Annotated in this window: 44 protein-coding genes and 1 tRNA gene (2 of these 45 running past the window's edge); 21 read left to right on the forward strand and 24 right to left on the reverse strand. The window is 37.4% G+C overall.

Going from position 1 to position 57,671, the window contains the following annotated elements; all coding sequences use genetic code 11:
• The 3 genes from PMN2A_RS06825 to PMN2A_RS09975 form a co-directional block, all read right to left on the reverse strand.
• Nucleotides 1–122, reverse strand: partial view of an alpha-E domain-containing protein gene (locus PMN2A_RS06825; protein ID WP_011294821.1) — the beginning only. The gene continues 853 nt to the left of window position 1, outside the view; 122 of the gene's 975 nt are visible here — the first part of the coding sequence; it begins with the start codon at nucleotides 120–122; its stop codon lies beyond the left edge, outside the window.
• A gap of 9 nt (nucleotides 123–131) precedes the next feature.
• Nucleotides 132–1,562: a circularly permuted type 2 ATP-grasp protein gene (locus tag PMN2A_RS06830; RefSeq protein WP_011294822.1), complete on the reverse strand. Its 1,431-nt coding sequence runs from the start codon at nucleotides 1,560–1,562 to the stop codon at nucleotides 132–134.
• A gap of 278 nt (nucleotides 1,563–1,840) precedes the next feature.
• The gene (locus PMN2A_RS09975; RefSeq protein WP_011294823.1) at nucleotides 1,841–7,306 is read right to left on the reverse strand and encodes a DUF4214 domain-containing protein; all 5,466 of its coding nucleotides are present in this window, start codon (nucleotides 7,304–7,306) and stop codon (nucleotides 1,841–1,843) included.
• A 329-nt stretch (nucleotides 7,307–7,635) separates the two neighbouring features.
• Here PMN2A_RS09975 and psbA point away from each other — a divergent pair, with 329 nt between their 5' ends.
• On the forward strand, nucleotides 7,636–8,718 hold the full coding sequence (psbA, locus tag PMN2A_RS06845) for a photosystem II q(b) protein (RefSeq protein WP_011294225.1): 1,083 nt from the start codon (nucleotides 7,636–7,638) through the stop codon (nucleotides 8,716–8,718).
• Nucleotides 8,719–8,802: 84 nt separating this feature from the next.
• On the opposite strand, the gene PMN2A_RS06850 is transcribed toward psbA, so the two are convergent.
• On the reverse strand, nucleotides 8,803–13,434 hold the full coding sequence (locus tag PMN2A_RS06850; RefSeq protein WP_011294824.1) for a DUF4214 domain-containing protein: 4,632 nt from the start codon (nucleotides 13,432–13,434) through the stop codon (nucleotides 8,803–8,805).
• Nucleotides 13,435–13,754: 320 nt separating this feature from the next.
• Here PMN2A_RS06850 and PMN2A_RS06855 point away from each other — a divergent pair, with 320 nt between their 5' ends.
• Nucleotides 13,755–14,753, forward strand: coding sequence for a hypothetical protein (locus tag PMN2A_RS06855; RefSeq protein WP_011294825.1), 999 nt, complete (start codon nucleotides 13,755–13,757; stop codon nucleotides 14,751–14,753).
• Here PMN2A_RS06855 and PMN2A_RS06860 read toward each other — a convergent pair.
• The gene (locus PMN2A_RS06860) at nucleotides 14,723–15,661 is read right to left on the reverse strand and encodes a tetratricopeptide repeat protein (RefSeq protein WP_144043283.1); all 939 of its coding nucleotides are present in this window, start codon (nucleotides 15,659–15,661) and stop codon (nucleotides 14,723–14,725) included. The two genes, PMN2A_RS06855 and PMN2A_RS06860, sit on opposite strands and share 31 nt — an antisense overlap.
• A 480-nt stretch (nucleotides 15,662–16,141) precedes the next feature.
• Here PMN2A_RS06860 and PMN2A_RS06865 point away from each other — a divergent pair, with 480 nt between their 5' ends.
• The 3 genes from PMN2A_RS06865 (at nucleotide 16,142) to PMN2A_RS09985 (ending at nucleotide 21,409) form a co-directional block, all read left to right on the forward strand.
• Nucleotides 16,142–17,497, forward strand: coding sequence for a DUF4214 domain-containing protein (locus PMN2A_RS06865; protein WP_011294827.1), 1,356 nt, complete (start codon nucleotides 16,142–16,144; stop codon nucleotides 17,495–17,497).
• 83 nt (nucleotides 17,498–17,580) lie between these two features.
• Entirely contained in the window at nucleotides 17,581–19,683 is a 2,103-nt protein-coding gene (locus tag PMN2A_RS09980) for a DUF4214 domain-containing protein (RefSeq protein WP_011294828.1), read from the forward strand.
• Between the two features lie 322 nt (nucleotides 19,684–20,005).
• Entirely contained in the window at nucleotides 20,006–21,409 is a 1,404-nt protein-coding gene (locus PMN2A_RS09985) for a DUF4214 domain-containing protein (protein ID WP_011294829.1), read from the forward strand.
• Nucleotides 21,410–21,519: 110 nt separating this feature from the next.
• Here PMN2A_RS09985 and PMN2A_RS06880 read toward each other — a convergent pair whose 3' ends face one another.
• Complete coding sequence (locus PMN2A_RS06880) at nucleotides 21,520–22,089, reverse strand: hypothetical protein (protein ID WP_011294830.1); 570 nt, start codon at nucleotides 22,087–22,089, stop codon at nucleotides 21,520–21,522.
• Between the two features lie 456 nt (nucleotides 22,090–22,545).
• Between PMN2A_RS06880 and PMN2A_RS10810 the strand changes: the two genes are divergently transcribed.
• A complete protein-coding gene (locus PMN2A_RS10810; protein WP_011295005.1) occupies nucleotides 22,546–22,683 on the forward strand; it encodes a hypothetical protein in 138 nt (45 codons plus the stop codon).
• 401 nt (nucleotides 22,684–23,084) lie between these two features.
• Here PMN2A_RS10810 and PMN2A_RS06885 read toward each other — a convergent pair whose 3' ends face one another.
• Together PMN2A_RS06885 and PMN2A_RS09990 are read right to left on the reverse strand one after the other, a co-directional pair.
• Entirely contained in the window at nucleotides 23,085–24,950 is a 1,866-nt protein-coding gene (locus PMN2A_RS06885; RefSeq protein ID WP_011294831.1) for a DUF4214 domain-containing protein, read from the reverse strand.
• Nucleotides 24,951–25,230: 280 nt separating this feature from the next.
• Nucleotides 25,231–27,072: a DUF4214 domain-containing protein gene (locus tag PMN2A_RS09990; RefSeq protein WP_011294832.1), complete on the reverse strand. Its 1,842-nt coding sequence runs from the start codon at nucleotides 27,070–27,072 to the stop codon at nucleotides 25,231–25,233.
• Nucleotides 27,073–27,640: 568 nt separating this feature from the next.
• Here PMN2A_RS09990 and PMN2A_RS06895 point away from each other — a divergent pair.
• Nucleotides 27,641–29,488 (forward strand): DUF4214 domain-containing protein, encoded by a 1,848-nt coding sequence (locus PMN2A_RS06895; protein ID WP_011294833.1) that lies wholly within the window; start codon nucleotides 27,641–27,643, stop codon nucleotides 29,486–29,488.
• Between the two features lie 118 nt (nucleotides 29,489–29,606).
• Here PMN2A_RS06895 and ychF read toward each other — a convergent pair whose 3' ends face one another.
• The gene (gene ychF / locus PMN2A_RS06900; protein ID WP_011294834.1) at nucleotides 29,607–30,698 is read right to left on the reverse strand and encodes a redox-regulated ATPase YchF; all 1,092 of its coding nucleotides are present in this window, start codon (nucleotides 30,696–30,698) and stop codon (nucleotides 29,607–29,609) included.
• Nucleotides 30,699–30,863: 165 nt separating this feature from the next.
• On the opposite strand from ychF, the gene PMN2A_RS06905 reads away from it, so the two are divergent.
• Genes PMN2A_RS06905 through cysS form a run of 3 tightly spaced genes read left to right on the forward strand, consistent with a single transcriptional unit; the run spans nucleotide 30,864 to nucleotide 36,470 of the window.
• A complete protein-coding gene (locus PMN2A_RS06905; protein WP_011294835.1) occupies nucleotides 30,864–31,937 on the forward strand; it encodes an efflux RND transporter periplasmic adaptor subunit in 1,074 nt (357 codons plus the stop codon).
• A 26-nt stretch (nucleotides 31,938–31,963) separates the two neighbouring features.
• Complete coding sequence (gene polA / locus PMN2A_RS06910; protein WP_011294836.1) at nucleotides 31,964–34,924, forward strand: DNA polymerase I; 2,961 nt, start codon at nucleotides 31,964–31,966, stop codon at nucleotides 34,922–34,924.
• A 43-nt stretch (nucleotides 34,925–34,967) separates the two neighbouring features.
• Complete coding sequence (gene cysS / locus PMN2A_RS06915; RefSeq protein WP_011294837.1) at nucleotides 34,968–36,470, forward strand: cysteine--tRNA ligase; 1,503 nt, start codon at nucleotides 34,968–34,970, stop codon at nucleotides 36,468–36,470.
• Here cysS and PMN2A_RS06920 read toward each other — a convergent pair.
• Entirely contained in the window at nucleotides 36,467–37,792 is a 1,326-nt protein-coding gene (locus tag PMN2A_RS06920) for a sodium-dependent transporter (protein WP_011294838.1), read from the reverse strand. The genes cysS and PMN2A_RS06920 overlap by 4 nt on opposite strands.
• A gap of 92 nt (nucleotides 37,793–37,884) precedes the next feature.
• Here PMN2A_RS06920 and PMN2A_RS06925 point away from each other — a divergent pair, with 92 nt between their 5' ends.
• Nucleotides 37,885–39,123 carry a 1-deoxy-D-xylulose-5-phosphate reductoisomerase gene (locus PMN2A_RS06925; protein WP_011294839.1) on the forward strand — a complete coding sequence of 413 codons (1,239 nt, stop codon included), beginning with the start codon at nucleotides 37,885–37,887 and terminating at the stop codon, nucleotides 39,121–39,123.
• A gap of 1 nt (nucleotide 39,124) precedes the next feature.
• Here the strand turns inward: PMN2A_RS06925 and PMN2A_RS06930 are convergent, their stop codons facing one another.
• From PMN2A_RS06930 to PMN2A_RS06945, 4 genes are read right to left on the reverse strand one after another with little or no spacing between them, the layout of a single operon-like run.
• On the reverse strand, nucleotides 39,125–40,225 hold the full coding sequence (locus tag PMN2A_RS06930; protein ID WP_041711024.1) for an alpha/beta fold hydrolase: 1,101 nt from the start codon (nucleotides 40,223–40,225) through the stop codon (nucleotides 39,125–39,127).
• The gene (locus PMN2A_RS06935; RefSeq protein ID WP_011294841.1) at nucleotides 40,209–41,645 is read right to left on the reverse strand and encodes an NAD(P)(+) transhydrogenase (Re/Si-specific) subunit beta; all 1,437 of its coding nucleotides are present in this window, start codon (nucleotides 41,643–41,645) and stop codon (nucleotides 40,209–40,211) included. The genes PMN2A_RS06930 and PMN2A_RS06935 overlap by 17 nt, the downstream gene beginning before the upstream one ends.
• An 11-nt stretch (nucleotides 41,646–41,656) precedes the next feature.
• Nucleotides 41,657–41,950 carry an NAD(P) transhydrogenase subunit alpha gene (locus PMN2A_RS06940; RefSeq protein ID WP_011294842.1) on the reverse strand — a complete coding sequence of 98 codons (294 nt, stop codon included), beginning with the start codon at nucleotides 41,948–41,950 and terminating at the stop codon, nucleotides 41,657–41,659.
• Nucleotides 41,947–43,092, reverse strand: coding sequence for a Re/Si-specific NAD(P)(+) transhydrogenase subunit alpha (locus PMN2A_RS06945; RefSeq protein ID WP_011294843.1), 1,146 nt, complete (start codon nucleotides 43,090–43,092; stop codon nucleotides 41,947–41,949). The genes PMN2A_RS06940 and PMN2A_RS06945 overlap by 4 nt, the downstream gene beginning before the upstream one ends.
• Before the next feature lie 149 nt (nucleotides 43,093–43,241).
• On the opposite strand from PMN2A_RS06945, the gene PMN2A_RS06950 reads away from it, so the two are divergent.
• From PMN2A_RS06950 to trxB, 3 genes are all read left to right on the forward strand, one after another.
• On the forward strand, nucleotides 43,242–43,820 hold the full coding sequence (locus PMN2A_RS06950; protein WP_011294844.1) for a hypothetical protein: 579 nt from the start codon (nucleotides 43,242–43,244) through the stop codon (nucleotides 43,818–43,820).
• Between the two features lie 207 nt (nucleotides 43,821–44,027).
• Nucleotides 44,028–44,258 carry a hypothetical protein gene (locus PMN2A_RS06955; RefSeq protein WP_011294845.1) on the forward strand — a complete coding sequence of 77 codons (231 nt, stop codon included), beginning with the start codon at nucleotides 44,028–44,030 and terminating at the stop codon, nucleotides 44,256–44,258.
• A 105-nt stretch (nucleotides 44,259–44,363) separates the two neighbouring features.
• Nucleotides 44,364–45,740: a thioredoxin-disulfide reductase gene (trxB, locus tag PMN2A_RS06960; RefSeq protein ID WP_011294846.1), complete on the forward strand. Its 1,377-nt coding sequence runs from the start codon at nucleotides 44,364–44,366 to the stop codon at nucleotides 45,738–45,740.
• Nucleotides 45,741–45,751: 11 nt separating this feature from the next.
• Here trxB and infA read toward each other — a convergent pair whose 3' ends face one another.
• The 4 genes from infA to petM form a co-directional block, all read right to left on the reverse strand.
• Nucleotides 45,752–46,021 (reverse strand): translation initiation factor IF-1, encoded by a 270-nt coding sequence (gene infA / locus PMN2A_RS06965; protein ID WP_011294847.1) that lies wholly within the window; start codon nucleotides 46,019–46,021, stop codon nucleotides 45,752–45,754.
• Between the two features lie 74 nt (nucleotides 46,022–46,095).
• Nucleotides 46,096–46,311 carry a hypothetical protein gene (locus PMN2A_RS06970; protein ID WP_011294848.1) on the reverse strand — a complete coding sequence of 72 codons (216 nt, stop codon included), beginning with the start codon at nucleotides 46,309–46,311 and terminating at the stop codon, nucleotides 46,096–46,098.
• A 52-nt stretch (nucleotides 46,312–46,363) separates the two neighbouring features.
• Entirely contained in the window at nucleotides 46,364–47,326 is a 963-nt protein-coding gene (locus PMN2A_RS06975; protein WP_041711241.1) for an NAD(P)H-binding protein, read from the reverse strand.
• A gap of 55 nt (nucleotides 47,327–47,381) precedes the next feature.
• Nucleotides 47,382–47,480, reverse strand: a complete 99-nt coding sequence (gene petM / locus PMN2A_RS06980) for a cytochrome b6-f complex subunit PetM (RefSeq protein ID WP_011294850.1) — start codon at nucleotides 47,478–47,480, stop codon at nucleotides 47,382–47,384.
• A 143-nt stretch (nucleotides 47,481–47,623) separates the two neighbouring features.
• Here petM and PMN2A_RS06985 point away from each other — a divergent pair, with 143 nt between their 5' ends.
• Together PMN2A_RS06985 and ilvN are read left to right on the forward strand one after the other, a co-directional pair.
• Complete coding sequence (locus PMN2A_RS06985; RefSeq protein ID WP_011294851.1) at nucleotides 47,624–48,595, forward strand: alpha/beta fold hydrolase; 972 nt, start codon at nucleotides 47,624–47,626, stop codon at nucleotides 48,593–48,595.
• A gap of 5 nt (nucleotides 48,596–48,600) precedes the next feature.
• Nucleotides 48,601–49,104, forward strand: a complete 504-nt coding sequence (gene ilvN, locus PMN2A_RS06990) for an acetolactate synthase small subunit (RefSeq protein WP_011294852.1) — start codon at nucleotides 48,601–48,603, stop codon at nucleotides 49,102–49,104.
• Nucleotides 49,105–49,120: 16 nt separating this feature from the next.
• On the opposite strand, the gene PMN2A_RS06995 is transcribed toward ilvN, so the two are convergent.
• Nucleotides 49,121–49,831: a peptidylprolyl isomerase gene (locus PMN2A_RS06995; protein ID WP_011294853.1), complete on the reverse strand. Its 711-nt coding sequence runs from the start codon at nucleotides 49,829–49,831 to the stop codon at nucleotides 49,121–49,123.
• Nucleotides 49,818–50,393 carry a photosystem I assembly protein Ycf4 gene (locus tag PMN2A_RS07000; protein WP_011294854.1) on the reverse strand — a complete coding sequence of 192 codons (576 nt, stop codon included), beginning with the start codon at nucleotides 50,391–50,393 and terminating at the stop codon, nucleotides 49,818–49,820. The genes PMN2A_RS06995 and PMN2A_RS07000 overlap by 14 nt, the downstream gene beginning before the upstream one ends.
• Nucleotides 50,394–50,593: 200 nt before the next feature.
• On the opposite strand from PMN2A_RS07000, the gene psbD reads away from it, so the two are divergent.
• The gene (gene psbD / locus PMN2A_RS07005; RefSeq protein WP_011294855.1) at nucleotides 50,594–51,670 is read left to right on the forward strand and encodes a photosystem II D2 protein (photosystem q(a) protein); all 1,077 of its coding nucleotides are present in this window, start codon (nucleotides 50,594–50,596) and stop codon (nucleotides 51,668–51,670) included.
• Nucleotides 51,654–53,036: a photosystem II reaction center protein CP43 gene (gene psbC, locus PMN2A_RS07010; protein ID WP_011294856.1), complete on the forward strand. Its 1,383-nt coding sequence runs from the start codon at nucleotides 51,654–51,656 to the stop codon at nucleotides 53,034–53,036. Before psbD ends, psbC begins: the two co-directional genes overlap by 17 nt.
• Nucleotides 53,037–53,112: 76 nt before the next feature.
• Here psbC and PMN2A_RS07015 read toward each other — a convergent pair whose 3' ends face one another.
• Nucleotides 53,113–53,748 (reverse strand): nucleoside triphosphate pyrophosphatase, encoded by a 636-nt coding sequence (locus tag PMN2A_RS07015; RefSeq protein ID WP_011294857.1) that lies wholly within the window; start codon nucleotides 53,746–53,748, stop codon nucleotides 53,113–53,115.
• Nucleotides 53,749–53,819: 71 nt separating this feature from the next.
• Here PMN2A_RS07015 and PMN2A_RS07020 point away from each other — a divergent pair, with 71 nt between their 5' ends.
• The 3 genes from PMN2A_RS07020 to PMN2A_RS07030 are packed head-to-tail and all read left to right on the forward strand — an operon-like array spanning nucleotide 53,820 to nucleotide 55,947.
• Nucleotides 53,820–54,194, forward strand: a complete 375-nt coding sequence (locus PMN2A_RS07020; protein WP_011294858.1) for an Npun_F0494 family protein — start codon at nucleotides 53,820–53,822, stop codon at nucleotides 54,192–54,194.
• On the forward strand, nucleotides 54,191–55,705 hold the full coding sequence (locus PMN2A_RS07025; RefSeq protein ID WP_011294859.1) for a cobyric acid synthase: 1,515 nt from the start codon (nucleotides 54,191–54,193) through the stop codon (nucleotides 55,703–55,705). Before PMN2A_RS07020 ends, PMN2A_RS07025 begins: the two co-directional genes overlap by 4 nt.
• 8 nt (nucleotides 55,706–55,713) lie before the next feature.
• Nucleotides 55,714–55,947, forward strand: a complete 234-nt coding sequence (locus PMN2A_RS07030; RefSeq protein WP_011294860.1) for a 2Fe-2S iron-sulfur cluster binding domain-containing protein — start codon at nucleotides 55,714–55,716, stop codon at nucleotides 55,945–55,947.
• A gap of 27 nt (nucleotides 55,948–55,974) precedes the next feature.
• Here PMN2A_RS07030 and PMN2A_RS07035 read toward each other — a convergent pair whose 3' ends face one another.
• The 3 genes from PMN2A_RS07035 to PMN2A_RS07045 all read right to left on the reverse strand — a co-directional run.
• A complete protein-coding gene (locus PMN2A_RS07035; protein ID WP_011294861.1) occupies nucleotides 55,975–56,616 on the reverse strand; it encodes a hypothetical protein in 642 nt (213 codons plus the stop codon).
• A 97-nt stretch (nucleotides 56,617–56,713) separates the two neighbouring features.
• Nucleotides 56,714–56,800: transfer RNA gene (locus tag PMN2A_RS07040), tRNA-Ser, on the reverse strand.
• 74 nt (nucleotides 56,801–56,874) lie between these two features.
• On the reverse strand, nucleotides 56,875–57,671 hold the 3' portion of the coding sequence (locus tag PMN2A_RS07045; RefSeq protein WP_011294862.1) for an extracellular solute-binding protein. It continues 229 nt past the right edge of the window; only the last 797 of its 1,026 coding nucleotides appear in the window; its start codon lies beyond the right edge, outside the window; it ends in the stop codon at nucleotides 56,875–56,877.

Here is a 57,671-nt window from a genome sequence, read left to right on the forward strand (position 1 = left end):
CTCCCAGGAGGACAATCTAGTGCCATAGACTCACTCACCTCAACAAATCTAGAAATATTTTCTGCACGTTCAAGATATCTGTTAATCCAATAAAGTGATTCAGCGACTCTGCTTAATAACATTTTTTATTATTAACCAACCACCCAAGTATCCTTACATCCACCTCCTTGAGAAGAGTTAACAATCAAAGAATCGCGTTTTAAGGCTACTCTTGTTAATCCTCCAGGACTTACCCAAGTATTCTTTCCTCTAAGGACATAGGGTCTCAAATCAACATGACAGGGATAAACTTCACCATCACTAAGGGATGGAACTGTAGACAAGTCTAATGTTGGTTGAGCTATATAATTTCTTGGATTAGCTTTTATCTTTGCTGAAAATTTATCAATATCTATTTGAGATGAGTGTGGTCCAATTAACATTCCATAACCGCCTGCTTCAGAGACACTTTTAACAACTAACTTACCAAGGTTTTCTAGTACAAAACTAAGGTCACTTGATCTTGCACAAACATATGTTTTAACATTATTAATTATTGGTTCCTCTTTTAGATAATACCTAATCATTTCAGGTACAAAAGTATAAATTAATTTATCATCTGCTAGCCCTGTTCCAGGTGCATTTGCAATAGCCACTCGACCTTTCTTCAATACATCAATAAGACCTGGAACTCCAAGCATTGAATCTTTTCTAAAAAACTTAGGGTCTAAATAATCATCATCTATTCGACGATATATTACATCAACTTTTTTAATCCCAGAAGTAGTTTTCAAATAAACATTTTGGTTCTGACAAACTAAATCACTTCCTTCTACTAGTTGAATACCCATTTGTTGGGCTAAGTAACTGTGCTCAAAATATGCACTATTAAAAACACCAGGAGTCAGCAGAACAACTTTCGGTGTATCCGTCCAGACGGCTAATTCCTGGAGTGATTTCAGTAAATATGACGGATAATCTTCAATAGGCCTAACAACTCTGCCGTTAAAAAGGCTTGGGAAAATCCTTTTCATTACTAATCTATTTTCTAAGAAATAAGCAACTCCTGAAGGACAGCGAAGGTTGTCCTCTAAAACAAGCCATTCGCCATTTCCATCTCTAATAAGATCTAGACCAGATACATGGCACCATTTCCCAAGAGGAAGAACAAAGCCCTTCATTTGAGGTCTCCAGCCATCAGAGCTTTCAATGAAATCTCTTGGAATAATCCCATCATTAATTATTTGTTGTTTTCCATATACATCAGCTAAAAATAAATCTATGGCTTCGAGTCTTTGTATAAGTCCCCTCTCTAAACCTAACCATTCTAAAGAACCTATTACTCTTGGAAGAGGGTCAAAAGGGAGAATCCTTTCAGAACCTTTGCTACCTGAATCATTGAGACGAAAAGTAGCTCCATGACGAAGAAGAAGCTTTCTCGCGATCTCATGACTAATGTTCAACTGATGTAAGCCCATCTCTCCTAAAGAGGTAAGTAAAGGCTCTAGTGATGACCTCGGCAAAAAATCATCAGAAGAAAAATATTCATCGAAACCCTTTTTAGGTTGATAATCTTTAAACATATCAACCAAAAAAATAACTTTATAAAATATGGAGCAAGTTTTAAATTAACTAGGTAGCTAAAAATACAAAAAGCACTCTAAAAGCTTTAAAGAATTAAGATGTGTATATTTAAATACGCTTTAAAAGATTTCGTAGCTTTCGAAAGATAAGTAGCCGTCAATTTAAAGAAGTCCTATATTTATAAGATCTAAGAATTCAACTTATCTAGAATGCTTCAATAAAATTAGATAGCAAATATGAACCTAAAAACATCCAATCGTAATAGATATTTTGAACTTTAGAACAAACCAGTTACCTCACTAAATAAAGCCTTATTCTCTAACGACTCAGCAAAACCTAATAACAATTCTCCTCTATTTTCTTGCCCACTGTCTAACTGCTCAACCCAATAATCATAACCACCTTGATCTGCATCTCTACCAAGAATATTTTTATATAGATTGTTCACATACGTTCCTGTGTCAACATCAGCTCCATAAGTAGATTTAAACTCTTCAGAACCTAAGAAAGAATCAGCTACTTGACGGTTACTATTTTCACCAGACGAGTTTTTATCAATCCAATATTCAAGTCCATCAGAATCAGGGAATCTTGCAAAAGCAGCGTTGTAAACCCTAAACATTTGTCCCGTTGAATCATCTTTCGATTTCACCTGATCAAACGTCTCTTTAATATCGCTAATTCCACTAAAAGATTTATCATTAAACTCCAGTTTTGGAACGCCAGTAATATCATCGAATCCATCCTCAGTCTTAACTTCTATTGTTCCATCTTCTCTTTTAAAGAATTTAAAGTCTTTACTATCACCCGTATATGTTTTAACAACATCTAGTTTAGAAACGTCTACCTTCTGATCGGCGAATTGAATATATTCGACATTCTTTAAAGTGTCATTTCCATCATTCAGTCCCTCTCTTTGATCTTGAATCGCAACTGTATCTTTTGTTCGATCAAACTTATAATCAGCAAAATTTCCGGCATAGAACGCAACATCTTCTCCTTCTCCTCCATCAATAAAGTCTGACCCCAAGCCACCAAAAATCTTGTCAGAAGTCTCGCCTCCTTCCAATCTGTCATCACCGTCATCTTTACTCTTTACTAGCGACGCCCAATGGCTTGTCGAATCCAATTCAGCTCCATCTCCTTGGGGTTTCTTTAAATCATCAATTTCTTGCCATGGATAAGCGACTTCACTAATGGGTTTTTTATCTAAAGCAACTGCCGTTGGATCTAGATTCGCTAATGAAATCACAGCAAGTGCATCTGCTTCTACTGCTTCGGCATGAGCTCTACCTTCATCAGTCAATGCCCAATCAGCAACACTTAGTCCTGCAGCTAATGCTGCTTCTTCAGGTATCAGACTCACTTCATTTGAAGTAAGAAGGGAATTTGCTAAGTTTGCTGCCTCTTTAATGGGATCCGTAGTCGCTCCCCAGTAACCCGCTGTTTTATTCGCCTCATTATCTAGTGACGTATCAAAATGCTTGGCATCTGTCACCCAAGCACCATTAGTAGCCTGATACCCTCCTGCTGATTTGATTTCTTCCGCTGTAATCCCTTCTGGAATTGCAGGCTTTACTTCTCCTTCTGGTGCTTTCCATCCATCTTTCTCAAAATCTTCTGATTTCACCCATTGGCCAAATGGATCCCAAAAACCTCCATCAGTTTTAATATCCGTCGCTGCAGGTGGTGCCCAGGCAACAGTTTGAGCATCCGCGCTTCCTTCTCCAAAATGAGCTACGGAAGAAACCCATTTTTTATCGGCATCAAAATATCCACCGTTCTTTTTAATTTCATCGGTTTCAGGAACAGTTCCCGTGTTATTCAAAAACTCCTTGGATGTGACCCACTTACCATTGGGGTTTCTAAAACCACCATCTTTTTTAATCAATTCATCTGGAGGGACAGTCCATCCAGCTGATGATGGATCTTTGAAATAATCGTCTTCTTTAACAAACGTTCCATCAGATTTTGTAAAGCCTCCTGATTTAGCAATTGCATCTGCTTCTGGTGGAGTCCAAACAGTCGTTTCTGCTGGTTTATCTCCAGTTGTTCGTTTGCCAAAGAAAGAATCTGCTGTCATCCATTCACCATCAGGTCCCCGTAGACCGCCTTCCCAGCGAATGATCTCGTCTTTTGGAAGCACCCAATTTTTAACTGCTGCCGCAGCATCAGGTGCCATTTTTGCTAATTGATCCGGAGTAACCGCAGCAAATGATTCTGGATCAAGTTCTTTTAAGGTCTGACCTTTAAATCCAGCCATTGCTTCTGCGTCAAACGCTGCAATGTGCGTTGGATCAAATCCCTCCATCGCCAAGGGATCAAACGCTGCAATCTGATCTTTTCCAAAGCCTGCTACTGCAGTTGGGGCAAACGCTGCAAAATGATCTTTATCAAAACCGGCCATCGCCATTGGATCAAACGCCGCAGCATGCGTGTGATCAAATCCAGCAACTGCCATTGGATCAAACGCCGCAGCATGCGTGTGATCAAATCCAGCAACTGCCATTGGGTCAAACGCCGCAGCATGCGTGTGATCAAATCCAGCAACTGCCATTGGATCAAAGGCTGCAAAATGCGTGTGATCAAATCCAGCAACTGCCATTGGGTCAAACGCAGCAACATGCTCGGGATCAAATCCAGCGACTGCCATTGGGTCAAAGGCTGCAAAATGCGTGTGATCAAATCCAGCAACTGCCATTGGGTCAAACGCCGCAGCATGCGTGTGATCAAATCCAGCAACTGCCATTGGATCAAAGGCTGCAAAATGCGTGTGATCAAATCCAGCAACTGCCATTGGGTCAAACGCCGCAGCATGCGTGTGATCAAATCCAGCAACTGCCATTGGATCAAAGGCTGCAAAATGCGTGTGATCAAATCCAGCAACTGCCATTGGGTCAAACGCGGCAACATGATCGGGATCAAATCCAGCGACTGCCATTGGGTCAAACGCAGCAACATGCTCGGGATCAAATCCAGCCATTGCCATTGGATCAAAGGCTGCAAAATGCGTGTGATCAAACCCTGCAACTGCCATCGGGTCAAAGGCTGCAAAATGCGTATGATCGAACCCTGCAACTGCCATCGGGTCAAACGCAGCAACATGCTCGGGATCAAAACCAGCCATGGCCATTGGATCAAAAGCAGCAACATGGTCTTTACCTAGACCTGCCATGTAGCCGTAATCAATCGCCGCAAAATGATCCGCATTAAACCCAGCCATCGCTGTTGGATCAAATGCAGCAAATTGATCTTGATCTAAACCTGCTATAGCTTGTGCATCTAAGGCAGCGACATGGTCAGCTTTAAATCCAGCCATCGCTTCAGTATCAAAAGCACCCATGTGCTGGTAATCAAAACCAGCCATGGCCATTGGATCAAAAGCAGCAACATGGTCTTTACCTAGACCTGCCATGTAGCCGTAATCAATCGCCGCAAAATGATCCGCATTAAACCCAGCCATCGCTGTTGGATCAAATGCAGCAAATTGATCTTGATCTAAACCTGCTATAGCTTGTGCATCTAAGGCAGCGACATGGTCAGCTTTAAATCCAGCCATCGCTTCAGTATCAAAAGCACCCATGTGCTGGTAATCAAAACCAGCCATGGCCATTGGATCAAAAGCAGCAACATGGTCTTTACCTAGACCTGCCATGTAGCCGTAATCAATCGCCGCAAAATGATCCGCATTAAACCCAGCCATCGCTGTTGGATCAAATGCAGCAAATTGATCTTGATCTAAACCTGCTATAGCTTGTGCATCTAAGGCAGCGACATGGTCAGCTTTAAATCCAGCCATCGCTTCAGTATCAAAAGCACCCATGTGCTGGTAATCAAAACCAGCCATGGCCATTGGATCAAAAGCAGCAACATGGTCTTTACCTAGACCTGCCATGTAGCCGTAATCAATCGCCGCAAAATGATCCGCATTAAACCCAGCCATCGCTGTTGGATCAAATGCAGCAAATTGATCTTGATCTAAACCTGCTATAGCTTGTGCATCTAAGGCAGCGACATGGTCAGCTTTAAATCCAGCCATCGCTTCAGTATCAAAAGCACCCATGTGCTGGTAATCAAAACCAGCCATGGCCATTGGATCAAAAGCAGCAACATGGTCTTTACCTAGACCTGCCATGTAGCCGTAATCAATCGCCGCAAAATGATCCGCATTAAACCCAGCCATCGCTGTTGGATCAAATGCAGCAAATTGATCTTGATCTAAACCTGCTATAGCTTGTGCATCTAAGGCAGCGACATGGTCAGCTTTAAATCCAGCCATCGCTTCAGTATCAAAAGCACCCATGTGCTGGTAATCAAAACCAGCCATGGCTGCAGTATCAAAAGCAGCAACATGGTCTTTACCAAAACCGGCGACTGCGGTTGGGTCAAAAGCGGCAAAGTGATCTCTACCAAAACCGGCGACTGCGGTTGGGTCAAAAGCGGCAAAGTGATCTTTTCCAAAACCGGCGACTGCCGTTGGAGCAAACGAGGCAAATTGATCTCTATCAAAATCGCTAACCAAAGAAAACTCAAGATTGGAAATATCTTCTTCACTAAAGGAATCTGGTCTTATTCCACCTATAAGTTCAGCTTTTGCCCTAGCTTCTGCCCTTCTCCCCATCTCTTCCGCCCTAGCTCTACCTTCTGGGGTATCTGAGTAGTCTTCAGGTGCTAGGCCTGCTGCTGCTGCTGCTGCCTCAAACTCATCTCTTTCAGCTAAATCTTGAGCACTTGGTCCTTCAGGAGGTTCAAATCCATAAATGCCTTGTCCTTCTCCAGCCAATGTCATTTGGGCTAAAGCTTCCTCTTCTACTGCTTGAGAATGTGCTCGTCCTTCTGCAGTGTTTGCCCAGTCCGCAACACTAAGCCCTGCTGCAGCTGCTTGCTGATCTGGGCTCAATAGACCAGAAGGAGAAGGGTCAGGAGGAGAGAAAACATATCCACCTTGACCATCAACAGCCCAATTTGCTGGGGGCATTAAGGATCCATCTTCACCTCTTTGCCATCCATCAATTTCACTTTGGCTGGCTTGCTGACCTAGATTATTGCCCGGTGAAGGGAGTATTAGTCCTGCGGCTATGTCCCTTTCTTCTGCCCTTCTACCCATCTCCTCAGCTCTAGCCCTGCCTTCAGGAGTATCCGAGTAGTCCTCTAAAGCGAGGCCTGCTGCTGCTGCTGCTGCTTCTAACTCTGCTATATCAGCTAAAGCTTCAGCAGATAGTCCTGGTGGCTCTTCTCTTCGATGATTTCTATCAAAATCATTTTCTGCTTCTCCAGGAACATATTCTCCTGAAGCTATATCCATAGCCTCCTGCCTATCTGCAAACGCCATACCCTCTTCAGTCATTGCCCAGTCAGCTTCACTAAGACCTGCTGCTGCCGCTGCTGCCTGGCTCTCGTTTCTGGCAGCTAGATCTCGCTCACTTAGATCTGGTGGTACATATCCTGGGATTTCAGATGGTGGTACATATCCGGGATCTCCATGTGGTGGTACATATCCTGGGATTTCAGATGGTGGTACATATCCGGGATCTCCATGTGGTTGTCCGGAATTACCTGATGGTGGCGTATATCCTGCATCTCCTGATGGTGGTGGCGTATATCCTGAATCTCCTGATGGTGGTGGCACATATCCTGGATCTCCTGATGGTGGTGGCACATATCCTGGATCTCCTGATGGTGGTGGCATATATCCTGGATCTCCTGATGGTGGTGGTGAAATATTTTCAGGTGTACCAGTCATTTAAGTATTAATTTGAAAATAAATTGAATGAAAAGATAGCAGATCTAGCATAGTTATACAAAATTAAGGCTTGAAATATTAAGAAAAAGTTAAAGCAAGAACTGATTGATGTGATTTTTGTTTCTTATCGATGAACGAACTCACAATCAATTCAACTAATCAGATAAAAATAATTAATTCGTACCAGCAGATTTACTAATTCCCTTTGAAAAAATTTTGGTGTGTTTACCCATCCGATATATCTGATTTAGAAGCTAAATTCCATTTGTCAGATTTTTTATCTGATCTTATTTATTGCTCTCTCGAGCAAATACTTAACGCTCTTTTTCATGACCACCATTCAGCAGCAGCGTTCTTCGTTGCTCAAAGGTTGGCCACAATTCTGCGAGTGGGTTACTTCCACCAACAACCGTATCTATGTCGGTTGGTTCGGTGTTTTGATGATCCCTTGCCTTCTTGCGGCAACAACTTGTTTCATCGTTGCATTTATCGCTGCTCCTCCAGTTGATATCGACGGTATCCGTGAGCCAGTAGCTGGTTCATTCATGTATGGAAACAACATCATTTCTGGTGCTGTTGTTCCTTCAAGTAACGCTATCGGCCTTCACTTCTACCCAATCTGGGAAGCAGCAACTCTTGATGAGTGGCTATATAACGGTGGCCCTTACCAGCTTGTAATCTTCCACTTCCTTATCGGTATCTCTGCATACATGGGACGTCAGTGGGAGCTTTCATACCGTTTAGGTATGCGCCCATGGATCTGTGTTGCTTACTCAGCTCCTGTATCAGCAGCTTTCGCTGTATTCCTTGTTTACCCATTCGGTCAGGGTTCATTCTCTGATGGTATGCCTCTAGGAATTTCTGGAACATTCAACTTCATGTTCGTTTTCCAGGCTGAGCACAACATCTTGATGCACCCATTCCATATGGCTGGTGTAGCAGGTATGTTCGGTGGTGCTTTGTTCTCTGCAATGCATGGTTCTTTGGTTACTTCATCACTTATCCGTGAGACCACAGGACTTGATTCACAGAACTACGGTTACAAGTTTGGACAAGAAGAAGAGACATACAACATCGTTGCAGCTCATGGCTACTTCGGTCGTTTGATCTTCCAATATGCAAGCTTCAACAACAGCCGTAGCCTTCACTTCTTCTTGGCTTCATGGCCAGTGATTTGTGTTTGGTTGACATCTATGGGCATCTGCACCATGGCGTTCAACTTGAACGGTTTCAACTTCAACCAGTCTGTAGTTGATACTTCAGGCAAGGTTGTACCAACCTGGGGTGACGTACTTAACCGTGCAAACCTTGGTATGGAAGTAATGCACGAGCGTAATGCTCACAACTTCCCACTTGACCTAGCAGCTGCTGAGTCTACTTCTGTAGCTCTTGTTGCACCTGCAATCGGTTAAGTCTTTAACTTGATTTTCTTAAAGCCCTCTTTTTGAGGGCTTTTTTTTTGACCTTTTTTTAGTGTCTATATATTTGATTAATCCTCAAAACAGGCCAGTCACCTCACTAAATAAAGCCTTATTCTCTAACGACTCAGCAAAACCTAATAACAATTCTCCTCTATTTTCTTGCCCACTGTCTAACTGCTCAACCCAATAATCATAACCACCTTGATCTGCATCTCTACCAAGAATATTTTTATATAGATTGTTCACATACGTTCCTGTGTCAACATCAGCTCCATAAGTAGATTTAAACTCTTCAGAACCTAAGAAAGAATCAGCTACTTGACGGTTACTATTTTCACCAGACGAGTTTTTATCAATCCAATATTCAAGTCCATCAGAATCAGGGAATCTTGCAAAAGCAGCGTTGTAAACCCTAAACATTTGTCCCGTTGAATCATCTTTCGATTTCACCTGATCAAACGTCTCTTTAATATCGCTAATTCCACTAAAAGATTTATCATTAAACTCCAGTTTTGGAACGCCAGTAATATCATCGAATCCATCCTCAGTCTTAACTTCTATTGTTCCATCTTCTCTTTTAAAGAATTTAAAGTCTTTACTATCACCCGTATATGTTTTAACAACATCTAGTTTAGAAACGTCTACCTTCTGATCGGCGAATTGAATATATTCGACATTCTTTAAAGTGTCATTTCCATCATTCAGTCCCTCTCTTTGATCTTGAATCGCAACTGTATCTTTTGTTCGATCAAACTTATAATCAGCAAAATTTCCGGCATAGAACGCAACATCTTCTCCTTCTCCTCCATCAATAAAGTCTGACCCCAAGCCACCAAAAATCTTGTCAGAAGTCTCGCCTCCTTCCAATCTGTCATCACCGTCATCTTTACTCTTTACTAGCGACGCCCAATGGCTTGTCGAATCCAATTCAGCTCCATCTCCTTGGGGTTTCTTTAAATCATCAATTTCTTGCCATGGATAAGCGACTTCACTAATGGGTTTTTTATCTAAAGCAACTGCCGTTGGATCTAGAACTGTAGCGTCTTCTGTTCCAGATGTTGCTGCCTCTTTAATGGGATCCGTAGTCGCTCCCCAGTAACCCGCTGTTTTATTCGCCTCATTATCTAGTGACGTATCAAAATGCTTGGCATCTGTCACCCAAGCACCATTAGTAGCCTGATACCCTCCTGCTGATTTGATTTCTTCCGCTGTAATCCCTTCTGGAATTGCAGGCTTTACTTCTCCTTCTGGTGCTTTCCATCCATCTTTCTCAAAATCTTCTGATTTCACCCATTGGCCAAATGGATCCCAAAAACCTCCATCAGTTTTAATATCCGTCGCTGCAGGTGGTGCCCAGGCAACAGTTTGAGCATCCGCGCTTCCTTCTCCAAAATGAGCTACGGAAGAAACCCATTTTTTATCGGCATCAAAATATCCACCGTTCTTTTTAATTTCATCGGTTTCAGGAACAGTTCCCGTGTTATTCAAAAACTCCTTGGATGTGACCCACTTACCATTGGGGTTTCTAAAACCACCATCTTTTTTAATCAATTCATCTGGAGGGACAGTCCATCCAGCTGATGATGGATCTTTGAAATAATCGTCTTCTTTAACAAACGTTCCATCAGATTTTGTAAAGCCTCCTGATTTAGCAATTGCATCTGCTTCTGGTGGAGTCCAAACAGTCGTTTCTGCTGGTTTATCTCCAGTTGTTCGTTTGCCAAAGAAAGAATCTGCTGTCATCCATTCACCATCAGGTCCCCGTAGACCGCCTTCCCAGCGAATGATCTCGTCTTTTGGAAGCACCCAATTTTTAACTGCTGCCGCAGCATCAGGTGCCATTTTTGCTAATTGATCCGGAGTAACCGCAGCAAATGATTCTGGATCAAGTTCTTTTAAGGTCTGACCTTTAAATCCAGCCATTGCTTCTGCGTCAAACGCTGCAATGTGCGTTGGATCAAATCCCTCCATCGCCAAGGGATCAAACGCTGCAATCTGATCTTTTCCAAAGCCTGCTACTGCAGTTGGGGCAAAGGATTTGAAATGATCTTTTCCTAGACCTGCCATGGCATTTGGATCAAATCCAGCGACCTGATCTTTTCCTAGCCCTGCCATCACGGTTGGATCAAAAGCTGCAACCTGCTCCTTTCCAAAGCCAGCCATTGCAGTTGGAGCGAAAGCCGCAACTTGATCTTTCCCAAATCCAGCCATCGCCATTGGATCAAATCCTGCAACTTGATCCTTTCCAAAGCCTGCCATTGCGGTTGGAGCGAAAGCCGCAACTTGATCTTTACCAAACCCGGCCATCGCCATTGGATCAAATCCTGCAACTTGATCCTTACCAAAGCCTGCCATTGCAGTTGGATCAAACGCTGCTAAATGGTCTTTCCCAAAACCACCCATCGCAGTCGGATCAAATCCTGCAACTTGATCTTTATCAAAAGCAGTCATTGCAGCAGTGTCAAAAGCCGCTAAATGGTCTTTTCCAAAACCACCCATCGCCTCCTTATCAAAGGATTTGAAATGATCTTTGCCTAAACCAGCCATCGCCATTGGATCAAATCCTGCAACTTGATCCTTACCAAAGCCTGCCATTGCAGTTGGATCAAACGCTGCTAAATGGTCTTTCCCAAAACCACCCATTGCAATCGGATCAAACGCTGCGACTTGATCCTTATCAAACGCTGCCATTGCAATTGGATCAAACGCTGCAACATGGTCTTTCCCAAAGCCACCCATCGCAGCATTATCAAAGGATTTGAAGTGATCTTTCCCTAATCCAGCCATCGCAGTTGGGTCAAATCCTGCTACTTGATCCTTACCAAAGCCTGCCATTGCAGTTGGATCAAACGCTGCCAAATGGTCTTTCCCAAAACCACCCATTGCAATCGGATCAAACGCTGCGACTTGATCCTTATCAAACGCTGCCATTGCAGTTGGATCAAACGCTGCAACATGGTCTTTCCCAAAGCCACCCATCGCAGCATTATCAAAGGATTTGAAGTGATCTTTCCCTAATCCAGCCATCGCAGTTGGGTCAAATCCTGCTACTTGATCCTTACCAAAGCCTGCCATTGCAGTTGGATCAAATGCCGCTAAATGATCTTTTCCAAAACCTGCCATCGCAGTTGGATCAAATCCTGCAACTTGATCCTTATCAAACGCTGTCATTGCAGCAGTATCAAAAGCCGCTAAGTGATCTTTTCCAAAACCACCCATCGCGTCCTTATCAAAGGATTTGAAGTGATCTTTCCCTAATCCAGCCATCGCATTTGGATCAAATCCTGCTACTTGGTCTTTACCTAGGCCTGACATAACAGTTGGATCAAAAGCCGCTAAATGGTCTTTACCAAAACCACCCATTGCAGTTGGATCAAATGCTGCAACTTGATCCTTACCAAAGCCCGCCATTGCAGTCGGATCAAATCCTGCAACTTGGTCTTTACCAAAGCCTGCCATTGCAGTTGGATCAAATGCTGCAACTTGATCCTTACCAAAACCACCCATCGCAGTCGGATCAAATCCTGCAACTTGATCCTTACCAAAGCCCGCCATTGCAGTTGGATCAAAGGCCGCCATTTGGTCTTTGCCAAACCCTGCCATTGCTTTGGCATCAAAGGCTGCAACTTGATCTTTTCCTAAACCTGCCATTGCAGTCGGATCAAATCCTGCAACTTGATCCTTACCAAAGCCTGCCATTGCAGTTGGATCAAATGCGGCCAATTGATCCTTACCAAAACCAGCCATTGCATTGGCATCAAAAGCCGCAACTTGATCTTTTCCTAATCCTTTAACTGCATTTGGATCAAATGCCGCAACCTGATCTTTTCCAAAGCCTGCCATCGCAGTCGGATCAAATGCTGCCATTTGATCTTTCCCAATTCCTCCAATGGCATTGGCATCAAAAGCAGCCACCTGATCCTTCTTGAAGCCAGCCATTGCTGTTGGATCAAATGCTGCCATTTGGTCTTTACCAAAACCGGCCATTGCATTGGCATCAAAAGCCGCAACTTGATCTTTTCCTAATCCTTTAACTGCATTTGGATCAAATGCCGCAACCTGATCTTTTCCAAAGCCTGCCATCGCAGTCGGATCAAATGCTGCCATTTGATCTTTCCCAATTCCTCCAATGGCATCCTCACTAAAGGCTGAAGCTTGATTAACGTCAAAAGAGGCAAATTGATCTTTTGTAAAATTCCCCATTTGAGAGGCATCTACCTGTCCGGCAGCAATACCTCCTATTTGCCCTGCTTTCGTTGGGTCACCCTTAGGTCCTTCTGGCATGAAACCATGACCCATTGGAGGCGGGTTATCACCTCCACCTAGTTCTCCTTCAGGCTTTACGTCTGCACCTTTAGGAGATCTATCTTCGCCCATTGGAGGATTATCACCGCCGCCCATTGGAGGATTATCACCGCCGCCCATTGGAGGATTATCACCGCCGCCCATTGGAGGATTATCACCGCCGCCCATCGGGGGATTATTACCGCCACCGCCGCCCATTGGAGGATTATTGTCGCCGCCACCGCCGCCCATCGGGGGATTATTACCGCCACCGCCGCCCATTGGAGGATTATTGTCGCCGCCACCGCCCATTGGAGGATTATTGTCGCCGCCACCGCCGCCCATCGGGGGATTATTACCGCCACCGCCGCCCATCGGGGGATTATTACCGCCACCGCCGCCCATTGGAGGATGATTACTCATTGCTCAATTATTAATCTTTTTAATTTTTAGCTTTAAAATTTCCAATTGGCAGAAATCTTTAAATTTTTTGATTAACTGGCAATTGATAAGGAAAGTCGATTTAGGAAAAGCATCAAAAGATAATTTTTAAAAATAATTGATTAATTTCAGCTCCTCATTCTTGTCATAGAAGAGAAGTTCAAATAAAATTATATTAAATTCGTGAAATTTAAAACAATAAACAATAGGTAATTTTATTTTAAAAAGAATTTCTTTCTGTAATTCTGGTAGTTTTTATCCAATATCCAATAATATAAAAAATAAAAGTAAAGATAAAGCATATGTTAAACGGAGAATGGGACGTATTAATATCAAAATTCAGAAATCTAGGAGGGGTCGCAGACAATATTTGCCAAAGAGACGGGAGTAAAGGCAGAGGTATTTTCCCAATCAAGGAGGGACTTAAGTCAAAAATCTTTACTCCTTCAAATTTAATAATTAAAAAGGATGATATTTTCTTAGACAATGGGAACGTGAGAATTAAAGAAGAAAAGAAAGAATACAATAATGAAACAAGGGAATTTTTTAATTATTATCAAGATAATTTTTCCTGGGGTGGAGGAGGCAGGGAAAATACAGAAGCTTTTGAGAATTCTCTAAGTCTATTTTCGTCGGAATTAAAGTCTTTACTTAAAGATAATAGATTAGTTGATATTGATCAAAGGCATAAAGGATCATGGAAAGATGTAATATTGAGCCAATTTCTTTATGCAAGAGAATTTAACTTCAAAAACAAATTACAAATTGTTCCACTTTTAGAATTAGTTAATCATGATGTAATCTCATTTCAATTCTATAAATCTGCCAAAGGTATTAGCAGCCCAAACTATCCACCAAATAATTCAGAATTAACATATACATATGCAAGTAAAGGAAGCCTAAGTTGCTTTTTTGATTATGGTTTTTTTAGTAAAGAAACAATGGTGTTTTCATTACCTTTTAATCTGCAGATAGAAAACCAAGGAATCACAATCATGTGTAAGGGTAATGAATTAAGAGATGATATAATCAAAATAAAAAGATCTGGTGAGTCAATACTTATAGACGGTCTTCCAATCGCAGATAGTAATTCACCATCTTTGCCAGAGGCTTATTTTAAAGAATTACTAAGTCAAATAGGAGAAAAAAATGTTACTATTGATTATTTATATAAAATAAAAAACTTTAATAAATTAATTAGAGAAAAGTTCTTAGATAATTTAAAATCAAAAAAAGATATAGCCTCCTCAATGTTTTTCAATGCAGTACTTCATGAACTTGATTTGATTTCAAACTTTTGATTAAGAGAAAATGATCCAATTATTGACCATGGCCTTATTTTCATTATTTTCTTAGTACATTCAATCGCTTCTTCTTTCTTTCCAATAAATCTTAATATGTTGCCTAAATTATAATACGCCTCCACATAATCATCTTTTAGCTCTATAGCCTTTCTTGTTGAAGCTTCAGCTTCCAAAGGTTTGTCAAGATTTTTCAAAATTATACCCAAGCTATTGTAGGCCTGTGGAAAAGAAGGTTGTATGGAAATAGCCTTTTTAACGGAAGATTCAGCTTCAGAATCTTTACCCAATTCCATATAAATTCTAGATAGATTAAAATGTGCGATAGAAGAGTTTGGGTCTAGTTTGATTGCTTTTTTTATGGATGATTCTGCTTCTGAGAAATTAGATAGATCCATATGGACAGAGCAAAGGTTAAGGTATGCCTCTATTAAATTAGGATTAATAAGAATCGCTTTCTGAAGTGACATTATTGCTTTCGATAATATTCGAAGACCAATAAATATTAATCCTAAGTTAAAATGATAATCTGCGACATCTGGTTTTATATTAATTGCCTTCTCTATGGAAAACTGTGCCTCCTCTAACTTACCTTGGGATCTTAAAATATCGGATATAATTGCATGAGATTCTGGGTTATCAGGATATCGATCTGTTGATTTAATAAGAAGATCTAAAGCTTCATTTTCTCTCAGTGATTCTTTGCATAATATTGCATAATTTGAATAGACTTTTGGATCATTGAATCCTTTACTTATAAATTTTTTATAATATTTTTCGGCAGTTTTAAGATCCCCTTTAGAATGGTTTTCGAATGCTTGGGCAATAAGCTTGTTTCTTAACAAATTATTTTTTTTGCTATTACGCTTATTTTTAGACTTATCTTTCATTTCACTAAATCCTACCATACTCTTATTTTGATTTATTTTTTTATCATACACTACTCTAAGGATAAGAGGACATTAAATAATTCAATAAGAATTTATTCATTGTAGGAATAAAACTAGAGCTAGAAGATTAAAAATATTGATAAATTAATATCACCATAAATAATTTTGAAAAGTACCAAAGCTCTAAAACGATTTGCTTTTTATAGTTATCCAAATCAAATCTGATCCATAGGTCATGATTAAATCTATAACAAAGAAAAAATGAGATTAACTATACAAATCAAGTCAGGTTGATATTGAGTAAGTAATCGAACATAAATCCTAGATAAAAAACATATAGTTGATTCGAGAGATAGACGAGTCAGCTCAATCTTAAGAAGTCTTTGATTAACAAAATCAACTTAGTCTCAAACTCTTCAATATATAAACCTGAAAGGATCTAAAGACAATAATCAAAAATTATTGTTATTATATAATTAATAATCTAGATACCTTTTTATGAGTTCCTCAGCGCCTACCTTTACTATAAAAAATATATCTGATTCATCTTTATCTAATATTTTTTCTAAAGAACTTGATATTTTTGGACTAAAGGTTTTTGCAACAAGTGGTACTTCTGATGAAGATATTATTCATGCTGGAAAAATATACGCTGAATATTTAGATAATAACAAAGATGGCATAGTAGACGATTCATTAGTCCTAGAAAAAATGATCGCAAGTAAGGCTGTTTTAGGTATGACTAAAGATCAAAATGAAACAGACTCGTTAGATTTTGCCAGTCTTGAAAATTTAGGTTATCAAGTTCAAGATCTAAACGGAGTAGAAACAATTCAAAATTCATCAGAAATCAATAAATTTGATGCAACTTTAGAAGAAGTACTTCATCTGATTACAGACTATGGATATGGTATGGCTTATTCAGAAGCATTTGCAACAAATCAGTTTCAAGGTTCTTTCTCTATAAATAATTCCTCATTATTAACTGAAGCAATGGATACTGCAAGAGGAGGCAAATTTCTAACGATTCCAACCTCCTACCCCTCATCAGCTTGGTACACGTTTTACGATGATACGGCAGATTATTCTACTCAAGCAACAGAATATTTTTATTGGGGGCTTACTTCAATATTAGGAGCCCAAAATTTTCCTGGTAGATATGAAGAAATAAAATCAGAATGGAAGTTAAATACAGCAGAGAAAGTAAAGGAAACTGATTCTAAATTATATAATTTATTAACAGACTCTAAATATTCATTACCAACTAATATTCCTGATGGTAATTACTCAATAATTAGCAATTTAAAAACTTATAACGGGGCTTTTAATGAATACACTTTTATCAATCAAGGAAATGATCAATATGGAATCAAGTTAGATTCTTCTTCAACAATAGACTCTTTAACTGGTCTTTCCACAGTTAAGTTTTCAGATAAGTCGGTCGATATCAATAAAGATGTTATTGGTACATTCAATCAAGTTACAGGGAAAGATGATGTCACTGGACGTATGTTTCGCCTATACAACGCTGCCTTTGCTCGTTTCCCTGATGCCGATGGTCTCAAATATTGGATCGATAAAAACGCTTCTGGAGAAAATAGCAATCGGGTGGTAGCTCAATCCTTTTTAGCTTCTGCTGAATTCGCTGAGCGTTATGGCAGTAATGTGACCAATGAGAAGTACGTCGAAACTCTTTATACAAATGTTTTAGGTCGAAACTCAGATATAGCTGGTTACAACTACTGGGTAGGCAATCTTAATAATGGCATCGAAACTCGATATGAAGCTCTCCTAGGTTTTGCTGAGTCAACAGAAAATAAAACTCTCTTTAGTGAAGTCACAGGCATAAATTAAGAACAACAGTGGTAGATATATAAAATCTAGACTATCTAGTATAAAATAAATTAATACAAAGATAGGTAATAAAAAAAGGTCTAATGACTCATGAACTCCATAAACCTAAGCCGGTCGAACTCGATCAAGCAAAAAACGATGATGACTTAAAATATGTGCCTGTATGGCAAGGTTTAGGGGATCGTGAAACACCTCCAAAAGGGTCAGTTCAATATCAAGAGGTTCTTGAGGCATTAGGAAAAGATGCCGATGAAGAACTTGCAGAGGATTTTGATTACACAGATTATTTGGCTTCTACAGGGCAAATAGTCTTTTCAGAGGATGATCCACGAGCTCAAAAATATGCCGATAACGAAAACTATCAAGCCGCAGCTAATAGCCAAGTAGCTGAGGCTTTTAAAGGCAATGCTGAAAGGGAGAAGGAGAGAGAAGCAGAACAAATTCGAATTGAAAAAGATAAGGACTTAAAATATGTGCCTGTATGGCAAGGCGAAGGTGATGTTACTCGTATAATACCTACAAAAGGTAGTAATGAATATCAAGAGATTCTTGAGGAATTAGGAAAAAACCCCGATGAAGAACTTTCAGAGGATTTTGATTACACAGATTATTTGGCTTCTACAGGGCAAATAGTCTTTTCAGAGGATGATCCACGAGCTCAAAAATATGCTGATAATGAAAACTATCAAGCCGCAGCTAATAGCCGAGTAGCTGAGGCTTTTAAAGGAAATGCTGAAAGAGAGAAGGAGAGAGAAGCAGAACAACTACGAATTGAAAAAGATAAGGACTTAAAATATGTGCCTGTATGGCAAGGTTTAGGGGATCGTGAAACACCTCCAAAAGGGTCAGTTCAATATCAAGAGGTTCTTGAGGCATTAGGAAAAGATGCCGATGAAGAACTTGCAGAGGATTTTGATTACACAGATTATTTGGCTTCTACAGGGCAAATAGTCTTTTCAGAGGATGATCCACGAGCTCAAAAATATGCTGATAATGAAAACTATCAAGCCGCAGCTAATAGCCGAGTAGCTGAGGCTTTTAAAGGAAATGCTGAAAGAGAGAAGGAGAGAGAAGCAGAACAACTACGAATTGAAAAAGATAAGGACTTAAAATATGTGCCTGTATGGATTAGTCCGACTGAGGAACGTGAAGCACCTCCAAAAAATTCAACTCAATATATTGAGATTCTTGCGGAATTAGGAATTGAAGAACTTGAAGAGGATTTTGATTACACAGATTACTTGGCTTCAACAGGGCAAATAGTTTTCGCAGATTACGATCCACGAGCTGAAAAGTATGCAGAGAACGAAAATTATCAAGCCGCAGCTAATAGCCGAGTAGCTGATGCTTTTCATGTCAAAGCCGAAAAAGAAAGGGGTAAATATATCGATCCTAACGGCGGTATAATAAAGGCAATCTATATAGAAACCCCTCCCAAAGACATCCCCATAGAAGGAACAGATGAGTATAAGCTTTTATTGTGGGAGATAGGAGTTGACCCTGATTCTGGAGTTATCCCAGAAGACTTTGATTATAAAGAACATATTGCTAAAACTCGCAGGCCAAAAGATTATCCAGATTGGCTCGATCCTGTAGAAGATATTGATGATCGTTGGGTTGATCCACTTAAACTCAATACATCTAAAACTTTTGAAAAAGAATTTGAGGAATACCAATTCTTCAGAAGAAGTGATGGATCCTTCGAGATCAAAACAGAAGAAGGTTTTGATGACATAACTGGTATTCCCAAGCTTCAATTTGCTGATAAAGCTGTTAGTGCCATTGCTGAAATAGAAGCAACCTTTAATCAAGTCACAGCCAAAGAAGACCATACAGGTCAAATGTTCCGTCTGTATAACGCTGCCTTCAATCGATTTCCTGATTCTGATGGACTTGAGTACTGGATTGAAAAAAATGGATCAGGAGAAAACACTGAAAGACAAGTAGCAGAGTCATTCTTAGCATCTAATGAATTCAAAGGAAAATATGGAGAAAACATCTCAAATGAACAATATGTAAAAACTCTCTATCAAAATATTCTTGACCGAGAATCAGATACAGAGGGATATAACTATTGGGTTGGACAACTAAATAATGGAGTAGAAGATAGGAGTGAACTTCTTTTAGGGTTTGCTGAATCAGCTGAAAATAAATCACTCTTTACTGAAATGACTGGTTTTGAATAACCAATGAAAACCTTCTTGCTTCTTGCTCTACCAACGACATTTCTCTTTCCTACTCCATAACAACCTGACACCAATCATTTTGGTGCAGGAGGAGTCTTCGAATTAGATCTAGATGACAGCGAAATACCTTTGATAGCTAAGCAAGAGAGAGAACAAAATTTATAAAAGAACAGTTGAACAAAAAAAAGAATAATTATTTAGCTCGGTTTTCTGATTAACTACATATGTCTACTATTGGGATTAGAAAGGAAAAAATATAATCAGAAAATTAAAGTCAGTTGAGTCGAAATTCTCTTATATTAATGATTAAAGCAACCTTAGAATGTGCTTCATTTGCTCACAATCAGGAGGATTTGAAACAGATATTGCAACAGTTATCGGACTTGCAAAACATTCTAAGCTGTTGGTGAACAACACAGTCTCAAACGAAAATCAATCAAAGAATTATTTAACTAATCCTCAAAAATCAACTTCATTTAAGCCAATAGATCCTAAATATCTGATTATGGGATACGCAGATGGACGAGATGAAATTGCTATTAGAAAAGAATATGCTGGAAGCAATAGGCAGATAAAAGTTTATTTATCAAATGGTGGAGATGAATTGATAGATATTAATCTTGGAGAATCTGAAAGAAAGAAATACTATTCATTAAAACCTGAAAATTGGCAAAAGTCATACGTAATTGATTCTCTTGAAAAAATAAATGAATTTATTGATATCGACTTAAAGCTAGTTAGTAAAAAAGATGAAGCTGACTATACAATTGTGATATCTCCTTTAGCCGATAATAACTTTCTCTCAGCAGACCCTGAAAGAGGGAAGAGTGGAAATGTACTGTCTGTAAGTTATCAATCTGGACTGTATACAACTGAAACTAATTTAGATGTCCTTGATCACACTGATTTCAGCAGAAAGATGCAAAAAGCAACTTTCGTTCATGAACTAGGACACTTACTTGGATTAGAGCACCCATTTGATTTGATTGATGATGATGTACTTGATCCGTATTATCCAGAAAACTTTTCCTATCTCAGGACTGAACCATTATTTCCTTATGAATTCACACTAATGGGGTGGAATGGTAGCTATGTAGACAAAACGAGCTATGAAAATATTTGGTTCAGAAATGCCGATATTAAATCACTAGAAGTTATATGGGATAAATCAAAGGTTCAATCTTTTTCAGATAAGAGTTATGACTATAAGTTTTACAATCTAGGAAATGATAATTATGGAATCAAAGATGAATCTTCGGAAACGATAGACCCTCTCACCGGAATAGACCTTTTAAAATTTAATGATCAAAATTTAAATCTTATTAACGACATCAAAGCAACTTTCGATCAAGTCACAGGCTTAAATACAGACTCAGGGAAAATGTTCCGTCTATATAACGCCTCATTTAAACGTCTACCTGACCCTGATGGACTGCGTTATTGGATTGGTAATTTCAGCTCTGGTAAAGACGACGAAAGAGCAGTGGCATCATCTTTTTTAGCCTCTGCTGAATTTAAACAACGTTATGGAGAAAACGTCTCGGATTCAACCTATGTGAATACTCTCTACAAAAACGTTCTTGGTAGAGATGCTGATACTGGTGGATTGAATTATTGGTTAGGTCAACTTAATAGCGGAGCAGAAACTCGCTATGAGGTTCTTTTAGGTTTCTCTGAGTCAGCGGAAAACAAAGGACTGTTTACTGAAATGACTGGGTTCGGTTAAAGAACACAACTTTTAGGTCACTTAAAAGACAAAAACACCCTATAAATTCATTAAAAGTTAGAACAACTTAAGCTGGACACTAAACTTACAGCAATCCTATCCATTTGTAGTCATACAAGATTTTTAACCTCCACTGCGTTTAGAAAAGCTTCATTTAATGGCTCTAAAGAGCTGTTAGTCCAATCAGATAGAGCACTTCTCATGCCACAAGACCCATTCCTATAGGCATCTGTCATTTCTAAACCTGTTAATACATGATTTCCCAAGAGGAGTTCAAAGACTAGTTCAGGTTGACTATCATAATTACCAAGGCAAGTAGATAATTCTGCTAAAGCATCTTCCATAGATAGTTTCTTTTTTATCCGATATAAATCAAACAGTTCTTTAGCCACCTCACCATATTTTTTTGCTCCACTATCAGAAAAAATAGTATTACTTTGCGTCGAGTTTTCTTCTTTATCAGAATGGAAATTATCTTTTAAATTCAGCAGTTTTTCTATTCTTAAGAGTCTCTGTTCAAGGATATCAATATCACTGGTTGCTTGAATAGAACTTCGTTCTAACAGCTCAGAAACAAAAGCTGTTAGCGTTTTCCCACTCTTTATTGCCTTAGCCTTCACTTTAAGCAGGAGTTGCGGATCAATCTTGATATTCAACTGAGACTTGTCTTCACTCTTCATCTTCTTTTTATATTTCTTCTAGTATATCTATATTTTCTCAATAAAAATCAATTCCTTCCAGTCAGGATCAAATCATTTTCTATGATTTATCAATTAAGGACTTCGCCAACAAAACGTGCTTAAAAGCTAAAACAAAGTTAGAATAGAAGCCTATTGAGAATACTGAGAATCATTGGTATAACTTAACTGCCATACGTTGAATAAAAACTCCATCCAGACAAGTCATAACAACTAATTACAGCTAAATTTTAGGGTTAGACCAAATCGCTAAAAGTTAGACGGTTGTGAGAAATCTTGATATACGACCAAGATCTAAAAGTGAACATGAGAAATATATTCGCTAGTTTCTTTAGCCTTAGATCAAATCATTAAGTTGATAAGTTCTTAATATTTGTTGCCTATTAAACAAAGCTCAGCTAGAAAAAGTAACATCAAATACATTCTTGGCTTCGACCCATGATCAATGAGAACCTTGTAGAGATCCTTCTCGCTGCGATTCTTATCTCAAATACCTATGACAAGGATCAGCCTGTAATTAAATGGGGTGGAATAGTAATAGCCGTTGCTGGGATAGCTTCAGCTTTATTTGGTTAACAATTAAAGCCCTTTTATTTTGGAATAATTCAAATAAATCAAAATTCTTTATATGAGCTGCAATTTTTTGCAGCTTTTTTTGTATTAAATAAAGCACCTATTCATAAATTTATAGCAACAGGTTAGAACGAAAATATTGAGTTACAGCAAAACACCAAAAAGTTAAAACAACGTCAGACAAGCGTATAGTCGGATCGCCGAGAATGATTAGTATTACTAGTCTGCTATACGTTGAATAAAACTCCTATATATCAAGTCATAACAACGTATTTGAACGATAATTTAGGGTTAGACCAGTACAACAAAAAGTTAGACCATCCATTTGACAGGTGAGAATCAGTTGACTCTTCTCTGAACTGGTGAGACCAATTTTTATTTAAAAGTATTAGAGGTTTCTTTCTTCAGCCGAAGCCAGTCATTTCAGTGAAGAGAGCTTTATTTTCCGCTGATTCTGCAAAACCTAGTAGGACTTCGTATCTGGTTTCGGCTCCATTTCTCAAGTTCCCTACCCAATAGTCATAACCACCCTGGTCAAGTTCTCTATTAAGGACATTTATGTATAAGGTCTTGACGTATTGATTGTCAGTGACGTTTTCTCCATATCGCAATTTAAACTCCTCACTTACGAGAAATGAAGAGGCAACAGTTCTTATATCATTTGCACCTGAACTAAATTGCTCAATCCAGTAGGAAAGGCCACTTGCATCAGGAAAACGTCTAAAGGCTGCATTATATAAACGAAACATCCTTCCTGAGTCAGTATTTAAGCCTGTTATTTGATCAAAAACACCTTTTACATCGTCAATAAAATCTAATGTCTTATCAACGAATTGAAGCGAGAATGATGAAAGTCCAGTCGAGTTAAAAGTATCACTACTTGGAAAAAATTCTGTTTGAACTTTTCGACCTGTAATCTCATCAAAACTATCTTTAGCTTTTATTTGATAGTTATTATTACCTTTATTAATAAAATCATAATTAATACTTTCACCCTTGAAAAGTACTCCTGTATCCTTATTAATTATTTTGGTATTATCAGTACTAGGGCTGCTTACATTTGAGACATAACCTGACATCCCAGAATCGTCATCCTTATAGATCTCTTCTAATCTTACACTTTCCGGCTTAGATATTACTTTTCTTATGTAATCATTATATAGTTGATGACCTAAAGGATTGGCCTGTTTAATACTTTCTTCTGTTAGATATTGATCTGACCACTCAGGATCTAAACTATAATCTTCTGTATATTTTGTTGTATAGCCCCACATAGCATATGTAAGACAATAGAGGTATTCTCGCATTACGACCGATTTATATACATCTTTATATTGAGGATGATTTTTTCCAATCATATGTTTGTAGTCTTTATCGTCATAGACACCATTATTTATAGCTTCATTAGCAGCATCCCAAAGCAATCCTTTCCCTTGAAAAGTATTAAATTGTTCAGGGAAGGCACCTGGCAAGGCAAAGTCAGTGAAAGTATGAAGTAAGTGCTCTAGTTGTTGTGTTATTTGATACCTTTGAATAGGTGTGTGATTTAATTTCCAAGTGTAATCATTAGAATTATATAAATCATTTATTTCATCATAGCCTTTAGGTCCGTCATTTAAACTTGGATTCTGATAGGCACTATGTGTATTAATTCCAATTCTTTGGATTGTACTTTTAGATTTCATATATTGAAGAGCTTTTTCTTGTGCTTCTTTATCGATAAACTCTCCATTTGGATTAAACATCAATTTAACTGTTTCAGCGGTTTTTTTGATGAACTCATCGTCTACAGCGGGTAGTCCACTAAGAGCTCCATGTGCAAATAGTCTTAATCCATAAACATCAAGGTATTTTTCCCAAACTCCAAATGTTTCATTTGTAGAAACAACATCTCCACTTGCATAAGAGCTATTAATTTTCTGCAAAGAATTTCCCATAAAGGAATGATTCTTGCATTGATAAAACAACTTAATTGAAGTTTCAGCAGGAAGAGTTATCTCCGTATAAGCTCCTTCAGAGCCGGCGATACCACTATTAATTACATTGCTATTGAAGGTGCTTAATTTTTCTGAATCCTTATAAAATAATATTTGATGACCAAGATTACTAATATCGGATTGATCAAATCTATAAGTAACACCAGAGAGTAAGCTTAAACTTGGTGACTCTATTCCATTAATAAAATAGCCTTTTGCAGAACCTTTATTGCTATAAATATGATTGCTTGTTTTGAGATTTACAGTTACTACTTTATTGACTACCTTTGGCATTTAGAAATAAAAACTTATTCTAGATTAGTTATTGAAATTTTGTGTTTGCATATCATTAAGCGTTTTTTCTACTCAAAAAATTGTTTTAAGCAAAACATGAGACAAAGTTGACCTAGTCGTAATTGGACTCTTAAGACCAAACCGTCTCAAAACTAACCATTTCGTCTCATAAGGTTAGACAAAAAGGTTAGACCATTTCTGCGACAGGCGAGAATCAGTCAACTCTACTCTGACCTCTTTTGAACCAAGTTTTATTTGAAAGTATTAGAGGTTTCTTTCTTCAGCCTAAGCCAGTCATATCAGTAAAGAGAGTTTTATTCTCTGCTGATTCTGCAAACCCTAATAGAAGTTCACTTCTATCCTCTACGCCATTATTAAGTTGTCCAACCCAGTAGTCATATCCCTCTGCATCTGGTTCTCGATCAAGAATATTTTGATAAAGCGTTTTTACATATTGTTCATTTGAGACATTTTCTCCATATTTTTCTTTGAATTCAGAGGAGGCTAAAAATGATTCTGCTACTTGCCTTTCAGTATTTTCTCCTGATCCATTTTTTTCAATCCAGTACTCAAGTCCATCAGAATCAGGGAACCGATTAAAGGCAGCGTTATAGACGCGAAACATCTTTCCTGTGACATCATCTTTTGCTTTGACTTGATCAAAGGTTGCTTCTATTTCAGCAATGGCACTCACTGCTTTATCGGCAAATTGAAGTTTTGGGATACCAGTGATTTCATCAAAACCTTCTTCTGTTTTGATTTCAATGGATCCATCACTTCTTCTGAAGAACTCATATTCTTCTAATTCTTTTTCAAAAGTTTTAGATGTATTCAGTTTAGTTGGATCTACCCAACGATCATCAATATCGACTACTGGGTCGAGCCAATCTGGATAATCTTTTGGTCTACGAGTGGCGGCTATATGACCTTTATAGTTAAACCCTTCAGGAATTGCAGAACCAATCTCTTTTTCTATTAATTCATATTCTTTGGTTCCTTCTTTAGGCATCTCTAAAGGAGCATTCAGTAAATAAACTGGCGATATTGTGTTGCCTAACGCATCTGTCCCTTCATAAATAAGTGATTTAGTTTCTTCCTCTTTAGTTATCGTCGAGTCTCCATCGATAATATTGGGCATGTATAAAAGATTATCCTGATTAGTTCTGTTGCCTGCATATCCAGCAGTATCGGCATATTTCGCTGATCGTGGATCATCATCCGCGAATAGAACTTGTCCGGTTGCAGCCATATGGGCTTCATAATCAAATCCGTCATTAGCTGCTGCACCATCTGTTTGCTCTAAAAGTTGTTGATAGCCAAGTGTTCCTTTTAAGGGTGCAATTAATTCTCCTCCACTTTTTACTTCAGCAATAAATACTGGAAGCATTGGATCTTTTAGATCTGATTCTGGGATTGCATTTGGTCTATATAAAAGATCATCTTGATTAGCTCTGTTGCCTGCATATCCAGCAGTATCGGCATATTTTGCTGATCGTGGATCATCATCCGCAAATAGAACTTGTCCGGTTGCAGCCATATGAGCTTCATAATCAAATCCGTCATTAGCTGCTGCACCATCTGTTTGCTCTAAAAGTTGTTGATAGCCAAGTGTTCCTTTTGGGGGTGCAATTAATTCTCCTCCACTTTTTACTTCAGCAATAAATACTGGAAGCATTGGATCTTTTATTCTGATTCCCTCAATTGAATCAGGAGTAGAAGTTGAATCTGAAGTGGGAGTTGGATCTGGAGTGGGAGTTGGATCTGGAGTGGGAGTTGGATCTGGAGTGGAAGTTGGATCTGGAGTGGATGAAGATTCCTCTATGTTGGGCATGTATAACAGGTCATCTTGATTAGCTCTGTTACCTGCATATCCAGGAGCATCGGCATATTCAGCTGATCGTGGATCATCATCTGCAAATAAAACTTGTCCGGTTGCAGCCATATGAGCTTCATAATCAAATCCTTCATTAGCTGCTGCACCACCTGTTTGCTCTAAAAGTTGTTGATAGCCAAGTGTTCCTTTTGGGGGTGCAATTAATTCTCCTCCACTTTTTACTTCAGCAATAAATACTGGAAGCATTGGGTCTTTTGCTTTTGGAGAAGAGATATTTTCGTTGGTCATTCTTTATTTGAACCTTGTCATGTATAAAGAAACTTCTAACTTACTAGATAATTTATACGATCTATCTAACTGATTAAGGATCGTTAATCAGTGGAAAATAATAATTATGAAAGTCTGGCAGGTAACAAAATGACAATTTCTAACCTGTATGAGAAGTGTAAGGAAAGTGTTATCGAATAAACCTGCCACCCAACACTTGACTCTTAAGCCCAGCTTGTCTCAAAAACCGAGTTTTTCGTCTCAAAAAGTTAGACTAAACGGTTAGACCAAAGGTTAGTCTAACCTCTGAAAACCTTTGGTATGACTAACTTTCTATACGTTGAATAAAAACTCCTTAGCGTCCAGTTATACCAGTTGATTACGAGCAAAAATCAGGGTTAGACGTAAGTTAGAAGAGTAGAACGAAGTTAGAATTCAGCAGTAAAGGGTGACTACTGGGAAGAGTCATGCAAGATTCACAATCATAGAAACCTTACTCGTTTAACTTTAAAATCGAACTTCTCATCTTGGGATATACTTTATAGACAAGCTAGCCAGTGAAAAAGCTAGTGTTTTTTGGGGTTAATCATTGGCAACTTTTACTTGGACTGCGAAAGGAAATCAAGGTGCTACTTATGATGGGACTTTCCCAAGTCATTACAAGAAAGCTCAAGACAATTATTACGCGGGAAATCTAACGGTACTCTCTGAGAGTTTATTAGCTAATGGAAAGATTTCCTATTATATTTCTGGTAATTACAATTTAGATCTTGACTATAAAAATGTCAAATATAATGAACAAACAGGAACTATTTCTTATAATGGATACACTTTCGAATTAAAACAATATGGGAATCATATTGGCACTGGCGAAGCAGATGGCTATTTTGTTGAAAATCTATATGATTTAAGCACAATTGGCTACCTGAATAAAGACAAGACATACTATTCAGAGACGGGAGTTGAAGAAGTAATAACCGGCACATTTGACTATGAAAAAATAGGCGAAAGTTTAAGCTCTCAAAGGACATATTATATAAGTGGAGATGATACATTTAATGGGAGTAAGAAAGATGATAAATTATATTCAGGGCTTGGAAACGATATTATTTATGGGAACGAAGGTAATGATACGTTAAAAGGTGAATCAGGCTCAGATATCATTAAAGGAGGTGATGGCTTTGATAATATTTATGGAGGAACAGGAAATGATAGTCTCCACGGTAATGATGGCAATGATTATATTGATGGAGGCAGTGGTACTGATGTTGCCAATTATGAAGGAAACTTCAGCGACTATTCTTTTGTACAAGATGGTTCAAATTTAAAAGTTATTGATAACAGAATCGGCAAAGACAAATGGACTGACACTCTTGTATCAATCGAATTATTAGATTTCTTAGATAAAAAGTCAGTAACTCCTGTCAATGCACAAACCCTGCAAAATTCTGCTCAAGTTAATACTAGTCCTGACAATACATCTACCACTAATAGTGATACGTCTAATTCAAACAACCTATCAAATCCAAACAATGCAACTTCAAGAGAATTACAACAACTATACATAGCTTATTTTAGTCGACCTAGTGACCCTTCAGGTTTAAATTACTGGACAGAAAAGGGGATTAGTAGAAGTGCTTTCGCTGCCAATATGTACTTACAACCGGAATTTAAAGATGTAAATGGAAACCTATCTGTAGAAGCCCAAGTCAATCAAATCTATTTAAATTTATTTAATCGATCAGGTGATGTAGCCGGACTAACCTATTGGTCAAATCAAATAAATAATGGTTCCTTGCAACTTGCATCGATTGCTAATGATCTTATTTGGGCAGCTGAAAACAATCCGGGAGGTTCTAGCGATTCAAAAACTCTTACTAATAAAACTGAAGCTGCAATTGCCTATACAGCAAAGCTCTCTTCGACTACTTCAGGAATACTTTCTTATCAACCTCAATCAACGAGTCCTTGGATTTCAGGCAAAATTTTCGAAGAGGCTAAATCTTTCATCTCGGAAATAAATCAATACACTACACATACTTCATCGAGTATTGAAAATAGTATTAGTAGGTTTGACAGCCTATCTTCATCAAGCAACTTCAAACTTTTAATTGATCCAAAGTTGAACAAAACAGACACAATCACTGGGATAGGCGTTCAAACTACAGAGACTAAAGCTTTTGAAGATACTTTTAGTGGACTGAATTTAAACTCATCAGATCTCTTTGAAAACCACTCATCGCAAGATACAGATCACCATGATTTCGTATCTCATTTACATGAAGAAGTTCTTGATAGAAAGCCTGATTCTATTGGCATGAACTATTGGCAAGGTCAACTTAATAGCGGAGCTGAAACTCGATACGAAATTCTTCTTGGTTTCTCTGACTCAAACGAGAACTTAGGACTCTTTACTGAGATGACAGGGTTGGGCTAAATAACAAAACTTACAAGTCACTCAAAAGACAAAACACTCATTATAAATTTAATACAAAGTTAGAACAAAGTTAGAATAGCCATAAAAGTCGCTGAAAACCCGTGGTATGACTGGACGCTTATACGTTGAATAAAAACTCCATTACGTCTCCTTCATTCACTATATATTCTTTGCCTTCACTTCTTAGCCAACCTTTGTTTTTAGCTTCTACTAAAGATCCTGCTTCTAGTAGTTTTTTGTATGAGATTGTTTGAGCTCGAATAAATCCCTTTTCAAAATCTGTATGTATTACCCCAGCAGCTTGAGGAGCTGTCATCCCATCAGAAATAGTCCAAGCTTTAGTTTCTTTTTCTCCAGTGGTGAAATAAGTGCTTAAGCCCAGCAATCGATATGTAGCTTTAATAAGACTAATTAAGCCTCCTTCTTCAACTCCTAAACCATTTAAATAATCATCTCTTTCCTCCTCCCCCAATTCAATCAACTCAGCCTCAACTTGCGCTGAAATCTTCACACATTCAGAGCCTTCTTTCGTTGCAAGTGTATTTACTTCTTCTGAAAAGGAATTACCTTTCGCAAGTTCATCTTCACCAAGATTGGTTGCATAGATAATTGGTTTTTCAGTTAATAAGCCTAATGGTTTAATTAATTTTTTTTCTTCATTAGTTAATGAAACACTCCTAACTGCATTTTCATTTTCTAAGGCCTCGCTTAATTTTTCTAATACATCATCTTCTAACTTTGCGTCCTTACTAGTACTTATTTGTTTTTTTAGTCGAGTTCTACGTTTTTCTATCTGATTTAAATCAGACAATGCTAATTCTAAATTTATTATCTCAATATCTCTTGATGGGTCTACTGATCCAGAAACATGAATAACATCATCATCACTAAAACACCTAATCACATGAACGATTGCATCCACCTCCCTTATATTTGCTAAAAATTTGTTACCCAATCCCTCCCCTTTACTTGCTCCCTTAACAAGACCAGCAATATCAACAAACTCCATTCTCGTTGGAATAATTTGCTTACTATTACTAAGTTCGCCAAGCAAATTCAAACGTTGATCAGGGACTGAAACAGAGCCTACATTCGGTTCAATCGTACAAAAAGGAAAGTTTGCTGCTTGAGCTTGAGCATTCGCAACAAGAGCATTGAACAAAGTGGACTTTCCAACATTAGGGAGTCCAACAATTCCGGCCTTAAGCATTTAAATGGTTCTTTAAAGGAACCCAGCTGATTAATCTGACTAAATTAAACCCAATCGTGCCCATTAACAGCGAAAATATTGTTATAAATCTCTTAAGGAAAGTTTTTAAGCTTTCCTTTACATCGTCCAAACTTCTAAAACTCTTGAGTATTTGATTTTCACAAAATGATTTGGAAAAAATTTAAAAAGAAAAAATTTATAGGCCTTATTGCACTTTCGGTCATAAGTGTTGGCGGAATTAGTTTTAAACTTTCACAAGACAACTCATCGAATAAAGACATAACTGAATTTACAATTGCTGCTGAGAGAGGCAGTTTGCCTGGTTTGATAACAGCAAGTGGTGAATTAAAAGCAAATAAAAGTGTAAATGTAAGCCCAAAAAGACAGGGAATACTTGACGAAATTTTCGTTGAGGAAGGAGATCAGGTTAAGAAAGGTGATTTAATTGCGAAAATGGATTTTGGAGATTTGGAATTTAGAATTGACGAGATAAAAGCTAATTATGAGACTCAAAAAGCAAGCTTTAAAAGAAGGGAGATGCTTTTTAATGAAGGAGCCATAAGTGCTGAAGAGTATGAAGAATATAAAAATAAATTTTTAAAAAGCAAAGCCAGATTCAAACAACTAGAAGTAGAAGAGAATGAAATAAGCATTAGAGCCCCATTTAGAGGAGTAATAACCAGCAGATACGCAGTACCAGGGGCATTCGTAACTCCTACGACCTCTGCTTCTTCCTCAAGAGAGGGTGGGGCCACAAGTTCATCAATAGTCAAACTTTCTCAAGGCCTTGAAATAGTCGCGAAAGTTCCTGAGAGTGATATTGGAAGAATAAAAACAGGGCAGGACGCAAGTATTAGAGTAGATGCTTTTCCTGATAAGCGTTTTAAAGCGGTTGTCTCCAAAATCTCTCCAAGTGCGATCAAGAATAACAACGTAACTTCATTTGAAGTTACGTTGTTATTGGAAAATAGACCTGAAGATTTACGCCTTGGCATGACATCTGATATAAACTTTCAAACTGGAGCGACCAAAATCAGCACGCTTATTCCAACAGTCGCAATTGTCACAGAAGAAGGGAAAACTGGGGTTCTAATAGTCGGGAATAACAATCAACCAGAGTTTAAAAAAGTTGAATTAGGTACAAGCAGTGGCAGTAAGACTGCAATAATATCTGGATTAGAACCGGGAGAGAAAGTTTTTATTGATCTTCCTTCTTGGGCTAAAAAAAGAGAGCGTTAATAAATTAATCACACTTGGACTGATTCATGACAGAAATAAAAAAGCCAACTTTATTATTGGTTGATGGCCATTCATTAGCTTTTAGAAGTTTTTATGCTTTTAGTAAAGGTGGAGAAGGAGGTCTTACCACCAAAGATGGATTTCCCACGAGTGTTACCTATGGTTTTCTAAAAAGCCTTTTAGATAATTGCAAATCTATCGAACCCAAAGGGGTCACAATTGCTTTTGACACTGCTGAGCCAACATTTCGCCACAAGGAAGATCCAAACTACAAAGCCAATCGAGATGTAGCACCAGATATATTTTTTCAAGATTTAGATCAACTTGAAGAGATTCTCAAAGAAAGTTTGAATCTTTCAATCTGCAAAGCCCCGGGATATGAGGCAGATGATGTCTTGGGAACACTCGCAAATGATGCAGCTGAAAAAGGATGGAGTGTCAGAATCCTTTCTGGAGATAGAGACCTATTCCAATTAGTGGATGATGAAAGAGACATAGCTGTCTTGTACATGGGTGGAGGTCCTTATGCAAAAAGTGGAAGTCCTAAACTGATTAATGAAAAAGGCGTAAGGGAGAAACTCGGAGTCAATCCAAACAAAGTTATTGATCTGAAAGCCTTAACTGGTGATAGCTCAGACAATATTCCAGGTGTTAAAGGAGTTGGTCCTAAAACAGCAATAAATCTTTTAAACGAGAACCTTGATCTTGATGGAGTCTATAAATCACTTCAAGAGTTAGAAAAAGAAGGCGAGAAAGCAAAACGAGGAGCGATAAAAGGAGCAGTTAGATTAAAATTAAAAGCAGATAAAGACAATGCCTATCTCTCAAAAAAACTTGCAGAGATATTAATTAAAATTCCCATTGATCCAAAAGTAAACTATAACTTAGAAGGAATTAACGAATCAAAGCTAGCTGAAAACCTTGAGAGGCTTGAGTTACATAGTTTATCAAAACAAGTTTCAACTTTTAAAGCTATATTTTCTAAAGATGGATTATCAAAAAAAGATTTAAATCCCTCATCAAAAGAAATTAATATCGCTAACGATAAGACTAAAAATAGTGAATTGAGTACTCTTAATGAAACGAAAGAGATCCCCAAGATAGAACCCAAGATAATAGACAATCTGGAAGAACTTAATAACTTTGTTGCACAAATAATGAAACATACTGATTCGACAAAACCAATAGCCATTGATACAGAAACAACGAGCTTGAATCCATTTAAAGCTGAACTTGTTGGATTAGGATTTTGTTTTGGCGAATCGTTAAAAGATATAGTTTATATACCAATAGGACATCAAAATAAAGAGGGCGATTTAATAAAAATTAATCAAATAAATCAATTAAAGATTGAAGAAGTTATCTTTGCACTTCAGGATTGGTTCTCTAGCAATGAAAATCATAAAACCCTACAGAATGCAAAATACGACCGACTGATTTTATTAAGACACGGAATTATACTAAACGGAGTTGTAATTGATACTTTACTTGCAGATTATATATTTGATGCAACCCTTAAACATAGTTTAGATGAAATTGCTTATAGAGAATTTGGATTTAAACCCAAAAGTTTTTCTGATGTTGTCAAAAAAGGAGAAGACTTCTCTTATGTGGACATTAAGTCTGCGAGTATGTACTGCGGGATGGACGTTTATTTAACAAGAAAATTAGCAATTATTTATATTAATAGATTAAAAGAAACAAGTACAAAATTAATAAACTTACTCAAAGAAGTTGAACAACCACTCGAGCAAGTATTAGCAGAAATTGAATCGACCGGTATCATTATTGATACTCCTTATCTAAAAGATTTATCTTTAGAGTTAACAAAAAAATTAAATACTATCGAGAAAGAAGTTTATAATATTGCAGGAAGTGAGTTCAACCTTTCATCACCTAAACAGTTAGGTGAATTACTTTTTGAGAAACTTGATTTAGATAGGAAAAAATCAAGAAAAACAAAAACAGGATGGAGTACAGATGTAGCTGTATTGGAAAAGCTGGAATCAGACCATCCCATAGTAAAAATGATCATTGAACATCGCACTATAAGCAAGTTGCTTAATACTTATGTAGATGCTTTGCCTAAGCTTATTGAAAAAGAAACAGGAAGAGTACATACAGATTTCAATCAAGCCGTAACCGCTACTGGAAGACTAAGTAGCAGCAATCCAAATCTGCAAAATATCCCTGTCAGAACTGAATTTAGTAGACGAATAAGAAAAGCCTTTCTTCCGCAAAAAGATTGGAAACTTCTAAGTGCAGACTATTCACAAATTGAACTTCGTATACTCACACATCTTTCAGGTGAAGAAGTACTAAAAAATGCTTATTTAAAAAATGAAGATGTCCACTCTTTAACAGCAAAACTTTTGTTTGAAAAAGATGCTATTGACGCCGATGAAAGAAGAATAGGAAAAACAATAAATTTTGGGGTTATTTATGGTATGGGGGCTCAAAGGTTTGCAAGATCAACGGGCGTTTCATTAATAGAAGCAAAATATTTTTTAAGTAAATTCAAAGAACGTTATCCAGCCGTTTTTAATTTTTTAGAATATCAAGAAAGACTTGCCTTAAGCCAAGGGTTTGTTGAAACATTGCTAGGGAGAAGACGATATTTTCATTTCAATAAAAATGGGCTTGGAAGACTTCTGGGAACTCCACCAAATGAAATTGATTTAACTACTGCCAGAAGAGCAGGGATGGAAGCACAACAATTAAGAGCCGCAGCAAACGCACCTATTCAAGGCTCAAGTGCAGACATAATTAAGCTAGCAATGATTCAGTTGCATTCAGCTTTAAGAGAGACTGGATTGGCAGCGAAAATTCTACTTCAAGTGCATGATGAACTCGTGCTAGAAGTTAATCCCAAAGATTTGGAGGAAACAAAACTTCTTGTCAAAAACACTATGGAAAATGCTGTAAAACTTAGTGTCCCTCTTATCGTTGAAACTGGCGTTGGAGTAAATTGGATGGAAGCAAAATAGTTGCTGACAAATTCAATAATTTCTCACATTCTTATCTAAGAAATTGTCCCTAAAATTCACAAACACCTTATCCAAAAAGAAAGAGGATTTTATTTCTATAAATCCTAATCAAGTTAAAATATATTGTTGTGGTGTAACTGTTTATGATCTTTGTCATCTTGGTCATGCCAGAAGTTACCTTAATTGGGATGTATTGAGACGGTTTTTAATTTGGAAAGGTTTTGAAGTTAAATTTGTACAAAACTTCACTGATATTGATGACAAAATTATTAATCGAGCAAATAAAGAAGGATGTTCTACTGATGAATTAAGTGAAAGAAATATTGATGAATTCCACAAAGATATGGATACTCTTTCCATTCTTAGACCAACTAGCATGCCAAGAGCAACAAAATGCCTCCATCAAATTATTAATTTCATAGAAGAATTAGAACAAAAAAAAGTAGCTTATTCATCAAATGGTGATGTTTATTTTTCAGTAGATAAACATAAAAATTATGGGAAACTTAGTGGAAGAGAAATTGAGGATCAGATAGATAATGCAGCAGGGAGATTAAAAACAAATCAAAAAGAAAGTAAAAAGAACTCGCTTGATTTTGCCCTCTGGAAAAAGTCCAACTCAGGTGAGGTTAGTTATTCTTCACCTTGGGGAAACGGCAGGCCAGGTTGGCATATTGAGTGTTCAGCAATGGTTAAACAAGAATTAGGAGAAAGTATTGATATTCACCTTGGTGGATCAGACCTGATATTTCCTCATCATGAGAATGAAATAGCTCAATCTGAAGCCTGTAATGGGAAAGAGTTAGCAAAATACTGGCTTCACAATGGAATGGTTAATGTGGGGGGTGAAAAAATGAGTAAATCACTAGGAAATTTTACAACCATTAGGTCTTTATTAGAGGAAGATATTTCACCTATGACTTTGAGATTTTTTGTGTTACAAACTAATTACCGAAAGCCCCTAGATTTTACTGAAGAAGCGCTAAAAGCTGCTTCAAAAGGCTGGGAAAGATTAAATAATTGCCTGTCTTTTGGTTATATCTATAAAATTAAAGATCAATCTAAAAACGAAATCTTCCTAGATAAACCGATAAAAAAATCTGCCAACACTAAACTTGATAAAAACTCATTCAAATTATTATCAGACTTTGAAAAATATATGGATGACGACCTAAATACATCAGGAGCTTTATCTATTCTTTTTGAACTATCTCAACCAATTAGAAAGATCATTAACTTCTTAAAAGAAAAAGATATTAATGAAGTTGATCAAGATGAATTAAATCAAGTTTTTAATAAATGGGAACTACTCTCTGAGTTAGCAGGAGTTCTGGGTTTAAAAGTAAATTTAAATCAAGAAAAACCAAAAAATAATCCTGAACTGGACACTAATAAAATTGAAGAACTTATAAAGAATAGATCCTTAGCAAAAGCTAATAAAGACTTTTTACTCGCTGATAAGATAAGAGCTGATTTGAAAAATATTGGAATTGATTTAATTGATAAACCTAAAGGGGTTACTGAATGGAAACAACTTTCAGATTAAGCAAATGTTTCTATTGTAGATAAGACTGTCAAATAAAGTCCAATAGCAATAACCGGTGGAGACACCCAGCGCAGCATAAACTTTAGATACCTTCTAACTCTTAAATTAGCATTAGAATTTGCAAGATCCTCATCATAACGATTTGGAACAATCCAACCCAAAAGAATTGAAATTAGAAGGCCACCTAATATCAAGAGTGTATTACAGATGGCATCGGACTTGCCTAAAAAGTCTGTAGAAATAGCAGACGGTATTCCAATCAAAAAGATCACTAATGTTGAAGTCCAAACGGCCTTCTTCCTACTCCAATTCAACCTGTCCATTAAAGAAGATACTGGTACTTCCATTAATGAAATCGAAGAAGTAATAGCAGCTATAAAGGCCAATCCGAAGAAAACTGCAGCAATCAATCTCCCAAGCAATCCAAGATTTGCAAATCCAGTTGGAAGAGCGATAAATAAAGTCCCAACAGTTGATTCACTGATAACATCTTTCAAACCAAAACTCATAACGACAGGGAATGTAATCAGGCCTGCAAGTAAACCCACAGCAGTATCCAAAGTTGCAACTCTCAAAGCTTCTTTAGGAAGATGATTTTTACGGTTTAGATATGAAGAATAGGCAACCATAATTCCAATACCCAAACTTAAAGAAAAGAAAGCTTGTTTAAACGCATTACTTATTGTGTTTTTATCAAAAAGTTGAGAGGAATCCCATTTAAGTAAAAATGATGTATACCCTTCCCATGCACCAGATAAAGTTGCAGCCCATATAGCCAATAACAAAAGGAGTCCAAATAAAAATGGCATTGCCCATTTTGTTAGTTTTTCAATACCTCCACGAACGCCTGCAACCACAACAAAAGCAGTTAACAATAAGCTGATTATTTGACCTACAAATACACTATTACCACTGCTAATTTTACCAAAAAATTCTCCCGCCTCAGTCATATCTGAGGGTAGGCCAATAAATAAAGAATGGAAGAAAGTATCAATTGTCCATCCCATTATCACTGCGTAATAAGAAAGAATTCCACAAGAAGCTATTGCAAAAAGCCACCCTAAAGGCTTCCAATTTTCACCAGCAGCTTTAATTGGCGCAAGGAAAGGACTACTAGCAGTACTCCTGCCCAAGACCATCTCTGCCACCAAAACGGGGAGGCAAACAACTAAAACAACCAATACATAAAGGATAAGAAACGCTAGTCCCCCTCCTTGAGAGGACCTATAAGCAAAGCCCCAAAGGTTTCCAAGACCTACTGCACTACCAGCCGCTGCAAGTGCAAACCCCAGTCCTGATCTCCATTGTTCCCTTTCTTGCATAATAAATCTCTATTAAAATCCAGAAGAAACTGGTAAATACCTAACTGGGTTATACCTTTAAATGGGAGACTGGTCATACTTGCCTTCACAATGTGAAAGCCATAAGCGTTTTAGGCTCAACAGGATCTATTGGAACTCAAACCCTTCAAATTGCAGAAGAGTTTCCTGAGCAATTCAAAATTGTTGCTCTAACAGCAGGAAAGAATCTTGATTTAGTAATCAAACAAATTGAAACTCATCAACCTGAAGTTGTTTCACTAGCAGATGAATCGCTTTTATCAGAACTTTCTTCTCGAATTAATAGTCTCACTGAAAATAAAAAAATAGTCAAAAAGCCCTTATTGATGGCGGGAGCCGAAGGACTTAATACTGCAGCAGCTTGGGGAAGTGCAGATCTTGTTGTAACTGGAATAGTTGGCTGTGCAGGCCTCCTACCAACACTTGCAGCTATTGAAGCAGGGAAGGACCTAGCTCTAGCAAATAAAGAAACTTTGATTGCAGCAGGACCAGTTGTAATTCCGGCTTTAAAAAAAAGCGGCAGTAGACTCTTACCTGCAGATTCAGAACACTCAGCGATATTTCAATGTCTCCAAGGAACGCCATGGGCTGACAATGCAAGACTCTCAACTGGAATGCCTACTCCAGGATTTAAATCAATACAATTAACTGCATCAGGGGGAGCCTTTAGAGATTGGAAAGCAGAAGATTTAGTCAAAGCAACTGTCGAGGATGCGACTAGCCATCCTAATTGGAGCATGGGAAAGAAAATAACTGTAGATTCTGCAACCCTCATGAATAAGGGACTCGAAGTCATTGAAGCGCATTATCTTTTTGGTCTTTCATATGACCAAATCGAAATCATTATCCATCCACAAAGCATCATTCACTCGATGGTTGAATTGGATGATTCATCAGTTTTAGCTCAATTGGGATGGCCAGATATGAAGCTCCCTATTTTGTATTGCTTAAGTTGGCCTAGTCGACTTAAAACCCCATGGCCAAGATTAAAGCTTACTCAAATAGGCAATTTAACTTTTAAAGAACCAGATACTAAAAAATATCCATGTATGGAACTTGCTTACAGCGCAGGAAAATCAGGGGGGACAATGCCAGCAGTGCTTAATGCAGCTAATGAAAAAGCAGTAGAACTTTTTCTAGAAGAAAGGTTTAAATTTATCGATATTCCAAAAGTAATTGAGGCGATTTGCGAGAAACATAAATGCGACCTAAATCTAAATCCAAGCCTCAGTGAAATTCTTGAAATTGACAACTGGGCAAGAGAAGAAGTCTTAGATTATTCAGAAAAAAATATTACAAAAATGCAGTTTTAGATTAAATAGTTTTCAAAGATAAAAACCACTTACAAACAACTTGATCCCCCCAGCATCCTTCCTTGCCATGAAATCCATTGTGTCCACCTTTCTGAGTAAAAATAAATTGATTGATTTTTTGATCATTCGAAAATTTCATTTTTTCCATTAGTTTTTCAGCAGCTAAACAAGGAACCCAAGGATCATCTTTAGATTGAATAAATAATGTTTTAGGAAGAGATTTTTCATTCTTAATAAGAGAGAAAAAAGGAGATGCGTTCGCATAATATTCCTCAACGTTTTTATATCCCCATCTAGGAGCAGTTATAAAATTATCAAAAGATCTAATATCATTTATTTTTCTTTTTTTATCTTTTTTATTTATTACTAATGCATTTCTTTCTATTTCTTCTATCCCAAAAGGATCTTCTAAAGTTTGTCTAATCAAACGATTTAACAACCATTTTTGATAAATAAAATTTCTCGGTCTTTCAATAGAAGAACTACATTCATGTAAATCCAAAGGACTACTTATACATACCAATCCATCCAACAAAGATTCATTACCCATACAAGCATTTAAAAGAATAGTTCCACCTAAAGAGATACCCGCTCCAAAAAGAGGAATATTTTTTACACATCCATACTCATTAGTTAATTGAAATGAAATCTCTCTCGCACGTCTTAAAACAGGAATCAAATCACTATTGCACTCTGCAGCATAGGTACCATCGACATAATTCCTACAAGGATCTGAACCTCTCAAATTAAGTTTCAAAACAGCAAAATTTGACTGCACCAAAGCACTGGCCATCCTAGTCAAGCCTCTTCTGCGAGAAGAGCCTCCCAGTCCATGCAGAAGAAGAACTAAACCATTAAGACTAGAAGTAATTGGTGGTTTATCCAAGTATGCAACTAATGATCCACCCCCTGTTTTTCTACTCTTAAGAGGTGGGACATTTATACGAATTTCAGATGAATTGGCATAAGGCAATTCATCTGAAGCGAAGGTATCTCTAAGTGTCTGAAGATCAGGACCAATCCATGGAATGCGCTCCTTGAATGGTTGTAGTCCTAAGTCTGAAAGTAACTCCTCTCTTTTCAAATTATCCTTTGCTACCAACTCCAAGATCCTTTAGTTCCAATAAAAGATCACCAAGAACTTTTTTTGCATCTCCAAAGACCATAGAAGTATTAGGCAGGTCAAAAAGATCGTTTTTTATACCTGAATATCCAGCGCTCATTCCTCTTTTAACAACAAAAACAGTTCTCGCTTCTTGAACATCTAAAACCGGCATTCCATAAAGAGGGGAAGACTGATCAGTCTTAGCCTGTGGATTAACCACATCATTTGCTCCTAAAACCAATACAACATCCGTAGCAGGGAATTCAGGATTAATTACATCCATTTCTTTTAGTTGCTCGTAAGGTACATCTGCTTCCGCCAAAAGAACATTCATATGACCAGGCATCCTTCCAGCGACAGGATGAATGGCATAGGTGACTTCAATTTCGGCATTTTCTAAAACTCTGGTGACTTCCCTAAGAGTGTGCTGAGCCTGAGCAACGGCAAGGCCATAACCTGGAACAATTACAACTCTCTCTGCAGCCTCGAGAGACAGTGCACATTCTTCTGGGCTGCAGCTAGTGATGTTTGTATACTCTCCACCTCCTCCCGAAGCAACTGAACTAGAACCAAGTGCACCGCCAAACAAGACCGAAACTAAAGATCTATTCATTCCATCGCACATTACCTGTGTAAGTATTAGCCCAGCAGCTCCAACCATTGCACCAGCAACAATCAAAAGTTGACTACCAACGACGAATCCAGCCGCTGCTGCTGCAACCCCTGAGTAGCTGTTCAGTAGAGATATGACTACTGGCATATCTGCCCCACCAATGGGAAGAGTTACTCCAATACCAAGCAAAGACGAGGCAATTACAATAAGAAAAAGGCCATTTTGTCCATCGATTGAAAGATAGATTCCACCGATCAAAGCAAGAACAGCGCAAAAAATATTGAAAAAATGCCTAGCCTTACTTTGGGTCCAAGAAGGAGTAGACAGCCAGCCCTGAAGCTTAGCCATTGCAACTATTGATCCGGAGAATGTAATAGCTCCTACAAAGAGTGAAACGACTATTGAAAAATTCCTAATAAGTTCACCCACAACGCCATCAGAGCCGTCTGAGGATGGGAACAAAGCCACACCAAGTGCGACCAATAACGATGACATCCCACCACAACCGTTAAACAAAGCAACTATCTCAGGCATTGCAGTCATTGGAACCCTTTTAGCCGTTAAAGCTCCTAAAAGCCCTCCAATTAAAGTTCCACAAATTATCCAAATCCAAGAGTTAATAGAAATCCCTATGGTGCCTTGAGAGTTAAGCAACACCCCAAAAGCAGCCAACATCATCGCAATACCGGCAAGCCTATTTGCCTCTCTTGCTGATCTAACTTTTGAAAGGCCTTTAATGCCTAAAGCAAGCAATAAAACTGCCAGTAGATCAATAGCAAACTTAATGGGAGCAATAAAAGTCATAAGAGATAATCCTATTTACGAGTTTTTTTACGACTAAACATTGCAAGCATCCTGTCTGTAACCAAAAAGCCACCAATCACATTGAACAAAGCGAATCCAAGAGATATTGAGCCAATTATTAGTAGAGGTAAGTTGTCTCCTGATTTTATTATTAATGTTAAAGCTGCCAACATGGTGATGCCTGAGATTGCATTTGCTCCACTCATTAATGGAGTATGCAAAGTTGGAGGGACCTTACCTATGAGCTCCAAACCCAATAAGCTTCCGAGTAGCAGCACCCAAAGAGCTTCACTAAAAAAACTCATGACCTAGTTCCTCCATTCTCAATAATTTCAGATTTAAGTATTACCCCATCCTTACTAATCAAAGAACCAGCAATAAGCTCATCATCGTTATCAATCAAAAACTTACCCTCTTTAAACATTGGTTGGAGAAGAGACAATAAATTCCTTGAATATAGAGAACTAGCATGATTTGGAATTGAACAGGGGAGATTAGAAGCACCAATAATCTTCACACCTTCTCTAACAATAGTTTCTCCTGGTTTTGAGCATGCGCAATTTCCACCACTTAGAACAGCAAGATCAATTACTACAGAACCAGGACGCATGTCATCCAACATTTTTTCATCAATGAGTTTGGGGGCTTTTTTGCCCGGCACCTGAGCAGTGCAAATTGCTACGTCAGCTTCAGATAATTGTTTTGCCAATTCTTTTCTTTGAGCAACTATAAATTCATCAGAGACTTGTTTTGCGTATCCACCTGACTCTGATGGGGTTTCGTCAATCTTTGGAAGTTCAATAAATCTTGCTCCTAGTGATTCAACTTGCTCCTTTACAGCCTCACGAATATCACTCACATAAACAACAGCGCCTAGTCTTTTGGCTGTTGCAATAGCTTGAAGCCCAGCTACCCCAGCACCTAAAACAACAATTTTCGAAGGCTGAATAGTACCAGCAGCCGTCATTAACATTGGAAAATATCGGTCAAGAGCGCTTGCCGCTAAAAGTACAGATTTGTAACCAGCAATATTTGCCTGGGAAGACAATGCATCAGATGATTGAGCTCTGCTAATTCGAGGGAGCAACTCCAATGCTATTGCAGAAATATTTTTAGATTTTAATGTTTCGGCTAATAATTTATTTCCGTAAGGGTTCAAAAGACCAACAAGAAAAGATCCTGGTTTTAAATGCGAAAGAAATTTTTCGTTAGGAGGTTGGACACATAGAACAATGTCAACAATTTTTTTTACTTCATCGTTCTCTATTTCAACTAATTCAGCCCCAGCGTCCATGTAAGTATCATCTAAAAAGCCTGCAGCCTTTCCTGCACCTTTTTCAAAAAACACTTTACAACCCAAGTCCAAAAACTTTTTAACGGTCTCTGGAGTAGCTGAAACGCGTGTTTCTCCTAAAGCTGATTCAAAGGGAATTAAGAAACTGACCAAAGTAAAAAAATTTATCCTCTTAAAGATTAGGGGAGTAAACGATTAGAGGAGTAAACGTTTGAATACCAGCATTTTTAGTTAAGAAAGGTTTTCGTAATAGTTTTTTTTGGCTATGAAGTATTTGAGAAAAAAGTTATCGATCAGAAAAAATGAGCCTTACCGCGATCGAATGTCCAGATGGTGTATGTCATAGCCATCACGGTGGCCATGCTGTTCCCAGAACAGCCATGCAAAAGAATCTTCAAAGTCACGGGAAAGAGTGGTGCGAGCGCTTAGCAGAACGAATTTATGAAATGTCTGTAGACACCTACTCCCAAACAGTCATGCCTAGCCTTCATTCATCTGGATGGCAAAGAAAGCATCTTGACTGGGAATTCAAGCTAGCGAATAAAGAATCTGAGCCTGACGAAGCGTTGGTAGAGGGAATCATTAATGCCACTGAAAGTTTTTTGAGAAGCAGTGAAGTTCATCGCTTATTTATACAAGAACTTGTTCAAGGAACGTTTGCCGAAGCAAAGGATGACAGATTGCCATCTAAAGCTGTCAGAAAAGTAATTGAAAATGAAATAATAGTAATGATCGAAGGGAAGAAAGAAGAATTAACAAATAGGATTGCTAAGGCATTGGAAGAAGAAGCGAAAGGAGACTTAGACTTAGCAAAGAATGCAGCTATTGAAGGTATTAATGATGTTGAAAAACTATTGATAAATCATACAGAGGCAGTTTAATCAGCCAGGTAATCAGTATAAATATATTCCTTAGATTTAATGTTAATATCTTTGTCAACAAACTTTTAGCCACCCCATTGGTAATTATAAAGAAAATCTAAAATCTTAAGTGATAATTTCGTTTTCCAGACAAAACGCTAATTTGTACCAAAAAACACAAGTTAACCTCCCGTCGGCATGTCAATGTGTGCTCGTTGGGGATTAATCATGAATGCTTCTTTCAATAAGAGAATAAGTATTGCGAGCTGTTGGGCTGCAAGCCGAATAGCTTTACTTGATAGCGTGGAAAGGTACGAAGATAGTTACGCTATCAGCCAAGAATTTTGTGAATGGATTACTTGTATAAACACCTACCCTGAGGGTGTAAAAGCATCAACTTTAAAGGTTCCTGACTTTCAAAGAGAAAATTTTGATGCTGATGAACTTTTAGAACGTTGATTCTAAATAAATTTGAGATGAAAAAATAATCCAAGTTATTAATGCTTTAAATACACTTTCACGATTTTTTCTTATATCGTATAAATCAGTTTGATTTGGTATTACATGCCAGCCGAGAACAAAGAATTAAAAACTGAAAATTTAGTAATTATAGGTTCAGGACCCGCTGGATATACCGCTGCTATCTATGCGGCAAGAGCAAATCTACAACCGCTTATTATTACTGGGTTTGAAAAAGGGGGAATTCCAGGTGGTCAATTAATGACAACAACATTTGTAGAGAATTTCCCAGGTTTTCCAAATGGAGTTCAAGGTCCAGAATTGATGGATTTAATAAAAGCACAAGCTGTGAGATGGGGAACAAATCTAATTGAAGAAGATGCCATATCAATTGATCTAAGCAAAAGACCCTTTTCTATTGTTACTACTACCCAAAAAATCAAAACAAACTCCTTAATTATTTCCACCGGAGCAAGCGCCAATCGTCTAGGCCTTAAAAATGAGAAATTATTTTGGAGTAAGGGTATTAGTGCCTGTGCAATTTGCGATGGAGCAACACCTCAATTTAGAGATGAGGAACTTGCCGTAGTTGGAGGAGGGGACTCGGCTTGTGAAGAAGCCGAATATCTAACAAAATATGGAAGCCATGTACATTTGTTAGTCAGATCAAGGAAACTTAGGGCTTCAGCTGCAATGGCCGATCGAGTAGAAGCAAATCCCAACATTACGATTCATTGGGAGACAGAGCTTTTAGATGTTTTGGGTAATGATTGGCTAGAGAAATTAAAAGTTAAAAGAAGAGACACTAACCAAGAAGAAGAAATTTTAGCTAAGGGACTTTTTTATGCAATTGGACATACTCCCAACACGTCTTTATTTACAAATCAGTTAAGTACAGACTCAAAAGGTTACTTACTAACACAACCTGGAAGACCTGAAACCTCATTAGAAGGCGTCTATGCCGCTGGAGATGTTGCTGATTCGGAATGGCGTCAAGGTGTTACTGCGGCAGGCAGCGGTTGCAAAGCAGCTTTAGCTGCTGAAAGATGGCTCACAAAAAACAACTTAGCAACACTTATAAAAAGGGTTGAATTAGAGCCCTCAAAGGCTGATACAACAAAAATTTTAGAAGTTAGTAACGAGGCAAATTTCGACCCCGAGAAGACATGGCAAAAGGGAAGTTATGCACTAAGAAAGTTATATCATGAGACAGAAAAACCTCTCTTCGTAGTTTACACATCCAGTAGCTGTGGCCCTTGTCACATTCTCAAGCCCCAACTTCATAGAGTTCTTAACGAGTCAAAAGGGAAAGCTATAGGTGTTGAAATTGATATTGAAAACGACCAAGATATTGCCAAGCAAGCTGAAGTAAGCGGTACTCCAACAGTACATCTTTTTAAAAATAAGGAATTAAAAAAACAATGGAAAGGTGTTAAAACAAGAAGTGAATATAAAGCCGCATTGGATGAACTAATTAATTAGCGATTCAAGGTCTATCTTTTCCTGGGCCCTCCTGGTCTATTGCCACCTTGCCTTCCTCCTCCAGGTCCTACGTTTCTTTCTCTATATGTAATACGACCACGTGTTAAATCATAGGGGCTGATTTCAACAAGAACCTTATCTCCTGCAAGCAATTTTATTCTGAATTTTGTTAATTTTCCTGCGGCCCTACACAAGCATTGATGTCCAGCGGGCTGTTCAAGAGTTACAAGATAAAATCCATTGCCTTGTTCTTTTTCAATAACGCCGGATGTTTCAATCATGTGGTTTTTTTCATCACTAATTAACTAAAATTATTGTATTCTAAAAAGTCTTTAATTAACCAATAAATGTATATTTAACTAAAAATGTCTTGCAACTCTCGAGCAGTTTGAAATTGTCCATAATAATAATTCGCAGAAGCTCTTAAGCCTGCATCAGCTAAACCATCAAAAGCTTCAAAACCAATACTTTTCCATAATTCATTTCCACATAACTTATCCAGTTCCGAAGACGCTTCTTTAGATAGATTTTCTAATCTCCTATTAAGGTTCTTAATTTGACTAATAGACATCGCAAAAATTGGTTTCCCTAATAGTACATACTAACTATTTATTTGCAATAGCTTAAATTGGGAATTTCTTTTTCTCTTCAATATCAAGATCAACTCCTATATCTTTAAGCCTTTTCAATATGACTCCGTAATACTCTTTTATATAACCCTCCATTGTTGTTGTATCGGCTGGATTTAACCCAAAAGCCGTATAAGTATCTTCCATCGGAGCATCCAACTTTCCTCCACTACCGCTCAATTCAGAGAAAGAGAGCCTCTCTGCAACATTCAACGTTGGTTCGAAAAACGATACAACTGATTGAGCAATAGAAATTATTGTTGGGGAAACTTTTAATACTCTTGCTCTTTTTTCACTGAACTTTTCACATAAATCAACTAAGCCTTTAGCACTCCATGCTTTCGGTCCAACTATTGGGAATCTTCCTTTTATGGTTTGAGGCCTATCTAAGGCTGCAACAGCAAATCGAGCAATATCCTGCGTATTCATATAAGCAATATCAGTAGGATTCCCACTTATCCAAACTGGTTCATTATTTAAGATAGGAATAGCGAATTGACCTATGGCTCCTTGCATGAAAGCAACACCTTGCAAAATGGTGTAGTCCAAAGAAGAACTGACCAACAATTCTTCAGTACAATATTTGATATCCATTAATGGAATTTCTCTATATTTTTCTGCCGCTAACAAAGATAAAAAGACTACTCTTTTTACATTTTTTTCTTCACAAGCGTTAAATAGATTTAATTTTCCATCCCAATCAGTTTCGTAGACGCTGCGAGGATCATCAGGTCTACTTGTTGCTGCATCAATAACAGCATCAATGCCATCAAGTGCATACTCAATATCTTCTTTATTTAATAAATTGCCACGAGTCAACTCACATCCCCACTCCTGAAGGAATGAGGCAGCTTTTGGTTTTCTAACCATGCAGCGCACTTTATGCCCTGCATCTATGGCGTTTTTGGCTATTTGGCGACCAAGAGTTCCTGTGCCACCAATCACCAGAACTTGCATAGTTGAATTCATTACAAGAGTCGAGCTTAAATGGGCAAACTATGGATTGTGGAAATTAATCACCTTGAAGTTTCAATAGAAGGACTCCTCCTAAAAGTCCAACGGGAATCAAAACCCAAAAGACTGCAGCGATTCCAAAAATTTCTGATGCCATTCAGATAACTTAACTCATTTACTATTAAAACCTAAAGACCTTACATTCAGTCCACAATCCAAAGGCATGAGCAAATTTTTAAAATAAACTTAAAATGAAACTACTAATGATAAAAAACAAAGTTAAATTGATTCTTGATCTAAATGCAGCAAAATATTCATAATAAAGAACCTTTAATGGGATCTCCTCATTGGGGTGAGTCTAAGTATTGGAGCTACAAAGATCTTAGGGTTCACTTCAGAGTGACTGGAGAGGAATCTAATCCTCCCATTGTTCTAATTCATGGGTTTGGAGCAAGCAGCGATCACTGGAGAAATAATGCAGAAATATTTGCATCAGAAGGTTTTAGGGTCTTCGGAATAGATTTAATAGGTTTTGGAAAATCAGAGCAAAATCTTCAAAGTAAAAGAAAGCATTTAGATAATCAATTTTGGGCAAATCAATTAGCTTCTTTTCTTGATGAAATTGTTGACATTCAAAAGAACGGAAAAGTTATATTAATTGGAAATTCATTGGGAGCTTTAACAGCAATCACAACTCTCTCTAATAGACCAGAGTTAATAAAAACAATAATTGCAGCACCACTACCAGAGCCAGTTTTTGTTAATCCAATTAAATTTTCTTTTCCAAATTGGCTTTTAAAAGTTAAAAGTTTTCTGATAAAAATTGTTTTTCATTTATTTCCACTTAAGACATTAGTAAATTTGATATCAAGAACAAAATTAATTACTTTTGCTCTTCAAAGCGCCTATTTTCGCTCAATTTTAAATGATACTCCTCTAAAAAGGATAGTTACAGTCCCAGCCCAGAGAGTCAACGCATCCAAAGCTCTAAGATCTATGTGCATTGGAATGAGCAATAGACCAAATTTGGCAAAAGGTCCATCTATTATTGAGAAGATTCAAAACCTGCCAAATCGTCCCCCAATTTTATTAATTTGGGGAAAACAGGATAAATTGATACCTATATTTTTAGGAAAAAAACTAATAAAGCTCCATCCTTGGCTTAAATTAACCGTAGTTGACGAAGCAGGCCATTGTCCCCACGATGAATTACCGAAACATTTCAATCAAATTGTTATGAAATGGCTGAAGAACTTAAAAACTTCTAAGTAAAAAATATGAAGCACACACTTTCAGTTTTAGTTGAAGATGAATCTGGAGCACTAAGCAGGATTGCAGGCCTTTTTGCAAGAAGAGGATTTAATATTGATAGCTTGGCTGTTGGTCCTGCAGAAGCCAAAGGGATATCTAGATTAACAATGGTCGTTCAAGGAGATGAATCGACGCTTCAACAAATGACCAAACAACTAAACAAATTAATCAATGTTTTAGAAGTTCTCGATTTGACAACTTTACCAGCTGTAGAGAGAGAGTTGATGCTCTTGAAAGTCTCTGCTTCATCTGAAAACAGAGGGAAAATATTAGATCTTGTTCAAGTTTTCAGAGCAAAAGTTGTAGATGTTTCGGATAGTGCTTTGACACTTGAAGTAGTTGGTGATCCAGGCAAACTTGTTGCTCTGGAAAATTTATTGAAGCCTTATGGAATTTTAGAAATTGCTCGGACAGGGAAAGTTGCTCTTAAGAGGGCCTCAGGTGTAAATACAGAAATGTTAAAAACCTAAAAAATAATATTTTTCTTCAAGAGTCAACTCTTTTAGCTTCAATTATAAAATCTTCTTCTTGAATTAAATCAACTATATTCATACCACTAATCACTTTTCCAAAAACAGCGTACCTTCCATCAAGTTCAGGTAAAGATTTTAGTAAAATATAAAATTGCAAACTTGCTGAATTTAATGCTTTAGATCTTGCCATAGATAAATATGATCTTTTATGCTTAAGTTCAATATTATTTACTTGACTAGGTTCATCTATTTCTTTTCCATATATTGGTAAATTGCTTGTCTTTAATTTTATTTCCAAGGGAATATATCTTTTGTCTTTTATTTTAGTATCTATAGACTTATTTTGATTTCCTATTGAAGTATTGTCTCCACCTCTAATAATAAAAGGGTAGGGTTTTTTAATAACCCTGTTAAAAATTGTTTTATTATAAGAACCTTTTTCGATAAAATCTATAAAGTTTCCAACAGTTATTGGGGCCAATTCACCATACAACTCTAACTTTATATTGCCTTTATTAGTAATAAACAATACATATTCATTTGAATCTATGCAGGGGAGTTTTGTCGTAGAGCATATATTTATATCTTCGTTTTTATTTATATTTGAACATCCCGAAATCAAAAACAAATTGACAAATAGAAAAATATAAACCGGTTGAAAAAATCTATAAGATAAAATTGAATTATTTGAAAGATTAGTAATTTTATTATTAAATTCCTTCAAGGTTAACCTCTAAAAATCTCGCAATTTCAGCCCCCTCATTCTCTAAATCCAATAATGGCTGAGGAGATCCAACTCGAGATATAGGTAAATCCTTCCTACCTTTAATCCTCAAAGATACTCTTCTTAGTGGATTAAAACCCTCTCTTACCTCTAATTTCACAGCTTTAATCTCATCAATGGGGATTTCTATTTCTATATTTTTGAATAAACCTCTCCGAGATAAAGATAAAACTCCTTTATTTTTATCAAATCTATTTACGCCAGAACCATAATCAATATTTATTAGTCTCCAAAAATAAATAGCCAGCAAGAAAGCCGCTACACCGTATAGCCCCATAACCAAGCCTTGAGGAACAAAAATCAGGGTCGAAGGGTTTCCTAGTGGTAAAAAATCTCTTCCAAAATAACTAGAGAATGAAGCCAACAAAAATCCAACACCTCCGATACTTAGCATCGAAGCAACAAGATAGTTCGAAACCTTACGCGAACCTTTAATTTTCTGTTCTAAAACCAAACCAGATAGCTCTTTTTCTGATTGGCTTAACTTTGATTCAGATGACATAATCTAATGAAATTGGGAAGCACATCCCTTTCAAAACATTATAGAGACTAAGTTTTTGACAATTAATAAGTAGAAATAAAAAAAATTGATTTTATCTCATTTCAATACAAGGGATTTCATCAAGTTAAAGATTTACCCACAAACCCCGTCATCGTTGTTAAAGTCCTCGACGTATACAAAAGCTCAGCAACGCTCCTCCCATGACGATCGCTGTTGGAAGCGCAACAGAACGAGGTTGGTTTGACGCCCTCGATGACTGGTTAAAGCGCGACCGATTCGTATTTGTTGGTTGGTCTGGACTACTACTCTTCCCTACGGCTTTCCTAGCTATTGGTGGATGGTTTACAGGTACAACCTTCGTTTCTTCCTGGTACACCCATGGTGTAGCCAGTTCTTACCTTGAGGGATGCAATTTCCTCACAGCCGCTGTTAGTACTCCTGGCGATGCCATGGGTCACAGTCTTCTATTCCTTTGGGGACCAGAAGCTCAGGGCGATTTAACACGTTGGTTCCAACTTGGTGGCCTTTGGAATTTCGTTGCTCTTCACGGCGCGTTTAGTCTTATCGGCTTCATGCTTCGTCAATTCGAAATTGCCAGACTAGTTGGTATCCGTCCATATAACGCACTTGCTTTCTCAGCAGTTATTGCAGTATTTACTGCTTGCTTCCTTATCTATCCATTAGGACAGCACAGTTGGTTCTTCGCTCCTTCTTTTGGAGTTGCAGCAATATTCCGTTTCATCCTCTTCATTCAAGGATTTCACAACATTACGCTTAACCCATTCCACATGATGGGAGTAGCAGGAATTCTTGGTGGTGCTCTTCTTTGTGCTATTCACGGTGCAACAGTTCAGAACACTCTTTATGAAGATTCAAGTCAGTACTCTGAAGGTAAAGCTCAGAGTTCTACTTTCAGAGGTTTCGATCCAGTTCAAGAAGAAGAAACTTACTCATTTATTACAGCAAACCGTTTCTGGAGTCAGATTTTCGGAATTGCTTTCTCAAATAAGCGTTTCCTCCACTTCTTGATGCTCTTCGTACCAGTAACAGGTATGTGGGCTGCATCAATTGGAATCGTTGGATTAGCTCTAAACCTTCGTGCTTACGACTTTGTTAGCCAAGAAATCAGAGCTGCTGAAGATCCTGAATTCGAAACTTTCTACACAAAAAATATCCTTCTTAATGAAGGTATGCGTGCATGGATGTCTTCTGTAGACCAACCACACGAAAACTTTGTATTCCCTGAGGAGGTACTCCCACGTGGAAACGCCCTTTAATAGTTTACTCAAAGCTCCTAATCAAAGTCTTGAAGAGACTGGTTACGCCTGGTATGTAGGAAATGCAAGGCTAATCAATCTTTCAGGAAGACTTTTAGGCGCTCACATTGCTCACGCAGGACTAATTGTGTTCTGGGCAGGCGCGATGATGCTTTTCGAAGTAAGTCACTTCACCATGGATAAACCCATGTGGGAACAAGGCTTAATTTGTATGCCTCACGTAGCCATGTTTGGATACGGCATTGGTCCAGGTGGAGAAGTCACGGATGTATGGCCTTTCTTCATTGCTGGTGTTATTCACCTAGTTGCATCTGGAATCCTTGGCTTTGGTGGTGTTTTTCACTCCCTTGCAGGCCCAGAGAAACTTGAAGAAGATTTCCCATTCTTCTCTACTGACTGGAGAGATAAAAACCAAATGACCAATATTCTTGGTTTTCATTTGGTTGTTCTTGGTGTTGGAGCTCTTCTATGGTCCATTAACTGGATGTACATAGGTGGTGCATACGACACTTGGGCTCCAGGTGGAGGAGAAGTTAGGTTGATCAACCCAACACTCGATCCAAGAATTATTTTTGGATATCTGCTATCAACCCCATGGGGTGGTGGTGGTTGGATGGTTGGTGTTAACTCAATGGAAGATATTGTCGGAGGACATGTTTACCTGGGAGTGATTGAAATAATTGGTGGTCTTTTCCATATCTTCACTCAGCCTTACGGGTGGGCAAGAAGAGCCTTTATCTGGAACGGTGAAGGTCTTCTAAGTTATGCGTTAGGTGGAATCTGTGTCGCAAGTTTTGTTGCCTCATGTTTCATCTGGTTTAACAACACTGCCTATCCATCTGAGTTCTACGGTCCAACAAACGCTGAAGCTTCTCAGGCCCAAAGTTTTACATTCCTAGTTCGTGACCAACGAATTGGAGCAAATGTAGGTTCAACAATGGGTCCGACTGGTTTAGGTAAATACCTAATGCGTTCTCCTACAGGTGAAATCATCTTTGGTGGAGAGACTATGCGTTTTTGGGATTTCCGAGGACCTTGGCTTGAGCCTCTTAGAGGACCAAATGGTCTCAGCCTTGAGAAGATTCAAAATGATATTCAGCCTTGGCAAGTTCGCCGCGCTGCTGAATACATGACACATGCTCCAAACGCTTCTATCAACTCAGTTGGTGGAATCATTACTGAGCCCAATGCTGTTAACTTTGTTAACTTGCGTCAATGGCTAGCAGGTGCTCAATTCTTCCTTGGTTGGTTTACTTTTGTAGGTCATCTTTGGCATGCCGGTCGTGCGAGAGCCGCTGCGGCTGGATTTGAAAAAGGTATCAGTCGTTCACAAGAGCCTGCTCTTTCAATGCCTGATCTAGATTAGATCTCTCAATAAATAAAAAAAGCCCTCTAATAAGAGGGCTTTTTTTATGGTTAAAAATATTTGACCTTAATATTATTTATCTATCTAAAAGCAAGCGAGATAAACCAAATTTTTCTAAATTATTTTTTAACCAAGGTAAGCTAAGACCAATAACATTGCTAAAACATCCATCTATTTTTTTAATAAAAAGTCCTCCATTTCCCTCAATGGCAAAGCCTCCTGCACAATTGTATGGTTCTGAAGTTGAAGCATATTTATTAATCTCAAAATTGGATAAATTCATAAATTCAATTCTTGTGCTCACAACTCCATCGCAACTATTATTTTGTGAAATACTTTCCCTATCAGATTTTGAATTATCCAACGAAATCAAACAGTGACCAGTATGTAAAAAACCAGATTGACCAGACATCCTTTGCCATCTAGATATCAATTGCTCTTTATCAATTGGCTTTTCGAAAATTTCCCCCTTAAACTCAAACAAAGAATCACAACCTAATAAAGCTTGATAAGTATTTAAGGCATGATTTTCTTCTATCAACTTTTTTAATGCACTGTCAGCTTTAGCCTTGGCTAATAATTTTACCTTCAAAATTGGATCTGGTTCCTGAAGCTGTGTCTCATCAAAATCACTTACAATAACTTTGTGTCTCAAAGCTATTTGATCAAGTAATTTTTGACGTGCTTTGGATGCAGAGGCAAGCACAAACATAGAAAACTAAATTTTTTAATACTTACGATCATTATTGATCTTCTATTTAAAAAATAAATCCTTTTAATTAAATGTTGCTGATTGACCAAAAAATCTTTATAAGAGCAAAGAAAGGGATTAGGAATTGTCCCTTTAACTTATTTCTTTTTCAAAGTCTTCAAAAAAAGAGTCTTAGTGCTCAAGATATTTTTGAAAATAAATCAAAATATTTGAGAAAAGAATTTATGTTTATCAATAGTTCTTTATTCATAGAGAATGAATTTCTTAAGTTAATTAAAATTGGTGTATTAAGAAGGGAAGTTGATGGCCAAGGGCTTACTTCAAAAGTTCGTATTACACCAACAGGAAGAAAAGTACTAGAAAGCCATGCAGATTTATTTACTAAAAGATTATCGCTTATAAAAAAATTAATTAAATGCCTAAAGTATCAATTATCACCGAGATGAACATAGATCTCAAAAGGACTCCACTAATGGTTTTAGGAACCTCAAGTGGCGCAGGTAAAACGCTCATAGCAACTGCTATTTGTCGATGCTTAAAAAGGAAAGGGGAACAGCCAATACCTTTTAAGGGCCAAAACATGAGCAATAACGCCTGGGTTGATACGAAGGGAAGAGAAATGGCATATTCTCAAGCCCTTCAATCCTGGTCTGCAGGCTTAGAACCAAGTGCTGAAATGAATCCTGTGCTTCTAAAGCCAAAAGGGGATTGTACAAGTGAAGTAATTCATCTAGGCAAAAGTGTCGGCACTAGCAGAGCGATTAATTATTACGAAGACTGGTTCGATTCAGGCTGGGAGGCTATTAAAAAAGGCCTAGCAATATTATTAAAGAGTAAAACCGACGGAAGACTGATTCTTGAAGGGGCTGGAAGTCCCGTAGAGGTGAATTTGCAACATAAAGATCTTACAAATTTGAAATTAGCAAAATATTTAAATGCGAATTGTATTTTAGTAGCAGATATTGAAAGAGGAGGCGTTTTTGCTCAAATCATTGGAACAATTGCGTTGATGAAGCCTGATGAAAAAAAATTAATTAAAGGAATAATTATTAATAGGTTCAGAGGTGATAAAGCATTATTTGAAACAGGAGTTACATGGATAGAAAAAGAAACAGGAATCCCAGTTTTAGGAATATTACCTTGGCTAAAAGAGATTTTTCCACCTGAAGATTCCCTTGATTTACTTGAAAGAAAACAAATAAATCAAGGTGCAGAAATAGAAATTGCAATAATAAAATTACCTAGAATCAGCAATTTTTCTGATCTAGATCCTTTTTTTAGCGATTCAAGTATTCAAATGCGATGGATAGAGCCTGGCCAAGAGCTAGGGGAACCAGATGTATTAATAATTCCTGGAAGCAAACAAACAATTAAAGATTTAGAAAGTCTAAATAAAACTGGTTTGAGCAATCAAATAAAAAATTATGCCAAAAAAGGGGGAAATATTTTTGGCATATGTGGAGGTTTACAAATGCTAGGAAAATCATTGGAAGACCCACATCAGCAGGAAAGTATTAATGAAACAAGTACATCTTCAAATATGGGGATGAATCTTCTTCCAATCAAAACAACTTTTAGAGAAATCAAGCACACCTCACAAAGAGAAGAAAAAGTTTCATGGCCATTTTCTCAGAATATAAAGGGGTTTGAAATGCATTACGGGGAAAGTGATTTGATCAATAATAAAGATTCCGAAATTATTTCTCTATTTAAAAACAGTTCATTAGGGTGGGTAATAGAAAAAAAAGATAAAAGCTTTGTTGGAGGAACTTATTTACATGGAATTTTTGAAAATGATGAATGGCGAAGACAATGGATCAATAAAATAAGACAGAAAAAGGGATTAAATCATTTAAAAATTGATGAAGAAAACAATAGTGATAAAAGAGAAAGATTATTAGATTTATTAACTGATGCCTTCGAAAAAAATATAAATATAGATATTTTAATCAAATGATTTAAATAATGAATACTGTGAAAATAAACTGGCCTAACAAGAAATCAAGCAATTGCTCTCCTGGAGTTGATTGGTTAAAAGCTGCCTATGATGCTGATATCGAGATCCCTACTGGATGCCTAGGAGGAAGCTGTGGGGCTTGCGAAATAGAAGTTAATGGTGAAGTAGTCCGTGCATGTATTGCAACAGTTCCGGATAAAAAGGAACTAAATGTTGAATTTTTTAGTGATCCTTATTGGTGAAAACAAATAAATCCAATTTTTTGATAATCAATAATATTTCTCTGCTCTTCTAATAGCTTTAATTGAACCTTTATAATCTCCTATTTTATACTTTGATTCACTAATAACCTCTAGTTTATTTATTACCTCCTCTTTTCTTTTCTCACTAATCACTTTTTTATAATCTGCAATTAAATCATATTTACTTTTTCGTATTTCTGAACCTTTAATCAGAGCATTATATTTAGGTTCTAGATCCATTTTTTTAAATGTACCTAACAAAATATTTTTATAATCTATTTTAGTGTTATCTAAATCATTGGATTTATCAATTTCCAATAATCTAATTTTTTTAGCTTTTCTTTTATCATCTATTGCTCCCTGATAATCTCCAGTTTTATATCTAGAGTTACTTCTACCACTAAATGAAATGTCTTTAGACCTTTGTTTAATAATATCTATTTTAGATTCAAAAAAAATTGACTTTGAGAAGTCATCTATAGCAGATATATTTTCTCCTAACTTATCATTCAAGAAACCACAATTTAAATATGCTAAAGCAATATCATCTGGGTTTTCAAGACTATCAATATTCTTTTTAATGGAGTTAATGGCCCCATCATAATCATCTAAATCAATCAAATTAATTGCTTCATAATAAAAAGATGAAGGCTCTTCTGATTTTTCCAAATGATTTACACCTCTTCTTTATTTTAAGCACATTCAATACATTAAGTTTAAAAGTGTTCAAGAAAATATGTAAGAAAAATGTAACTTCTAGTCAATACGGAGAGGGTGGGATTCGAACCCACGGATAGTTTTAGCTATCAAACGATTTCGAGTCGTTCGCTTTCGACCACTCAGCCACCTCTCCATAGAAGTTAGTTTAAGGCAATCTTCTCTTTCCACTTAAGAATAAGCAGAATTAAAAATCTAATTCTTAATTGTTTAATCCCAATCTGCCTTTCTCATAAGCTGTATGGCTTTTTTATTATTTGCTCCTAATTGATCAATGGTCACACTATCAGGAGTAAATCCTCCAAATTGTGCAACCTCATCGGTTTTATTAAAACCAACTAAAGGGTGTTCAAATGTTGGACCAGCTAACCCACTACTCCCAGCAGGAGAAGCAAGATACTCCAGGAGTTGAATAGCTTCTTCTTTGTTTTCAGCATATTTAGCAATTCCACCTGCACTGACATTCACATGCGCAGGATTAGGAGTAAGAACCTTTACTTTTTTAGCCAACCTTTGATCTTTTCTACCATTTACACCTGCAAGCATTCTTGAAACATAGTAGTGATTGACAATACCCACTCCACATTTACCTTGAGCAACAGCTCTTATAACACCAATATCACCAGGGAAAAAAGGCTGAGAAATATTTGAAATCATTCCTTTCAACCACTCTTTAGTTTGGGCTTCTCCTTTATTAACAATTTGATTGGCGACTAAAGATTGATTGTATGGACTGCTCCTTTTTCTCACACAGACGAGACCGTCCAAAGAAGGATTAGCAAGATCTGAATAATCTTTGATTGAATTTATATCAACTTTCTTTGGATTAGCAACCATGACTCTTACTCTTCTTGTTAAGGCATACCATCTTGCTTGAGGATCTCGATATTCCACTGGAACATTCTTATCTAATTTGGAAGACCTATATGACTGAAGAAGACCACTTTTGGCAGCATTGCTAATTCGAGCCGCATCAACAAGAAGAATCACATCGGCTTTAGAATTTG

It is taken from the genome of Prochlorococcus marinus str. NATL2A (assembly GCF_000012465.1).
Lineage (GTDB): Bacteria > Cyanobacteriota > Cyanobacteriia > PCC-6307 > Cyanobiaceae > Prochlorococcus_B > Prochlorococcus_B marinus_B.

What these genes read in the sequence shown, in the direction of transcription:
- PMN2A_RS06830 (WP_011294822.1), bottom strand. Translation starts at nt 1,562, where the DNA reads ATGTTTAAAGATTATCAACCTAAAAAGGGTTTCGATGAATATTTTTCT.
- PMN2A_RS09975 (WP_011294823.1), bottom strand. Translation starts at nt 7,306, where the DNA reads ATGACTGGTACACCTGAAAATATTTCACCACCACCATCAGGAGATCCA.
- psbA (WP_011294225.1), top strand. Translation starts at nt 7,636, where the DNA reads ATGACCACCATTCAGCAGCAGCGTTCTTCGTTGCTCAAAGGTTGGCCA.
- PMN2A_RS06850 (WP_011294824.1), bottom strand. Translation starts at nt 13,434, where the DNA reads ATGAGTAATCATCCTCCAATGGGCGGCGGTGGCGGTAATAATCCCCCG.
- PMN2A_RS06855 (WP_011294825.1), top strand. Translation starts at nt 13,755, where the DNA reads ATGTTAAACGGAGAATGGGACGTATTAATATCAAAATTCAGAAATCTA.
- PMN2A_RS06860 (WP_144043283.1), bottom strand. Translation starts at nt 15,661, where the DNA reads ATGGTAGGATTTAGTGAAATGAAAGATAAGTCTAAAAATAAGCGTAAT.
- PMN2A_RS06865 (WP_011294827.1), top strand. Translation starts at nt 16,142, where the DNA reads ATGAGTTCCTCAGCGCCTACCTTTACTATAAAAAATATATCTGATTCA.
- PMN2A_RS09980 (WP_011294828.1), top strand. Translation starts at nt 17,581, where the DNA reads ATGACTCATGAACTCCATAAACCTAAGCCGGTCGAACTCGATCAAGCA.
- PMN2A_RS09985 (WP_011294829.1), top strand. Translation starts at nt 20,006, where the DNA reads ATGTGCTTCATTTGCTCACAATCAGGAGGATTTGAAACAGATATTGCA.
- PMN2A_RS06880 (WP_011294830.1), bottom strand. Translation starts at nt 22,089, where the DNA reads ATGAAGAGTGAAGACAAGTCTCAGTTGAATATCAAGATTGATCCGCAA.
- PMN2A_RS10810 (WP_011295005.1), top strand. Translation starts at nt 22,546, where the DNA reads ATGATCAATGAGAACCTTGTAGAGATCCTTCTCGCTGCGATTCTTATC.
- PMN2A_RS06885 (WP_011294831.1), bottom strand. Translation starts at nt 24,950, where the DNA reads ATGCCAAAGGTAGTCAATAAAGTAGTAACTGTAAATCTCAAAACAAGC.
- PMN2A_RS09990 (WP_011294832.1), bottom strand. Translation starts at nt 27,072, where the DNA reads ATGACCAACGAAAATATCTCTTCTCCAAAAGCAAAAGACCCAATGCTT.
- ychF (WP_011294834.1), bottom strand. Translation starts at nt 30,698, where the DNA reads ATGCTTAAGGCCGGAATTGTTGGACTCCCTAATGTTGGAAAGTCCACT.
- PMN2A_RS06905 (WP_011294835.1), top strand. Translation starts at nt 30,864, where the DNA reads ATGATTTGGAAAAAATTTAAAAAGAAAAAATTTATAGGCCTTATTGCA.
- polA (WP_011294836.1), top strand. Translation starts at nt 31,964, where the DNA reads ATGACAGAAATAAAAAAGCCAACTTTATTATTGGTTGATGGCCATTCA.
- PMN2A_RS06920 (WP_011294838.1), bottom strand. Translation starts at nt 37,792, where the DNA reads ATGCAAGAAAGGGAACAATGGAGATCAGGACTGGGGTTTGCACTTGCA.
- PMN2A_RS06935 (WP_011294841.1), bottom strand. Translation starts at nt 41,645, where the DNA reads ATGACTTTTATTGCTCCCATTAAGTTTGCTATTGATCTACTGGCAGTT.
- PMN2A_RS06940 (WP_011294842.1), bottom strand. Translation starts at nt 41,950, where the DNA reads ATGAGTTTTTTTAGTGAAGCTCTTTGGGTGCTGCTACTCGGAAGCTTA.
- PMN2A_RS06950 (WP_011294844.1), top strand. Translation starts at nt 43,242, where the DNA reads ATGAGCCTTACCGCGATCGAATGTCCAGATGGTGTATGTCATAGCCAT.
- PMN2A_RS06955 (WP_011294845.1), top strand. Translation starts at nt 44,028, where the DNA reads ATGAATGCTTCTTTCAATAAGAGAATAAGTATTGCGAGCTGTTGGGCT.
- trxB (WP_011294846.1), top strand. Translation starts at nt 44,364, where the DNA reads ATGCCAGCCGAGAACAAAGAATTAAAAACTGAAAATTTAGTAATTATA.
- infA (WP_011294847.1), bottom strand. Translation starts at nt 46,021, where the DNA reads ATGATTGAAACATCCGGCGTTATTGAAAAAGAACAAGGCAATGGATTT.
- PMN2A_RS06970 (WP_011294848.1), bottom strand. Translation starts at nt 46,311, where the DNA reads ATGTCTATTAGTCAAATTAAGAACCTTAATAGGAGATTAGAAAATCTA.
- PMN2A_RS06975 (WP_041711241.1), bottom strand. Translation starts at nt 47,326, where the DNA reads ATGCAAGTTCTGGTGATTGGTGGCACAGGAACTCTTGGTCGCCAAATA.
- petM (WP_011294850.1), bottom strand. Translation starts at nt 47,480, where the DNA reads ATGGCATCAGAAATTTTTGGAATCGCTGCAGTCTTTTGGGTTTTGATT.
- PMN2A_RS06985 (WP_011294851.1), top strand. Translation starts at nt 47,624, where the DNA reads ATGCAGCAAAATATTCATAATAAAGAACCTTTAATGGGATCTCCTCAT.
- ilvN (WP_011294852.1), top strand. Translation starts at nt 48,601, where the DNA reads ATGAAGCACACACTTTCAGTTTTAGTTGAAGATGAATCTGGAGCACTA.
- PMN2A_RS07000 (WP_011294854.1), bottom strand. Translation starts at nt 50,393, where the DNA reads ATGTCATCTGAATCAAAGTTAAGCCAATCAGAAAAAGAGCTATCTGGT.
- psbD (WP_011294855.1), top strand. Translation starts at nt 50,594, where the DNA reads ATGACGATCGCTGTTGGAAGCGCAACAGAACGAGGTTGGTTTGACGCC.
- PMN2A_RS07015 (WP_011294857.1), bottom strand. Translation starts at nt 53,748, where the DNA reads ATGTTTGTGCTTGCCTCTGCATCCAAAGCACGTCAAAAATTACTTGAT.
- PMN2A_RS07020 (WP_011294858.1), top strand. Translation starts at nt 53,820, where the DNA reads ATGTTGCTGATTGACCAAAAAATCTTTATAAGAGCAAAGAAAGGGATT.
- PMN2A_RS07025 (WP_011294859.1), top strand. Translation starts at nt 54,191, where the DNA reads ATGAACATAGATCTCAAAAGGACTCCACTAATGGTTTTAGGAACCTCA.
- PMN2A_RS07030 (WP_011294860.1), top strand. Translation starts at nt 55,714, where the DNA reads ATGAATACTGTGAAAATAAACTGGCCTAACAAGAAATCAAGCAATTGC.